The 53468-nt window shown below is 70.6% G+C and carries 71 protein-coding genes, 3 tRNA genes and 1 riboswitch (2 of these 75 only partly in view); of the genes, 61 read left to right on the forward strand and 13 right to left on the reverse strand.

All coding sequences use genetic code 11. The annotated features are described in order from the left end of the window. Both ABZX85_RS41595 and ABZX85_RS41600 read left to right on the forward strand, forming a co-directional pair. A protein-coding gene (locus tag ABZX85_RS41595) for a helix-turn-helix transcriptional regulator (RefSeq protein ID WP_355881440.1) crosses the window boundary here: on the forward strand, window positions 1-727 show its 3' portion. The gene continues 521 nt to the left of window position 1, outside the view; 727 of the gene's 1248 nt are visible here — the last part of the coding sequence; its start codon lies beyond the left edge, outside the window; it ends in the stop codon at window positions 725-727. A 194-nt stretch (window positions 728-921) separates the two neighbouring features. After that, window positions 922-1311 carry a hypothetical protein gene (locus tag ABZX85_RS41600; protein WP_355881443.1) on the forward strand — a complete coding sequence of 130 codons (390 nt, stop codon included), beginning with the start codon at window positions 922-924 and terminating at the stop codon, window positions 1309-1311. Between the two features lie 332 nt (window positions 1312-1643). On the opposite strand, the gene ABZX85_RS41605 is transcribed toward ABZX85_RS41600, so the two are convergent. From ABZX85_RS41605 to ABZX85_RS41620, 4 genes are all read right to left on the reverse strand, one after another. Continuing rightward, a tRNA-Ser gene (locus tag ABZX85_RS41605) sits at window positions 1644-1708 on the reverse strand. 202 nt (window positions 1709-1910) lie between these two features. After that, window positions 1911-3365 carry a site-specific integrase gene (locus ABZX85_RS41610; RefSeq protein ID WP_355881446.1) on the reverse strand — a complete coding sequence of 485 codons (1455 nt, stop codon included), beginning with the start codon at window positions 3363-3365 and terminating at the stop codon, window positions 1911-1913. 234 nt (window positions 3366-3599) lie between these two features. Beyond that, window positions 3600-3824, reverse strand: a complete 225-nt coding sequence (locus ABZX85_RS41615; protein ID WP_355881448.1) for a hypothetical protein — start codon at window positions 3822-3824, stop codon at window positions 3600-3602. A gap of 157 nt (window positions 3825-3981) precedes the next feature. Continuing rightward, entirely contained in the window at window positions 3982-4464 is a 483-nt protein-coding gene (locus tag ABZX85_RS41620; RefSeq protein WP_355881451.1) for a hypothetical protein, read from the reverse strand. 237 nt (window positions 4465-4701) lie between these two features. On the opposite strand from ABZX85_RS41620, the gene ABZX85_RS41625 reads away from it, so the two are divergent. The 11 genes from ABZX85_RS41625 to ABZX85_RS41675 all read left to right on the forward strand — a co-directional run bounded on the left by ABZX85_RS41625 (window position 4702) and on the right by ABZX85_RS41675 (window position 12827). Next, window positions 4702-4983 (forward strand): helix-turn-helix transcriptional regulator, encoded by a 282-nt coding sequence (locus tag ABZX85_RS41625; RefSeq protein WP_355881454.1) that lies wholly within the window; start codon window positions 4702-4704, stop codon window positions 4981-4983. After that, the gene (locus ABZX85_RS41630) at window positions 4980-5291 is read left to right on the forward strand and encodes a hypothetical protein (protein WP_355881457.1); all 312 of its coding nucleotides are present in this window, start codon (window positions 4980-4982) and stop codon (window positions 5289-5291) included. Before ABZX85_RS41625 ends, ABZX85_RS41630 begins: the two co-directional genes overlap by 4 nt. Before the next feature lie 14 nt (window positions 5292-5305). After that, the gene (locus ABZX85_RS41635) at window positions 5306-5788 is read left to right on the forward strand and encodes a hypothetical protein (RefSeq protein ID WP_355881459.1); all 483 of its coding nucleotides are present in this window, start codon (window positions 5306-5308) and stop codon (window positions 5786-5788) included. Then, window positions 5785-6018 carry a hypothetical protein gene (locus tag ABZX85_RS41640; protein ID WP_355881462.1) on the forward strand — a complete coding sequence of 78 codons (234 nt, stop codon included), beginning with the start codon at window positions 5785-5787 and terminating at the stop codon, window positions 6016-6018. The genes ABZX85_RS41635 and ABZX85_RS41640 overlap by 4 nt, the downstream gene beginning before the upstream one ends. Then, window positions 6015-8873 carry a DUF927 domain-containing protein gene (locus ABZX85_RS41645; protein ID WP_355881465.1) on the forward strand — a complete coding sequence of 953 codons (2859 nt, stop codon included), beginning with the start codon at window positions 6015-6017 and terminating at the stop codon, window positions 8871-8873. The genes ABZX85_RS41640 and ABZX85_RS41645 overlap by 4 nt, the downstream gene beginning before the upstream one ends. A gap of 326 nt (window positions 8874-9199) precedes the next feature. Continuing rightward, entirely contained in the window at window positions 9200-10807 is a 1608-nt protein-coding gene (locus ABZX85_RS41650) for a DEAD/DEAH box helicase (protein WP_355881468.1), read from the forward strand. 59 nt (window positions 10808-10866) lie between these two features. Then, window positions 10867-11322 carry a hypothetical protein gene (locus ABZX85_RS41655; protein ID WP_355881470.1) on the forward strand — a complete coding sequence of 152 codons (456 nt, stop codon included), beginning with the start codon at window positions 10867-10869 and terminating at the stop codon, window positions 11320-11322. Then, window positions 11319-11510: a hypothetical protein gene (locus ABZX85_RS41660; RefSeq protein ID WP_355881473.1), complete on the forward strand. Its 192-nt coding sequence runs from the start codon at window positions 11319-11321 to the stop codon at window positions 11508-11510. The genes ABZX85_RS41655 and ABZX85_RS41660 overlap by 4 nt, the downstream gene beginning before the upstream one ends. Then, a complete protein-coding gene (locus ABZX85_RS41665; protein ID WP_355881476.1) occupies window positions 11507-11860 on the forward strand; it encodes a hypothetical protein in 354 nt (117 codons plus the stop codon). The genes ABZX85_RS41660 and ABZX85_RS41665 overlap by 4 nt, the downstream gene beginning before the upstream one ends. Continuing rightward, window positions 11857-12192: a hypothetical protein gene (locus tag ABZX85_RS41670; RefSeq protein ID WP_355881479.1), complete on the forward strand. Its 336-nt coding sequence runs from the start codon at window positions 11857-11859 to the stop codon at window positions 12190-12192. The genes ABZX85_RS41665 and ABZX85_RS41670 overlap by 4 nt, the downstream gene beginning before the upstream one ends. Then, window positions 12189-12827 (forward strand): hypothetical protein, encoded by a 639-nt coding sequence (locus tag ABZX85_RS41675; RefSeq protein ID WP_355881481.1) that lies wholly within the window; start codon window positions 12189-12191, stop codon window positions 12825-12827. The genes ABZX85_RS41670 and ABZX85_RS41675 overlap by 4 nt, the downstream gene beginning before the upstream one ends. Here the strand turns inward: ABZX85_RS41675 and ABZX85_RS41680 are convergent. Next, window positions 12794-12979: a hypothetical protein gene (locus ABZX85_RS41680; protein ID WP_355881484.1), complete on the reverse strand. Its 186-nt coding sequence runs from the start codon at window positions 12977-12979 to the stop codon at window positions 12794-12796. The two genes, ABZX85_RS41675 and ABZX85_RS41680, sit on opposite strands and share 34 nt — an antisense overlap. 119 nt (window positions 12980-13098) lie before the next feature. Here ABZX85_RS41680 and ABZX85_RS41685 point away from each other — a divergent pair, with 119 nt between their 5' ends. The 12 genes from ABZX85_RS41685 to ABZX85_RS41740 all read left to right on the forward strand — a co-directional run bounded on the left by ABZX85_RS41685 (window position 13099) and on the right by ABZX85_RS41740 (window position 18860). Further along, entirely contained in the window at window positions 13099-13422 is a 324-nt protein-coding gene (locus ABZX85_RS41685; protein WP_355881487.1) for an AlpA family phage regulatory protein, read from the forward strand. A 139-nt stretch (window positions 13423-13561) separates the two neighbouring features. Next, window positions 13562-13846, forward strand: coding sequence for a hypothetical protein (locus ABZX85_RS41690; protein WP_355881490.1), 285 nt, complete (start codon window positions 13562-13564; stop codon window positions 13844-13846). Continuing rightward, window positions 13843-14355, forward strand: a complete 513-nt coding sequence (locus tag ABZX85_RS41695; RefSeq protein WP_355881492.1) for a hypothetical protein — start codon at window positions 13843-13845, stop codon at window positions 14353-14355. Before ABZX85_RS41690 ends, ABZX85_RS41695 begins: the two co-directional genes overlap by 4 nt. Continuing rightward, entirely contained in the window at window positions 14352-14816 is a 465-nt protein-coding gene (locus tag ABZX85_RS41700; protein WP_355881495.1) for a hypothetical protein, read from the forward strand. The genes ABZX85_RS41695 and ABZX85_RS41700 overlap by 4 nt, the downstream gene beginning before the upstream one ends. Next, the gene (locus ABZX85_RS41705) at window positions 14813-15943 is read left to right on the forward strand and encodes a hypothetical protein (RefSeq protein ID WP_355881498.1); all 1131 of its coding nucleotides are present in this window, start codon (window positions 14813-14815) and stop codon (window positions 15941-15943) included. Before ABZX85_RS41700 ends, ABZX85_RS41705 begins: the two co-directional genes overlap by 4 nt. Further along, a complete protein-coding gene (locus ABZX85_RS41710; RefSeq protein ID WP_355881501.1) occupies window positions 15943-16092 on the forward strand; it encodes a hypothetical protein in 150 nt (49 codons plus the stop codon). Before ABZX85_RS41705 ends, ABZX85_RS41710 begins: the two co-directional genes overlap by 1 nt. Before the next feature lie 9 nt (window positions 16093-16101). Beyond that, complete coding sequence (locus tag ABZX85_RS41715; RefSeq protein ID WP_355881504.1) at window positions 16102-16605, forward strand: hypothetical protein; 504 nt, start codon at window positions 16102-16104, stop codon at window positions 16603-16605. Window positions 16606-16618: 13 nt separating this feature from the next. Beyond that, window positions 16619-17122: a hypothetical protein gene (locus ABZX85_RS41720; RefSeq protein WP_355881507.1), complete on the forward strand. Its 504-nt coding sequence runs from the start codon at window positions 16619-16621 to the stop codon at window positions 17120-17122. Continuing rightward, a complete protein-coding gene (locus ABZX85_RS41725) occupies window positions 17122-17814 on the forward strand; it encodes a hypothetical protein (protein WP_355881510.1) in 693 nt (230 codons plus the stop codon). Before ABZX85_RS41720 ends, ABZX85_RS41725 begins: the two co-directional genes overlap by 1 nt. Before the next feature lie 71 nt (window positions 17815-17885). Then, window positions 17886-18137, forward strand: coding sequence for a hypothetical protein (locus ABZX85_RS41730; RefSeq protein WP_355881513.1), 252 nt, complete (start codon window positions 17886-17888; stop codon window positions 18135-18137). A gap of 212 nt (window positions 18138-18349) precedes the next feature. Beyond that, window positions 18350-18583, forward strand: a complete 234-nt coding sequence (locus ABZX85_RS41735) for a hypothetical protein (RefSeq protein WP_355881516.1) — start codon at window positions 18350-18352, stop codon at window positions 18581-18583. Between the two features lie 76 nt (window positions 18584-18659). Beyond that, window positions 18660-18860 (forward strand): hypothetical protein, encoded by a 201-nt coding sequence (locus ABZX85_RS41740; protein WP_355881519.1) that lies wholly within the window; start codon window positions 18660-18662, stop codon window positions 18858-18860. Window positions 18861-19204: 344 nt separating this feature from the next. Here ABZX85_RS41740 and ABZX85_RS41745 read toward each other — a convergent pair whose 3' ends face one another. Then, complete coding sequence (locus ABZX85_RS41745; RefSeq protein WP_355881522.1) at window positions 19205-19360, reverse strand: hypothetical protein; 156 nt, start codon at window positions 19358-19360, stop codon at window positions 19205-19207. Window positions 19361-19399: 39 nt separating this feature from the next. Here ABZX85_RS41745 and ABZX85_RS41750 point away from each other — a divergent pair, with 39 nt between their 5' ends. The 28 genes from ABZX85_RS41750 to ABZX85_RS41885 all read left to right on the forward strand — a co-directional run bounded on the left by ABZX85_RS41750 (window position 19400) and on the right by ABZX85_RS41885 (window position 41485). Continuing rightward, entirely contained in the window at window positions 19400-19783 is a 384-nt protein-coding gene (locus ABZX85_RS41750; protein ID WP_355881525.1) for a holin, read from the forward strand. Continuing rightward, the gene (locus tag ABZX85_RS41755; RefSeq protein WP_355881527.1) at window positions 19780-20271 is read left to right on the forward strand and encodes a hypothetical protein; all 492 of its coding nucleotides are present in this window, start codon (window positions 19780-19782) and stop codon (window positions 20269-20271) included. Before ABZX85_RS41750 ends, ABZX85_RS41755 begins: the two co-directional genes overlap by 4 nt. Window positions 20272-20464: 193 nt before the next feature. Continuing rightward, a complete protein-coding gene (locus tag ABZX85_RS41760; protein WP_355881530.1) occupies window positions 20465-21070 on the forward strand; it encodes a hypothetical protein in 606 nt (201 codons plus the stop codon). Window positions 21071-21073: 3 nt separating this feature from the next. Then, the gene (locus ABZX85_RS41765) at window positions 21074-22723 is read left to right on the forward strand and encodes a terminase (protein WP_355881533.1); all 1650 of its coding nucleotides are present in this window, start codon (window positions 21074-21076) and stop codon (window positions 22721-22723) included. Window positions 22724-22736: 13 nt separating this feature from the next. Next, on the forward strand, window positions 22737-24158 hold the full coding sequence (locus tag ABZX85_RS41770) for a phage portal protein (protein ID WP_355881535.1): 1422 nt from the start codon (window positions 22737-22739) through the stop codon (window positions 24156-24158). Window positions 24159-24161: 3 nt separating this feature from the next. After that, on the forward strand, window positions 24162-25247 hold the full coding sequence (locus ABZX85_RS41775; protein WP_355881538.1) for a hypothetical protein: 1086 nt from the start codon (window positions 24162-24164) through the stop codon (window positions 25245-25247). 47 nt (window positions 25248-25294) lie between these two features. Beyond that, entirely contained in the window at window positions 25295-25963 is a 669-nt protein-coding gene (locus ABZX85_RS41780) for a hypothetical protein (protein ID WP_355881541.1), read from the forward strand. Window positions 25964-26006: 43 nt separating this feature from the next. Then, window positions 26007-26963, forward strand: a complete 957-nt coding sequence (locus tag ABZX85_RS41785; protein WP_355881544.1) for a DUF5309 family protein — start codon at window positions 26007-26009, stop codon at window positions 26961-26963. 13 nt (window positions 26964-26976) lie between these two features. After that, complete coding sequence (locus tag ABZX85_RS41790; protein ID WP_355881547.1) at window positions 26977-27306, forward strand: hypothetical protein; 330 nt, start codon at window positions 26977-26979, stop codon at window positions 27304-27306. Window positions 27307-27315: 9 nt separating this feature from the next. Further along, window positions 27316-27666, forward strand: a complete 351-nt coding sequence (locus tag ABZX85_RS41795) for a hypothetical protein (RefSeq protein ID WP_355881550.1) — start codon at window positions 27316-27318, stop codon at window positions 27664-27666. Then, on the forward strand, window positions 27663-28073 hold the full coding sequence (locus ABZX85_RS41800) for a DUF6093 family protein (RefSeq protein WP_355881553.1): 411 nt from the start codon (window positions 27663-27665) through the stop codon (window positions 28071-28073). The genes ABZX85_RS41795 and ABZX85_RS41800 overlap by 4 nt, the downstream gene beginning before the upstream one ends. Beyond that, entirely contained in the window at window positions 28073-28474 is a 402-nt protein-coding gene (locus ABZX85_RS41805; protein ID WP_355881556.1) for a hypothetical protein, read from the forward strand. The genes ABZX85_RS41800 and ABZX85_RS41805 overlap by 1 nt, the downstream gene beginning before the upstream one ends. Window positions 28475-28478: 4 nt before the next feature. After that, on the forward strand, window positions 28479-28892 hold the full coding sequence (locus ABZX85_RS41810) for a hypothetical protein (protein WP_355881559.1): 414 nt from the start codon (window positions 28479-28481) through the stop codon (window positions 28890-28892). Window positions 28893-28902: 10 nt separating this feature from the next. Then, entirely contained in the window at window positions 28903-29232 is a 330-nt protein-coding gene (locus tag ABZX85_RS41815; RefSeq protein WP_355881562.1) for a hypothetical protein, read from the forward strand. An 86-nt stretch (window positions 29233-29318) separates the two neighbouring features. Further along, window positions 29319-29798 (forward strand): hypothetical protein, encoded by a 480-nt coding sequence (locus ABZX85_RS41820; protein ID WP_355881565.1) that lies wholly within the window; start codon window positions 29319-29321, stop codon window positions 29796-29798. Further along, window positions 29798-30322, forward strand: a complete 525-nt coding sequence (locus ABZX85_RS41825; protein ID WP_355881568.1) for a hypothetical protein — start codon at window positions 29798-29800, stop codon at window positions 30320-30322. Before ABZX85_RS41820 ends, ABZX85_RS41825 begins: the two co-directional genes overlap by 1 nt. Window positions 30323-30360: 38 nt before the next feature. Next, window positions 30361-30630 (forward strand): hypothetical protein, encoded by a 270-nt coding sequence (locus ABZX85_RS41830; RefSeq protein ID WP_355881571.1) that lies wholly within the window; start codon window positions 30361-30363, stop codon window positions 30628-30630. 18 nt (window positions 30631-30648) lie between these two features. Then, window positions 30649-34617 carry a phage tail tape measure protein gene (locus tag ABZX85_RS41835; protein ID WP_355881574.1) on the forward strand — a complete coding sequence of 1323 codons (3969 nt, stop codon included), beginning with the start codon at window positions 30649-30651 and terminating at the stop codon, window positions 34615-34617. A 13-nt stretch (window positions 34618-34630) separates the two neighbouring features. Further along, window positions 34631-35491, forward strand: a complete 861-nt coding sequence (locus ABZX85_RS41840) for a hypothetical protein (protein ID WP_355881577.1) — start codon at window positions 34631-34633, stop codon at window positions 35489-35491. 10 nt (window positions 35492-35501) lie between these two features. Then, a complete protein-coding gene (locus ABZX85_RS41845) occupies window positions 35502-36530 on the forward strand; it encodes a hypothetical protein (protein ID WP_355881579.1) in 1029 nt (342 codons plus the stop codon). Beyond that, entirely contained in the window at window positions 36530-37612 is a 1083-nt protein-coding gene (locus tag ABZX85_RS41850; protein WP_355881582.1) for a hypothetical protein, read from the forward strand. Before ABZX85_RS41845 ends, ABZX85_RS41850 begins: the two co-directional genes overlap by 1 nt. Continuing rightward, the gene (locus ABZX85_RS41855) at window positions 37613-38476 is read left to right on the forward strand and encodes a hypothetical protein (RefSeq protein WP_355881584.1); all 864 of its coding nucleotides are present in this window, start codon (window positions 37613-37615) and stop codon (window positions 38474-38476) included. Then, window positions 38476-38745, forward strand: coding sequence for a hypothetical protein (locus ABZX85_RS41860; RefSeq protein WP_355881587.1), 270 nt, complete (start codon window positions 38476-38478; stop codon window positions 38743-38745). Before ABZX85_RS41855 ends, ABZX85_RS41860 begins: the two co-directional genes overlap by 1 nt. Window positions 38746-38782: 37 nt before the next feature. Continuing rightward, on the forward strand, window positions 38783-39889 hold the full coding sequence (locus tag ABZX85_RS41865; RefSeq protein WP_355881590.1) for a hypothetical protein: 1107 nt from the start codon (window positions 38783-38785) through the stop codon (window positions 39887-39889). 67 nt (window positions 39890-39956) lie between these two features. Then, window positions 39957-40142, forward strand: coding sequence for a hypothetical protein (locus ABZX85_RS41870; protein WP_355881592.1), 186 nt, complete (start codon window positions 39957-39959; stop codon window positions 40140-40142). Further along, on the forward strand, window positions 40139-40948 hold the full coding sequence (locus ABZX85_RS41875; RefSeq protein ID WP_355881595.1) for an N-acetylmuramoyl-L-alanine amidase: 810 nt from the start codon (window positions 40139-40141) through the stop codon (window positions 40946-40948). Before ABZX85_RS41870 ends, ABZX85_RS41875 begins: the two co-directional genes overlap by 4 nt. A 4-nt stretch (window positions 40949-40952) precedes the next feature. Continuing rightward, entirely contained in the window at window positions 40953-41177 is a 225-nt protein-coding gene (locus tag ABZX85_RS41880; protein WP_355881597.1) for a hypothetical protein, read from the forward strand. Further along, entirely contained in the window at window positions 41174-41485 is a 312-nt protein-coding gene (locus tag ABZX85_RS41885) for a hypothetical protein (protein ID WP_355881600.1), read from the forward strand. Before ABZX85_RS41880 ends, ABZX85_RS41885 begins: the two co-directional genes overlap by 4 nt. A 42-nt stretch (window positions 41486-41527) precedes the next feature. Here the strand turns inward: ABZX85_RS41885 and ABZX85_RS41890 are convergent, their stop codons facing one another. Then, window positions 41528-42079, reverse strand: coding sequence for a flavoprotein (locus tag ABZX85_RS41890; protein ID WP_355881603.1), 552 nt, complete (start codon window positions 42077-42079; stop codon window positions 41528-41530). Between the two features lie 98 nt (window positions 42080-42177). Between ABZX85_RS41890 and ABZX85_RS41895 the strand changes: the two genes are divergently transcribed. From ABZX85_RS41895 to ABZX85_RS41905, 3 genes are all read left to right on the forward strand, one after another. Further along, complete coding sequence (locus ABZX85_RS41895) at window positions 42178-43362, forward strand: helix-turn-helix transcriptional regulator (protein WP_355881606.1); 1185 nt, start codon at window positions 42178-42180, stop codon at window positions 43360-43362. 120 nt (window positions 43363-43482) lie between these two features. Further along, a complete protein-coding gene (locus ABZX85_RS41900; protein ID WP_355881609.1) occupies window positions 43483-44049 on the forward strand; it encodes a hypothetical protein in 567 nt (188 codons plus the stop codon). Further along, window positions 44046-44270, forward strand: a complete 225-nt coding sequence (locus tag ABZX85_RS41905) for a hypothetical protein (protein WP_355881612.1) — start codon at window positions 44046-44048, stop codon at window positions 44268-44270. The genes ABZX85_RS41900 and ABZX85_RS41905 overlap by 4 nt, the downstream gene beginning before the upstream one ends. A 108-nt stretch (window positions 44271-44378) precedes the next feature. Here ABZX85_RS41905 and ABZX85_RS41910 read toward each other — a convergent pair whose 3' ends face one another. The 5 genes from ABZX85_RS41910 to ABZX85_RS41930 form a co-directional block, all read right to left on the reverse strand. Continuing rightward, the gene (locus ABZX85_RS41910) at window positions 44379-44624 is read right to left on the reverse strand and encodes a helix-turn-helix transcriptional regulator (RefSeq protein WP_355881615.1); all 246 of its coding nucleotides are present in this window, start codon (window positions 44622-44624) and stop codon (window positions 44379-44381) included. A 356-nt stretch (window positions 44625-44980) separates the two neighbouring features. Next, a tRNA-Lys gene (locus ABZX85_RS41915) sits at window positions 44981-45053 on the reverse strand. Window positions 45054-45141: 88 nt separating this feature from the next. Continuing rightward, window positions 45142-46668, reverse strand: coding sequence for an amino acid permease (locus tag ABZX85_RS41920; RefSeq protein ID WP_355881618.1), 1527 nt, complete (start codon window positions 46666-46668; stop codon window positions 45142-45144). Window positions 46669-46748: 80 nt separating this feature from the next. Further along, the gene (gene ribA / locus ABZX85_RS41925; protein ID WP_355881621.1) at window positions 46749-47375 is read right to left on the reverse strand and encodes a GTP cyclohydrolase II; all 627 of its coding nucleotides are present in this window, start codon (window positions 47373-47375) and stop codon (window positions 46749-46751) included. Window positions 47376-47538: 163 nt separating this feature from the next. After that, window positions 47539-48060 carry a MarR family transcriptional regulator gene (locus ABZX85_RS41930; protein ID WP_355881623.1) on the reverse strand — a complete coding sequence of 174 codons (522 nt, stop codon included), beginning with the start codon at window positions 48058-48060 and terminating at the stop codon, window positions 47539-47541. Between the two features lie 150 nt (window positions 48061-48210). Between ABZX85_RS41930 and ABZX85_RS41935 the strand changes: the two genes are divergently transcribed. The 5 genes from ABZX85_RS41935 (at window position 48211) to ABZX85_RS41955 (ending at window position 53136) form a co-directional block, all read left to right on the forward strand. Beyond that, entirely contained in the window at window positions 48211-49314 is a 1104-nt protein-coding gene (locus ABZX85_RS41935) for a dihydrofolate reductase family protein (RefSeq protein ID WP_355881626.1), read from the forward strand. A 144-nt stretch (window positions 49315-49458) separates the two neighbouring features. Further along, window positions 49459-50589, forward strand: coding sequence for an alginate lyase family protein (locus ABZX85_RS41940; RefSeq protein ID WP_355881702.1), 1131 nt, complete (start codon window positions 49459-49461; stop codon window positions 50587-50589). A 51-nt stretch (window positions 50590-50640) separates the two neighbouring features. Continuing rightward, window positions 50641-50714, forward strand: a tRNA-Met gene (locus tag ABZX85_RS41945). A gap of 253 nt (window positions 50715-50967) precedes the next feature. After that, a riboswitch (cyclic di-AMP (ydaO/yuaA leader) is annotated at window positions 50968-51127 on the forward strand. 7 nt (window positions 51128-51134) lie between these two features. Next, window positions 51135-52130: a M23 family metallopeptidase gene (locus ABZX85_RS41950; RefSeq protein ID WP_355881629.1), complete on the forward strand. Its 996-nt coding sequence runs from the start codon at window positions 51135-51137 to the stop codon at window positions 52128-52130. A gap of 58 nt (window positions 52131-52188) precedes the next feature. Further along, window positions 52189-53136, forward strand: coding sequence for an aldo/keto reductase (locus tag ABZX85_RS41955; protein ID WP_355881632.1), 948 nt, complete (start codon window positions 52189-52191; stop codon window positions 53134-53136). A 108-nt stretch (window positions 53137-53244) separates the two neighbouring features. Here ABZX85_RS41955 and ABZX85_RS41960 read toward each other — a convergent pair whose 3' ends face one another. Continuing rightward, window positions 53245-53468, reverse strand: the 3' portion of a protein-coding gene (locus ABZX85_RS41960; protein ID WP_355881635.1) for a PrsW family intramembrane metalloprotease. The gene runs 1072 nt beyond the window's last position; the window shows 224 of its 1296 coding nt (coding positions 1073-1296); its start codon lies beyond the right edge, outside the window; the stop codon is at window positions 53245-53247.

Genomic DNA, 53468 nt, shown 5'->3' on the forward strand with positions numbered 1-53468 from the left:
CAGCCTGAGCCAGTTCTTCATCGCCTATCAGCCCGACACCTCCCTTCTGTGGAGGGTCGCCGAACGCGGCATGGTCGCCGCTCAGGACTCCGGGAACCCGCACGCGATCGGTGTCGCCGCCTGGCTACTGGCACAGGCCCACCGCGACTCCGGGCCTCGCCACTACGACGCCGCCGATGTCGTCGACCGTGCGGCGATCCGCCTCCTCGAACCTCTCCTCCCCGAAGCCCCGGACGACGTCCTCGCCATCGCGGGCGCCCTGGAGTTCGAGCTCGGCTACACCGCTTCCCGTCGCCGTGACAACGGCACGGCATGGCGGCATTGGGACAAGGCACGTGAGATGGCCGACCGGCTGCCCGTCGACTACTTCCACCCCGTCACCTCGTTCTCGCGAGCGATCATGGGAGCCCACGCGGTGACGGTCGCGGTCGAGCTGCGCCAGGGCGGGGAGTCCGTACGGCAGGCCGCGAAAGCGGACAGGGCCGTCATCAGGTCGAAGCCCCGCCGGGCCCGGCACCGGATCGAGGAGGCGCGCGGCTACCAGCTCGACGCCCAGCCGGACGTCGCGATCGCCATGTTGGAGAAGGCGGCCGAGGCCGCGCCGGACACGATCCGCTACAACGGCTACGCGAAGCGGATCATCCTGGAGGAGGTCGAGCCGAAGCAGGCCGCCCGGCGTCGGCGGGCCTCGGAGCTCGCGGTCAGGATCGGTCTGCTCGCGGCATAGGGACCGGATTCCGGTCCTCTGCTCCGCAGGGGCACCCCCTGAACCACCGCCCCCCGAACGGACGCCGATCGGGGACGTCCTCGCGGACCCGGGTGAGGGATCTCTCGGATGTGTATCCGTCACGGAACATCTGGCTCTTCAGACTCGGACGGCTCATAGACTGACCGGGCTGCCACGAGAGGAAATGATCACAAATGCGCCCCCTGGAATACCGCGACTACCTGGTTGACCTGCTGAAAAACACCCCCGATGTGCAGCGCGTCGACACCATCGAAGGTGGTCCGCATCCCTACGCACTGACCGTGACCGCCGCAGGCGCCGAACAGCGATGGCAGATCATCGGGCAGCTCGCCGAGGGCGCCAAACACGAGACCCCCACTCCGGCCGTGCACGGCCAGCCGGCTGCCTGGCAGGCCGCCTCCGCGGACGGCGCGCCGGACGCGTGGCTGGCCGGTGTCATCGGTGCGGCGGAATCGCCGGACACCAAGCACATCGAGGTTTGGTCGATCCGCGAGGACAAGTCGAGCCAGGGTCTGACCGTGTTCTTCCACAACGGCGAGCGGGCCTTCGTCCGCAAGGCATGAGACCTCCCTGCGGCCCTTCACCCGGGTGCGCGGCGGAGTGCACCACATATCGGCACCATCTCCAGCGACCAAGGGAGAACTGATCATGTGTGAGTGTCGGAGCGGCCGTCGATTCGACCCCGGTCAGTGCGCCGGCAACTGTCCCGTCTGCGGCGCGGGCGTGGGCTCGGCACCCGGTACCCCGACGACGATGCACCAGCGGAACGGCACCGGGACGGAGACGTGCCCGGGCAGCGGGCAGCCCGCTCAGTGACCTGAGCGTCCGAAGGAACCGGGCCCCGAAAACGCGTACGCCCCCAGCTCGTTGTCCCTCTGAGCTGGGGGCGGTTCCGTAGGCCCTGTCGGACTCGAACCGACAACCAATGGATTAAAAGTCCTTTTTGGCAACTTTAGACCTCGTGCCGCCTCGTATTGCCTCGCACCGCGAACCTCGCGAACAGGCTGCTCAGCACGGGGTTTCGCGTTTTCAGGGGTGCCCTTCAGAGCGTCTCACACCGTCTCGCGATGGCTCGTTACGGGGCACTCGGTTGAGCATCGGTTGAGCAAAAGGGCCCCATCACCTGCGGCGATGGGGCCCTGCGCTTCTCTGCTCAACCAGGCTACTCCCCGACTGGCTCCTCCGACGACGCCTTCCTCTTCTGCCGAGGAACAGCTGCGGCCGACCGCTCTACGAGCGCCTGCTCGTACTCGGTGAAGAGCGGTGTGTAGGTGTCTGCGGTGAGCACGATGGTGGAGTGCCGGAGCTTGACCTTCGCGTCATGGATATCTCCGCCGCCGGCCTTCACGAGTCCCGCCGCACCGTGGCGTAGATCCCGGAGGTTGACCGGTGGCAACCCGGCCTTGGTCCTGATCCTGTCGAACTCGACGCTGACTGTGTCCGGGTTAAGCCAGGAGCCATCCAGCGCGGTCCAGATCTTCCCAGTGTCGATCCAGTCGTACGCCTCCTTGCCGCGTGCCCGCTGTTCGGCAGCCTGAGCGTTCCAGGCATCCCGCTCCCGGAGCTGCTGCGCGCGCCGTTCCTGGAGCACAAGGACGGTCTGTCCATCGATCACGATGGACGCCATCGCCTGGTCCGTCTTGGGGGCCGTCTCGATCAGCGTCTTGCCGTCCTTCACGATCTCTTCGAGGATGTCGATGGTCGGCGGCACACTGTCGAGCGACGTGTTGTCCCACCCGGTTCCTACCGATTCACCACGGCGGGGTCCGTGATGGCCAATCACGTGGTAGATCGAATAGAGCCGGTGCCCCTCGGCAGCGTCCAGGAACTCGCCGAACAGCTCTGGAGTCCAGACCATCACCGAGCTAGGGACCTCCCCCGTCTCCCGCCACCGCGCCACCCTCGCAGGCGTCCACAGGAGCGCCGTAGGCCGTGCCCCGGCGTCCAGCTCAACGTGCTTGGCCGCGTTGAAGGTGATGAGCTGCGAGGCGATCGCCTTGTTGAGGGCGACCCGCAGAGTACGGCGGATCGCCTGCCGGGTCGCTGGCCCGTTGACCTTCCGGTACGGCTTCATCTCAGCGAGCTTTGCGCGTTCAGCAGTCAGACGCTCACGCTCCCTGGCCGGAGGCCGACCAGGCTTCCCCCACTTCGCTCGCTGCTCCTGTTCCCGTCGGCCTTGATTCTCAGCCCGAATCATGTCGGACTCATCCGCGATCTGGGCGAACATCTCCGCCAGGTGACCAACCGTCAGCCGGTCCAGCCGCAGGTGTCCGATCTTCGGCTTCAGGTGGTACTCAATGTGCGACCGGTAGCCGTGGTTCGTGGTGACCCGTGTCTTCTTCCCGGCCATCCATTTGTCCAGCCAGTCGCCGACGAGCATCTTCCCGTCGAGCGGTACGCCGACCCCCAGCTTTCGGGAGACTTCGGGCGGGTCCGGGATCGGGCCACGGCTCGCGCTCAGTTCGTCGAGCAGGTCACCGACGCGGCGCAGGCCGTCTTCGTCATCGTCGTCGGGTAGGTCGAGGATCGCGCGGATGCGGTCGAGGTCCTTCTGCGCGTCTTTTAGCTCGACGTATCCGGTGCGCTGGAAGCGCCGGCGCTTCCCTTCGGCGTCCACGGGGAGTTCTTGGCTGACGCGGTGCTTTCCGTGCGAACGCCTGGACAACTGCGGGCACTTCAGCCCCAGTCGCTTCCCGTCCGGTGCACGGCACTCACACCGTTTCGAGATGCCGCCAGCGCGGCGCGTTGCGGGCATTCCTCTCCTTGCTCCATAGCCACCGGGCTACGGGGCAGAGGATGTGCGAGGCCGTGGCGGGACAGGTCGCCGTAGCCTCCAAACGGTCCTCTGCTCCTAATCCCGGTCGGGCGGCTTCGGCTGGTGGTTGATTTGAGCCAGACCCACACCCAAAACAAACCGCGCGGCCTGATTCAGCTCATCGAGCGTGTGCTGCGGCATCGCCCCACTCCGGATCGCGATGGCCAGTCCCCAGTTCGTTCTGATCGGCACTACCACCTCCCCGTCTGGCAGGTCGTCACTGAAGACGTACTGGGCCGTCAGTGCTGCCGGTGACTCCATGCAGCCTCCCCCATCTCCCGCAAGTGCGTTCGATTAGCGGCTTAGACCAGCACCCTTTTGGTCACTGGGCGTCCGGACATGATCGCACCACGAGCACCAAATCTCTACAGGCTGCTCAGATTGATCACCCAGAGTGATGCTAGGGGGAACACATGATTCAGTGATCTTCACTCTCGGGCGGTGGAACCATTGAGTCGATCAGCCGGAAAAGGTTCTCGCGCTGCTCATCCGACAGAGAGTCAAGCTTCCGCACATAAGCGACCGCTTCGCCTGTTCCGCTTCCGCTCCGAAGCGGGTCCCTCCCGTGGAACTGGCTCCCGGCGGCGTCCTGAAGTCGGGCAAGGGACACTCGGTACCCGACCTCCAGCGCCCGGAGCTCCCAGACGTGCGGCGGCGTAATCCCGCCACGCTCGGCACCCTCCAGGCGGTAGATGCGCCCCTTCTTCATGCTCATCCCGGTGACCGGATCGACACACCGGGCGGCCACCTTGTTGAGCCCTTCACCCAGCTCGGCTCGGGCCTTTTTGAGCAGGTTTGTGAACGCCATGCGGGGATCGCCGCGTTCAGGACCGGTCGTCGGGGTCTCAATGGGCGCCATGGGACTCATCCTGCCATTCCTCCTGGCCACGTAGCCGTGCACACGTTCAGGGTCCACATGGACCGCTGAGACGTACGAGCAGGTCACCTATGCCGTTCATCCATCTTGCCGAACAGATTGTTCAGCAAGATGGACACGGCCGCCAGGTGGTGTGGAGGCATTGACCAAATCCATACGCGCGCCCCGATCGTCCATCTTGCTGGACAAACCGTTCGGAAAATGGGACGCTCACGGCAAGCGTTGTCCATCTATATGGACAACTTGTCCCGTGGAGAGAACATGCGCGCTGATCCCAACCCGCCTGCCAAGTACGCGATCGACAGTCCCACCCGGCTCAAGGTGCTGATGGAGCGCACGGGAACCGGCCAGCCGATCACCAGCCGCGGGCTTGCCGCTGCTGCCGGAGTCGCGCACGGAACCGTCGGCGCTCTGATGGCCGGCACCCAGCGCACCGTCCCCGCGGCCAAGGCCCGAGCGATCTCGGACGTCCTCGGCGTCCAGATCCTCGTCCTCTGGGACCCGGTGGGCGAGCCCTTCATCCCCACGCAGGCCACGGCATGACGGCCCTCACCCCCGAGCAGGTCCTCAGCCTGCCCGCGATGCCGAAGGTCCAGGACGCATTCCGCGCCATGAACATCGGGTCGACTAACGGGTACGCGCTGATCAACCTGGGTGAATTCCCGATCGAGGTCCTCAGGTTCGGGCGCGTGTACCGCGTCCGCAGGGCCGATCTGCTCGCCTTCCTCGGGCTCTCCGAGCCCACCGCTGCCGAGGTCCAGTCGGCACCGGCCCCGCACAACGACGGCGCCCCCGGGGTCCAGCCGGAGACGCCGTCCGAGCAGTCCGCACCCACTTACGCCAGCAAGTAGAACGAGGCCCGCTCATGTCTGAGCTTCCCACGGCCGCTGAGCCGTCCATCAAGCCTGAGACCGCCCGCGCGCTGGCCAGTATCGAATCGGCCAAGTTGACCGCCGACCAGGACGTCGCCGAGTGCCTCGATGCCATTGGTGACCTGGTCCGGATCACCGGTGCCCCGGAGGGCGTGTTCGCGTGGGTCCGCGACTTCCTCGGTCGGGAACAGCTGAGCGCCTTCGCCACGCGCCACCGCATCAAGTTGCTCGTGTCGGGTGCCGACACGAAGCACCAGCCCGCCAGGACGATCGTCATCTGGGACGCCGACGGCACGGGACTCGCCATCGTCCCGGCCGGGCAGCGTCCGACGGACACCGTGCTGCACCTGCGCGAGGAGATCGCACACCGGGACGAGGAGGTACAGCGAGCCCGCGACTTCCAGGAGTCCGTCGCGTCCGGGCACGTCGAGGACATCGACGCCTGGCACGCGCGTACCGCTGAGGCGGGCAAGTGACGCCGACCGGCGCGCAGGCCCGGGACACCCCGGCCCGAGCGCCCGCCCGTCAGCAGATCGTCGGCCTGCTGGTCGTCGACACCGACCGCGTCAGCGCCCGCTACGAGTGCTACCGCCCAGGCTGCCCGATGCCTCACGAGGCCCCACTCAACTCCTCCACCACCGCCGCGTTCGTCGGCGGAATCAAGGCCCGGCACCTGAGCCAGTACCACGCTGGGGAGACCCCTTGACCGACCCAAGGACCCCAGACCTCCGCGCGGCTGCTCGCGAGCTGCACGCCGCTGGCCTGTGCGTCATCCCCATCAAGGCGGACGGCTCGAAAGCGCCTGCCGTCCGCAGCTGGACCCCGTACAAGGTGGCCGCCAGCGCTCCCGCCGACCACGACCAGTGGTTCGGCGGGGGTTCCCCCGGCGGCATCGCGGTGGTCTACGGCGCGGTCTCCGGCGACATCGAGCTGATCGAGTTCGAGGGCCTCGCGATCCGCGAGGGGCTCCTGGACGACGTCACCGAGATCATGGAGGCGTCCGGCCAGCCCATCGCCGATGCCTGGGCCGCGATCCTCTCCGGCTGGGTCACCGAGTCACCGTCCGGCGGCCGGCATCTCCGTGCCCGGGTCGAGGGCGCCCCCATCCCCGGCAACACCAAGCTGGCCAGCCGGATCGCCGAAGAGGACGAGTACACCGAGGAGGAACGGCAACGGCTCCGCGAGAAGCCGGGCTCGCGCATCGTCCGCGTCCTGATTGAGACGCGCGGCGAGGGCGGGTACGGCCTGGTGGAACCGTCCGGCGGGACCGTCCACGCCACTGGGCGCCCGTACGTCCGGCTCGCGGGCAGCCCTGCGAGCATCCCCGTCATCGACGCGGAGGTCATGGACTCGATCCGGACCGTGTGCCGGATGGTGGACAAGCTCCCGCAGCCCGAGGCACCGAAGGCCACCGCTCCGCGCCCCGCGCCGCCCCGGCCGGACGGCAGTCTGCGACCGGGCGACGACTTCGAGGCCCGTGCGTCGTGGGAGGAGATTCTCCGTGGCGTCTTCCGTCCGCTGAGCACACGGGGCAGCGAGACGTACTGGGGGTGGGCTGACGGCGTCGGCGGGGTGAAGGCCACGACGGGCAAGGACGAGCACGACCGGCTGTTCGCCTTCACCACCAGCAGCGAGTTCACCGCCGATGTGCCCTACAGCAAGTTCGGCGCGTACGCGCTGCTGAACCACGGCGGGGACCACAAGGCCGCCGCCCGCGAGCTGGCGCGCCAGGGGTATGGGAGTCGCCAGCTCACAGCCGTCGGCTCCCCGCTCTCCCGCCCGGCACCTGTTGCGGCGGCCCCGGCCGAAGTTGCGGACGAACAGGAGCACCAGGAGCAGGCGGCGACGGAAACCAAGGCGACGGACGCGGGGTTCGCCTACGCCGACACCTTCGGCCTCCCCGACTCCGTCCGCACGCCCTACGACTACCGGGTCACCGGCCGGGGAGTCGAGGTGCTCAGCGCCTCCGGGGAGAACTGGCAGCGCGTGACCTTCGCTCCGTTGGTCGTCACCGCCACGTTCGAGGACCCCGAAGGGGATCAGTACGTCGAACTGTCGTGGATCGACCGCAGCCTCGGCCGCCCGCGCCGGATCTCGCGCATCGTGTCCCGGGAGACCGCGAAGCGGGGCCGGAAGTTGATCGAAGCACTCGGCAGCGCCGGTCTGCCTGCGGTCGAGGGCGACGCGCGCGCCGTCGAACGGTGGTTGGCCGAGTTCGAGGCCAGCAACGTCGGGCGCATCCCGTCCGAGCAGTTGGCGCGCTGGCTCGGCTGGCAGGACGACGGCACGTTCGTCTCCTCCCCCGACGACGGCATCAAGGTCGACGTGCCGTTCGAGGAGCAGCGGGGCCCGGCCCGCGCACACGCCAGGAACGGGACGCTGGACGGGTGGCGGGACACCGTCGCCCAGCTCGCCGGGTTCCCCGTGCCGCGTGTCGCCGTTGCGGCGGCGCTCGCCGCTCCCCTGCTCAAGCCCCTCGGCTTGAACAGCTTCACGCTGGACATCTCCAGCCGCTCCACCAAGGGCAAGACGACGGCGCTCCAGGTCGCGTTGTCGGTGTGGGCCGACCCGTCTGAGCACGCCTCCGCCATGTCCAACTGGCGCACCACGCTGTACGCGATCGAGAAGCGGCTGCACCTGGTGCGCGGGATCGTCACCGTCTTCGACGAGACGATGGCCGTCACCGACGACACCCTGATCGACGAGGTGCTCTACCAGCTCCCGATGAACCACGGGAAGGCCCGCAGCGGCGGGGCGTTCGGGAACATGCTGCCCTGGGAGACCATCCTCCTGTCGTCCGGCGAGCGGCCCGCGCTCAGCTTCACGACCAGCCAGGGGGCCGCCGCCCGCATCCTGGGTACCACCATCGCGCCGTTCGGCGACGGCGGCGGCCCGGCAGCGGCGGCGGCCCGAGAGGGCGTACTCACCCACCACGGTCACGCCGGGCCCGAGTTCGTCCAGTACATCCTCAGCGGCCTCGCCCAGCCGAACGGGCGGGAGAAGCTCAAGGAGCGCCACCGCGTGTTGGTGGACGAGTTCCGCGGCACCGGCGACATGACGAACCGGCGCGCGCCGATGGTCGCCGCTCTGGTCCTCGCCGAGACCCTGGCGTGCCGTACCGGGCTCCTGCCGTACGACCCGCTGCCGTTCGACGTCTGGCGCAGCTTGTTCACGGCGCACTCCCCGACCGACAACCGGCCGGAGATGGCGCTGGACGTCCTGCGGGAGTACGTCGCCGGGCACGCGCACGAGCTGTACACCGCGTCGCGGGCCGCGTTGGGCGAGCGTCCGCCGTACGCCGGTTGGCTCGGCGTCCTCTCGGTCAAGGACGGCGCCCCCGAGGTGGCCCTGCTGCCCGAGCGCGTCCGCAAGGTCCTGGCGGACGCGGGTTACTCCCTCGACGCCGTAGTCGGCAGCTGGATCGACGCCCAGTACGTGAAGACCCTCAAGAGCCAGCGCCCGGCTCATCTGCTGCCCCGCCGGTTCGACGGAGCGCGCGCGAAGTGTCTCTGCTTCACCCCTTCCGGCATCGGCTACGGCGACGACGAGGCAGCGGCATGAGGGCCGTGATGCGGGTGGTACGCACGAGGTGCGTACCACCCGGCCACCCCAGTATCCGCAGCTCAGAGACGTACAGCGAGCCGATCACGGGCCGGTACGCAGTCGCCCGGAAATGGCACCCCTCGGGCGTGGGCGCGCGTGCGCAGGCGTGCGTGCGTGTGCGCACACATCGGGCCCTGTGTGTTTCTGCGTACCTGCGTACCACTCCCTCTAGAGAGAGACATAAGTCCAGCTCAGAGGCGCTTTCGCCCCGGTACGCAGCCGGTACGCACCCGGTACGCAGCGCGTACCGCTCCCCTCTCCACTCCACCGAATCGAGGTGACCCATGTCCTTTACCCCCCGCCCCTACCAGGTCGACGCCATCGAGGCGCTCCGCCAGGGATGGGCCGACGGTAAGAACCGCCTCGCCGTCGTCCTCCCCACCGGCGCCGGCAAGACCGTCGTCTTCTCCCACCTGGCGCACCAGATGCTCGACAGCCTCAACGGACGCCGCGCGCTGGTGATCGCGCACCGGGAGGAGCTGATCGAGCAGGCCGCTTCCAAGCTGCTCGCGGTCGACCCGATGCTGCGGGTCGGCATCGTCAAGGCCCAGCGCGACGACCACCACGACGCCGACGTGATCGTGGCCAGTGTCCAGACCCTCGCTGTTGCTCGTCGTCGAGAGGCGATCCGCGATATCGGACTGATCATCGTGGACGAGTGCCACCACGCCGCCGCCCCCACCTACATGGAGGTCCTGAGGCACTTCGGCGCCTGGTCCGGCGTTCCGACGGCCGGTTTCACCGCGACGATGACCCGCGTCGACGGCGGCCTGGCCGAAGTCTGGGAGGACGTCGTCTTCCGCCTCGACATTCTCGACATGATCAGCGACGGCTACCTGTGCGACGTCCGGGGCAAGAGGATCACCGTCGACACCCTCGACCTCAACAAGGTGCGGACGCGCGCCGGGGACCTGGTCGAGGGCCAGCTCGGTAAGGCGTTGGAGGACTCCGGCGCCCTGGAGGCGATCGCCAAGGCGTACGTCGATCACGCCGTCGACCGTCCCGGTGTCGTCTTCACGCCGACCGTGGCCACGGCTCAGCAGGCCGCCGCGGCGTTGCGTACGGCTGGCATCACGGCGGCCCCGGTGTGGGGCGACATGGGCCGCGACGAACGCCGTGCCACCCTGGCCCGGTACGAGGCGGGCGACGTGCAGGTGCTCACCAACTGCATGGTGTTGACGGAGGGGTTCGACGCGCCGCACACCAGCTGCGTCGTCGTCGCGCGCCCGACCAAGAGCGCCGGCCTGTACGTGCAGATGGTCGGCCGCGGCCTCCGCCCGGCGCCCGGCAAGCGGGACGCGTTGCTGCTCGACGTCATGGGCGCCGCCTCCCGCCACAAGCTCGCGAGCATGGTCGACCTCACCGAGCGAGAGATCGGCGAGGCCGAGGAGGGCAAGAGCCTCCAGGAGGTCGCCGAGGAGCACGTGGCGATCGAGAAGCGGAAGGCGCTCGCCGCCCGGGTCGAGGCCGAGGAGATCAACCTCTTCGGATCGTCCGACATTCGCTGGCTGCGGACCTCTCAGGGGGTCTGGTTCATCCGGCTCACGTCCGATCAGGTCCTCTACCTGGTCCGGGACGTCGGGACGCGGCTGTACCGGATGCGGCGCTGGACGAAGACCCACGGCGCGCACGCGCCGAAGGAGGACACGCCCCGCCCGCTGCCGGAAGCGCTGGCCTGGCTGGAACAGCAGGCCAAGGCTCAGACACCCGGCGCGTTCGTCGCCCGGCAGGCCCGCTGGCGCTCGGGCGCCCCCAGCTCGAAGGCGCTCGGCCTGTGCCGACGGCTCGGCATCAAGGTGCCGAGCGGGAGCACGGCGGGGGACGTCGCCGACCTGATCGACCGCGATCGCGTGGACACGATCCTCGGCTCCCTGATCTTGCCCGTCGCGTAACGGTCCGGGCCTGCTGATATCAGGCCCGGACCTCCACCCATCACACCACGGAGGACCTCATGACCAGCGAACTGCCGCACGACCCGTACATCGAGGCCGTCGTCGACGCCCTCGCCGCTGCCGGGATCGAGCCCGACGCTCGGACGTCGGACGCCGAGATCGACGGGCACGACGACGGCCCCGACGCCGGATGCACCAAGGTGCTCGACGCGTTCCTCGTCTGGGACACCTACACCCCTGGCTTGAACACCGACTTCCACGAGCACGGCATCGCGCTGCTGTGGGAACACTCCGTCGACCAGTGGGTGTGGGCGCCCCGCCGGAAGGACGGGGTGCTGGAGCACGTACCGGAGCCCCTGCCGCTGCACCGGTGGGCCGACCCGGCCGCCGTCGTCGACGTGGTCCGCGTCTTGCTCGCCGGTCTGCCCGTCCCGGCCGCCGAGGACCCCCGCCTGTGGGTGAACTACATCGCCGCCAGCGAGGCCGTGGCGGCGTGGGACGAGGTCACGTCATGACCGCCCCGCGTTGTGCCCGCGGCCACTTCCTCCCCGCGATCGCCGAGCCCGGCAGTGCCTGCCACTGCGACCTCGTACCTCGGGCACGCAGGTCCCGTCCTCGTGACCACGCCGACCTGTGGGGCCAGGGGCGCTACATCCGCCACCGCCTCATGACCACCATCCGACTCGCCGGGAGCTACCTGTGACCCCCACCGAACGCGCCCTGCGCTGGCTCTACCTCTTCGCCGGCGCCTTCATCACCCACTGCGCCGTCGTCAGCGTCCGCCGTGGCACACCCTGGTACGGAGCCGCCTTCTTCCTCGCTGCGGGCCTGATGGTCGCCGCCGCCGTCCGCGACTACCTCGACGCGGATGAACGGCGCACCGCCGCCGTACGCGCCGAGCGCGCCGCCCGCATTCGCGCCCTGGCTGACGAACGAGAGATGCGGCGTACCGCCGATGCCGCGCTCAGCCGCGCGTGCTGCGAGCGCTGGTGGACGTCCTGCGGAACCGATCACGACCTCACCACCTGCACCCGGAAGGACACCACGGCATGAGCTACCCGGCTATCTTCACCACCCCCGGCCTCCGCGCCTTCGCCGAAGCGGTCGACGCCGAACGGCAACGCCAGCTCGCGAAGTTCGGCGACCAGCACCACTCCGACGGCACCGGGAACAAGCATCAGCAGGACGACGCCACCGCCGCCCGCCAGTGGTGCGAAGACGCTTTCGGCTCCGGATACGGAACGTGGTCCGACATCCTCGCCGAGGAGGTCGCCGAGGCCAACGCCGAACGGGACCCGGCCCGCCTCCGGACCGAGCTGATCCAGGTCGCCGCCGTCTGCGCCGCGTGGATCGCCGACCTCGACGGCCGAGGAACACAGCTGTGACGTGCGGTATTTGTGACGAGGAGACCGACGGGGCGTACCTGTGCGAGCGCGATACCCTCGCACTCGCCGCGCGCCTCGCCGACCTCCCCGCGCTGTACGACGAGGTCACCGAGTGTCTGGTCCCGCGCGGGCACGGGTGGGGCGACGTCGTCGCGACGAAGAGCGCGGCCGGTCCGAGGGCGCCGTTGAACGAGGACGTCATCGACACGACCAACACCGTCCGCGCGGCCGAGCTCACCCACATGTGGCGTGTCGACGTGCAGCGGGTGAGGTGGCCGCAGCACGCCGCCCCGCTCCCGGCCGGGCTCGCGGCGGACTGCCGGTGGCTCGGCATGGAGCTGGAGTGGATCGCCGGCCAGTACCCGGGGGCCGGTGACTTCGCGCGGGAGATGCGGGAGCTGGAGGGCCAGGCCCGCTCGATCGTGGGAGACCCGGTGCCGCGCCGTCAGCGCATCGGCCTCTGCGTCGCGGTGACCGACGACCAGGGCACGGTGTGCGGAGCAGTTCTGTCCCGTCTTCCGGGCGAACCGCTGACGTGCCGGTGGTGCAGGACGGAGTACCGCACCGAGCAGGACTTGCTGCTCCTCAAGCACTACCAGCCTCAGCCGGAGCCCGGTACGTCGTTGTCCGGTTGAACCGGACGGGCCACGTAGCGGTGGAGGGCCGAAACGATCACGTCCGTGATCGTGCGGTCCTCCGCCGCCGCCTTCGCCTTGGCGTCGGCCCACAACTTGTCCGGGATGCGGACGTTGCGCAGCGGCGTCTTGCCGGTGGCCGGCCTCCCCATCGCACCTCCCGTGTAGGTACAGAAATGTACGCCTACCTCCACCGGGAAGCTTGACAAGGTTCACACGCGGCGAGTTAATGTAGGTACACAAACTCACCGTGAACAGGGAGGAGGTGAACATGTCCACGATCACTTGGCACCGCCCCGAATACCAGGGCAAGGACGAGCAGCTCATCAGCCTCGTCGAGGTCGCCACGCTCGCGGGAGTCACCCGGTCCGCCGTCTCCAACTGGCGCCGCCGCCACGACTTCCCCCAGCCCGCCATGACCGCCGGCCGCACCGTCTGGGTCGTCCGCGCCGAGGCGGAGGCGTGGCTGGCCGCCCGTCCGATCCGAAACGCCTCGGACAGCGCCGCCATCGAGGAGCTGAAGGCCCGCGAGGCCCGCCAGGCCGCCGCGTTGGCCAAGACCCGCAAGAAACTGCGCCAACTCCAGCAGCCCTGAACAACGCCCAGGCCCCAGGCCGGACGGCACAACTGCATAGCCAACGAACGAGGGCCGGACAGCAGCTCCCAGGTATTGGCGTACCCGGGGCGATCGCACCGTCCGACCCTCCAGCCCACGAACGAGAGCAGACCTCGTCATGGACCAGCAGCACCTTAGCGCGCCCGCGAGCGCGCAGGTCAGCCCCACCCGGCGCCTCGTCGCCGCCGGTATCATCCGCCGCCTGGCGGGCCGCACCCTCACCGTGCGCGCCACCCAGGTCGGCGTCACCGGCACCATCACCCCCACCCGCGCCGACCGCGTCGCCGAGCTGCACCGCCTCTGCCGCGAGGACTACGCGAGCTCGGCCGACCGTCGCGTCCAGGACCACCGCGACGACGTCAACCTCATCGCGTACGCGATCGAGGCGGTGACCTACCGATGACGAACGACTCCCCGGACATCGATCAGGCCGCCGACCTCCGCGCGCTCCTGGAGGGCGTCCGCGACGCGCTCACCCTCCCGTTCGACGTGCCCGACCACGACCGGCGCATGCTCGACCGCGCCGCCCTCGTCCGCGTCCTCCTCAACAGCGCCCTCGACGAACACCTCGCCGACATCGGCTGGGACACCGGCTGCCTGAAGCGCGGGGTCCTCCAGGAGGAGCAGGACGCCGCCGAGCGCGAGGCCAACCGCTGCCGCCGCTGCCGCAGGCCCTTCGAGGGCGACGACACCCGCTTCGACGGCCGCGCCCGCCACCGCGACACGCCCTGGTGCCGCTCCTGCATCGACACCTGTCGCGACGGGGGCCCCAGCCACACCTGCGGGATCTGCGACCCCTCCCGCTACGGAAGCACCCCGCCCCCCAAGGGCGACGCCGTCGAGCGCTCCGTCCGCGCCGCCTTCCCCGTCGTCGCCACGTTCCTCGACGCCGAGGAAGGTGAGACCCGGTGACCGAGTACGCCCCGCTGCACAGCCCCGACCACATGCCCTCGCCCCCGGCGTCCCTCGACGCCGAAATCCGCCTCAGCCGCGAGGCCCTCGACGACACGGCCACCGCCAACCTGCACGACCACGACGAGATCATGAGCTGCGCCGTCGTCCTCAACATCCGAATGCGCGCCCTGCTCGACGCCCTCGACGCGAGGCGGGGTGGCCCGGTGAAGCTCAGCCGCCGCGCCGCCGCCCGCCGCCACCGGCAGTTGATGGCCGCCGCCGAGCGCATCGTCAGCCGCAGCATCCTCTACAGCCAGGTCGACACGGCCGCCCCCGCCGACGTCGCCGCCCTCGTCTTCGGACGGCACGGACTGCGCATCGAGCACGACGAGGCCCTCGACTACCTCAACGCCGTCCTCGCCGAGCGCGGCTACGCGCTCCGCCGCACCGGCACCACCGCCCCGGAGGCCGGCGCATGACGGCGACCAGAGACCTCACCGGGGGCCAGATCGCCGTGCTCGGCACGGCAGGCGTGATCATGACCGTCGTAGGCGGCATCGGCGCCTGGGGCACCTACACCAACACCATGTCCGAGTTCCATCGGCAGGCAACCGCTGCGGGCGTCGTCGCCGCCGGGGAGGGCCTCACCCTCGTCCTCGGCCTGCTCATGCTCGGACGCACGATGATGGGCCAGTCCTCACCGGCCGTCGTACGCGGCGGCATGTGGCTCGCCCCGGTGTCCGCCGCGTGCATCGGCGTGACGATCGCGGACACCGCCCAGACCGCCGCCGTGTACGCCGTCACCCCGCTCGCCATGAGCGGGGCCGCCGAGGCCCTCAGCTACATCGCGCGCTCCATCGTCGTCTACCGCACCGGCCGCGACGCCGACGCCGACCGCCGCAACGCGGACGTCGTGCAGCAGCTCGCCTATCAACAGGCGCTCGCCGCTGGACACCCCGACGACGACGTCCAGCACGCCGCGACCCGCAAGGCGTGGAAGCTGGTCGGCCGGGTCGGTGCTGGCGACACGCAGCTCGCCGAGGGACTGGTCGAAGTCTCCCGCGCCCGCCTCACCACGGGCGCCGGGCAGGCCCTGGACCAGATGCTCGCGCTTCCCGGAGCTGTGGCGCCGCAGGTGGCGCCGCCCCCGCGCCCGGCCAGCGCCACCGAATGGCTCCGCGCCCACATGGCCGGCATGGACCCGGCCGATGCGATCTGCTTCGCAGCATCCGCACGACCTGATGCGCCCCCGGCCGAACTCGCCACGATCCTGGGGACCTACGGCATCCACGTCGACCCCGTCGCGGTCACCCTGGTACTGGCCCAGCGGAACCCCGAGTACACCGTCGAACGCCCTGATGCAGGCGTTGCGCCGCAGGTCAGCGCCCTGCCCCCGCTCAACGTGCAGGGCGCCGTCGAGGAGGCCGCAGCGCTCCTCGGCCCATCCGCCTCGGCCCGCGACATCGCCGTGCACCTGGAGCACACCCGACGACTGGTCGTCCCGGAGAACCACATCCGCAGCGCGCTCTCCAGGGCCGCGAAGAAGACCGAGCCGCCGCCGACCGCAACGCCGGGCGACGACCTGATGCGGGACGGCTACAACTGATGCCCGCCGTGGTCGCCGTGTGCTTCGCGCTCGCCGCTCTCGCGGCCCTCGTCGGCCTCGCCCTGGTCGACCTCCGCACGGTCCCCGTCACCGGCACGTGCGCCCTCATCCTCACCCTCGCCGCGCTCGGCGTCTCCGTCCTGCGCTGAAGGATTTCCGTGACCGACATCCCGTCCCCGCGCTCCGGCGCGGGCCGTGTCCCCGACTGGTGGGACGCCCTGTACGACGCGCCCGACGGCGAAGACGCCCGCGCCGTCGAACCGGAGACCGCCGACCCCGAGCCCGAGGTCGAGGCCGTCGCGCCCGGCTGGCTGACCCCGCAGCCCGACTACTACCCGCGCCCGCACACCCCCGTCTTCCTCACCCGGGCGCCCGACCGCATCGCCATCAGCGGCAAGACCCGCGCGGGCCTGTACAACGCGTCCGCCGCCGGAGCCGGATGGGCCCTGGGCCTGTACGACCCCCTCGCCGCCGCGCTCGCCGACTGCGGCCACGACAGCACCGCCGGCGCCCTCGTCCTCGGCACAACTACGTGCCTGCTCATCGCCCACACCTGGGACCGCCGCACCCGCCACTGGTGGCCCGGCATCGCCTGGGCCGCCCGCATCCCCCTCGCCACCGCCCTCCTCGCGCTCGCCCTCTGGGCGCCCGCCGCCCCCTGACCAGGAGACCACCGTGCACAGCATCCTCGCCGCCGCCCCCGCCATCAGCGTGGAGGGCGGACGCATCCTCGGCAGCGTCGGCGCAGGTGGCATCGCGACCGCGCTCACCGTCGTCCTGATCGCCGGTATCCGCGAACCCAAGTCCGGCAAGGCCGGACCGGGCGGAGCGGGCGGCGGCAAGAAGGGCCGCATCCGCAAGAAGCTCACCTCCGACCAGGCGCAGTGGACCGGCATCACCGCCGGCACCCTCTACATGACCGCCGGATCGATCTGGACCGTCGGCAAGAACCTGTCCGACGCCTTCGCCAGCGTCTTCACCAACGGCGGCTTCGGCGCGGCCGGCCTCGGCGCGGTCTCGCTGATCCTCGGCTCCGTCCTGTACTTCCGGGAGCTGACCCCCGGCAAGGCCGCCGTCACCGGCATCGTCGCCGCCGGGGTATGGGCGCAGGCGGGCGGCATCTGGGGACTGCCCCAGGCCCTGATCCTGACCGGCGCCCACGCGATCGGCATGATCTGATGAAGATCACCAAGGACGAGGGGGAGCAGCCCTCCCCCTCGCTGCCCCGCCGCATCACCGCCGAACTCCGGCCCGTCCTCGCGGTCTCCGGCGCCGGGAGCACACTGTGGGCCGGGTCCCGCATCCTCATCAGCCGGGGATGGGCCCTGCTCGGCCGCCACTTCACCGGGTGGGAGAAGGCCGGCGTAGTCCTCGGCGGCGGATACCTCATCAGCTACGCCGCCCGACAGGCCCCCGAGATCGCCCAGTTCGCCGCGCCCGGCCTCGCGGTCGCCTGGTGCGTCGCCGCCTGGTGCACCGCCCCCACCGCTCCCCGCACCGGCGAAACCTCCGGCCCCGGCCCGGACGAGCCCGAGGAACACGACCTCGCCCTCGACGACCTCGCCGCAGCCGTCCGCCGGATCGCCGGACCTCGCCAGGGCGCGCACCTCGCGCAGCTCCTCGACGACCCGGAGTTCACCGGCTGGGAGCAGGCCGACCTCAAGGCCGCCATCCTCGCCCTGGACGTGCCGGTGGAGGAGTTCAAGCTGACCCTCGCCGGGCGGCAGCGGGTGAGGGACGGCGTCCGCGTCCGCCACCTCCCCGCCGACGCCACCCCTGAGGCCCCCGCGTCGGCCCCGCCCGGCGCCCCTGCCGAACCCGCTCCCCGACCCGCCGCCGCGCCCCCTCCACACCCGGAGCAGGACAGGTAGGAACCGCAGGTCAGACGTAGTTCCTACCCGGCGCCTACCTACCGTCCTACCGCCCCGAGAGGCCCTCCCCGATGCTCTTCACGTACCGCTGCCCGCAGTGCCGCGCCGCGAGCCAGCCCGGCTCCCGGAGCGCCGCCGAGACCGCCCGGCAACACCACCGCGACGCCGAGCACGGGGGCCTGATCCCCCACGGCGACCACATCGCCCGGGTGCCCGGCAGCACGCCCGACCCGGACAGCCGGTACGTGAGCACGGCCGCGATCGTCGGCGGCCTGGCGCTCCTCGCGCTCGCCTCCGCCATCGCCCGCGCCCTCGGCCGCTGAAACCCCGGGGCGGCCGTCCGCCTGGCAGCTAGCCGACCGCCCCGGTTCCCATCCCGACAAAGAGACAGGACCGCCATCATGGCACTCGGCTGGACCAAGACCCCCGAGCCCGACGACCCCCGGCTCACCGGACACGAAACGACGTACGACGCCTCGCGCGGAGGCTGGGTGGAACCGGAGGAGACTTCACCGACACAGCCGGAGGGGGCCCGATGAGCGCCTGGCCCAACCTCCAGCCGTCCCGCGAGAGCCTGTACAAGGCACTCCGGCTACTCACCGAAGGGACGGAAGAGAGCCTCGTGCAGGCCCGGAAGATCTGCGGCGAACTCTCCGAGTCCATCCCCCAACTCGGCGCGGCCCGGTACTGCGCCGAGTACCGCAGGAACATCAAGTCCGCCGTGTGCACAGACCGCAGTTGCGGCCGATGCGGCCCCCTTCGCCCGTAGCGCTCTGCTCGACTCCCACGACGCCCGGCCGACCTTCTTCGGCCGGGCGTCGTGCGTTGTCGGTGACCATGGAGGCATGGAGTCGCAGATCATCCGCCCCGGCCACCTCACCGCCCACCAAACCGCACGCGTCCTCGGCGTCGACCTCGCCACCATCCGCCAGCTCGTACGACGCGGCCACCTCACTCACGCCGGCGGCACCCCACGCCAACCCTGGTACTCCGCTACCGAGGTCGCCGCTTACGCCGCAACCCGCCGCCGAGACAACGCCGCTTGACCGCAGGTCAGAGCAGTGTCACGATCTGCGTGTACACCTGTGCCCAAACACAGGCACCACAGACACCGAGGCCCCGCCCACCGGCGGGGCCTTTGTCGTACCCGGAGGCGCTCATGTCGGCCCCGCCTGCCCACACCGCCCCCGCGCCCCGCAGTGCCGCTGAGGCCGCGCACCTCCTCGCGCTGAAAGGCGCGCACGTCCACCTGGTCTCGGACGGTCAAGGGACCTGTCTGAAGGGGACGTGCAACCTCGTGCCCACGCTGCCCATCGACAGATAAGCAGGAGCCCACGGACTCACGACGGAGCCCCGGTGCACAGGCCCGGGGCTCCGTCGTGTCACAGGGTCAACTCCGTCGCCTCAGCGCCGCCGAGACCAGGACGCCGGCAGCCATCGCAGCGCCCAGGATCACCCCGGGCCACCACGTAATCAGCCGAGAACCGATGGCCAGTACCAGGCCAGCCACGACGATCCCCACAGAGGCATCCAGCTTCTGCTTCATGGTCACCACCCCCAGGCGCGACACAGTAGCGGAGGTGACATGGCCAAGTCCCAGCGCTGGCGCGTCTGTTCCGTCCCCCGGTGCCCCGAGTACACCCAGCACGGCAAGTGCGACAGCCACCGCCGCGAAGCCGAGCAGAGGCGAGGCAGCGCACGGCAGCGCGGCTACGGCGCCGAACACGAGGACCGCTTCCGTGGCCCGGTTCTCCGCCGCGACCCCACCTGCGTGTGCGAGGTCCAGGCGCACGGACACGGCACCCCGTGCGGCCAGCCGTCCCGGCACGCCGACCACCACCCCCTCGACCGGCGCGCCCTCGTCGCCGCCGGCCTCGACCCCAACGACCCGAGGCACGGCCGCGGGTTGTGCGGGCCGTGCCACAGCAGCCACACGGCGAACGAGCAGCCCGGAGGGTGGAACCGATGACCCACTCGCGAGTCGTACTCCTCCAGCCCGGCGACCACCTCCTCATCGGCAACCTCAAGGCACTGGGCGACGAAGGGCTGGAGGCACTGCACGAAGTGCTGCCCCGTCTCCGTGAGGCTCTCCGTTTGGGCGGCGTGGTCGCCTTCGAGGACGACGTCACGATCGCCTCGGCGCTGCCTCTCGTGCCCGCGTCCGACGCGGTGGTCCTCAGGGTCTTCGAACGAGAGACGGTAGAGGAGAACTTCAGAGTCCTCGCGGCCTGGGTGGAGGCCAACGGCATCGACCCGGAGACGGTCGCCGCCGACTGGCTGACGATCGAGTTGCACGGTGAGCAGCGGCTCATCCGGTACCGCGCCTACCGAACCACCGCCGACGGCCGGCGCCTCCGCGACCCCGGCGACCGGAGCAGGGCCTGGACGATCGAGCGGGTCGCCCCGCTGCTGGTGGATCTTGAGCTTCCCGACCCGAGCGAACGTCACCCAGGGTGACATTTTCATGATCACCCCGGGGAGGTGGGCCAAGATCATGATCTTTTGGAGGACCGCCGGGGAGGGAGCTGTCTGTCTGTACGGGTCTGGGAGGGCCACAGGCAGGGGTCAGCGCCACATAACGTAACCGCGCCCGGCTGCAACAGCCGGGCCTCTTCCGATGTGCCGCAACGGCACTGTGGGGGTGATCGGCATGGCCGGTATGGGCCCTGCTCCGAAGCCGAACGCCCGGCGGCGCAACGCCACCGTGGCCATGGTCGAACTGCCCGCCGCCGGACGAGGCGGCGAACCGCCCGCCTGGCCGCTCCTGGGGGACATCGCGCTCCAGACCCAGCGCGACGCGGCGCAGCGCACCGCCGACGAACTCGAACTGTCCCTTGCTGATCCCGATCTCACCGGCCGCCGCCGAGCCACTGTCCAGCGCAAGGCGGATGCGACCCGCGAAGCCGCCGCGATCCTCACCGGCCAACTCACCTCGCAGGAACAGGTGGAAGCCGAACTGTGGAAGCAACTGTGGGCTCTGCCTCAGGCCGTGGAGTGGGAGCGGGCGGGATGGCTCCGTGAGGTCGCACAGTACGTCCGGTGGAAGGCGCGCGCCGAGCAGGGCGACCTGGACGCGTCCAAGGAAGCCCGGCAGCTCGGTGACCGGCTGGGGCTGACGCCGCTGGCGATGCTGCGGCTGCGCTGGAAGGTGGTGTCGGCGGACGAGGACGAGCGGACGGCTCGTCCCCGGCGGAGGCCCGTGTCCGGGGGGCGCCGGCCGGACGACCCTCGGGCCGCTCTGCACGTGGTGGAGTAGGCCGTGGGCGTTCTGATGGTCCCGGCGCCGGACGCCGAACCGTGGCCGACGCTGGGACCTCAGGTCTGCGACCTCATCGAGGAGCGCGCCGTTCACGGCCCGGGGGCCCTGCGTGGGCAGCCCTACGTGCTGGACCCGGAGAAGCGGGGGCTGATCTACCGCTGGTACGAGGTGTACCCGCAGGGACACCCGCGCGCGGGGAAGCGGCGGTTCAAGCGGGTCGGGCTCAGTGTCCGCAAGGGCACCGCGAAGACCGAGCTGGCGGCGGCGGTCGCGTTCGCCGAGCTCCACCCGGACGGCCCGGTGCGGTGCGACGGGTTCGACGCGTACGGCGAGCCGGTCGGGGTGCCGGTGTCGGACCCGTACATCCCGATGGTGGCGTACACCGAGGAGCAGACCGAGGAACTGGCCTACGGCGCCCTGTACGTGATGGTCACCGAGGGCCCGGACGCCGACCTCTTCGATCCCGGCCTGGACCGCATCATGCGGTGGGACGGACGGGGCCGGGCGGTCGCCCTCGCCTCCAGCCCGGATTCCAGGGACGGCGCCCGCACGACGTTCCAGCACTTCGACGAGACCCACCGTTTCACTCTGCCGAGGCACCGTGACGCGCACGGGACGATGCTGGCGAACATCCCGAAGATCATGCTGTTCGATCCGTGGTCGCTGGAGACGACGACCACCTACACGCCCGGCGAGGACAGTGTCGCGCAGGGCACGCACGAGTTCGCCGAGCTGGTCGCGGCGGGCAAGTCGAAGGACCGGACGCTGTTCTTCTTCCACCGCGAGGCCGCTCCGCGGCCGGACGAGGACCTCTTCGACGAGGAGACGATCCGGGCCGCAGTCCGGGAGGCGTCGGGGCCGTCGATCGCGGCGTGGCCGGACTTCGAGGGCCAGGTCGACGCGATCGTGGCTCTGTACAACGCGCCGGACACCGACCGGGCCTACTGGGAGCGCGTGTGGCTGAACCGGCGTGTGCAGGCCGGAAGGCAGGCATTCTCGGTCGAGCGGTGGACGGAGCTGGCCCGCCCGGACATGCCGTTGCCGCCCAAGGGCGAGCGGATCGTGATCGGGTTCGACGGCGCGCAGTTCCGGGACGCTACAGCCCTGGTCGCGACGCATCTCGCGACCGGTTTCCAGTGGCCGCTGGGTATCTGGGAGTGCCCGCCCGGGGCCAACGACCCCGGCGGCCCCGGCTGGAAGTGTCCCGAGGACGAGGTCGACGCCGTGCTCGTGGAGGCGTTCCGCACGTGGGACGTGGTCCGCTTCTACGGGGACCCTCCGTACTGGGAGGGCATGTTCAGCCTGTGGAAGGGGCGTTGGGGCGAGAAGCGGGTCACGGAGTGGTGGACGAACCGGCTGAAGGCGATGGCGTACTCGCTGAAGGCGTACAAGGGCGCCATGCAGTCCGGCACCCTCACCCACTCCGGTGACCCCACTCTCGCCAAGCACATCGGCAACGCCCGCAAGAAGGTGCTGAAGATGCTCGACGAGCAGGGACAGCCGCTGTGGATCATCGAGAAGGAGCGCCACCAGTCGCCGCTGTCGATGGACGGCGCGATGGCCGGGTGCCTGTCGTGGGAGGCGTACCTGGACGCCATCGCGGCAGGTCAGAACAAGCAGCGGCCGAAGTCGAAGGTCATCGTCCTGTAGAAGGGGGTGCGCTGTGCAGGCCAAGGACCGCGAACCCTTCGAGTGGGTCGCCTACCTCGCCCGTGTACATGACGGCCTCAAGCCGGGGCTGGAGGAACTGAACCGCTACTACGAGGGCAAGCAGCCACTCGCCTACCTCCACCCGGAGCTGCTGGAAGAACTCGGCGAGCAGCTGAAGCAGGTCGTCATCAACTGGCCCCGCCTGGTCGTCGACGCCCTCGACGAGCGCATGGACGTCGAGGGGTTCCGGTACGCCGACGACGAAGCCGCCGCAGACGACCTGTGGAAGATCTGGCAGGCCAACGGGATGGACGAGAAGTCCCAGCAGGCCAACGTCGACTCACTGGTGATGCGGCGCTCCTTCCTGGTGGTCGGCACGAACGAGAAGGACGCCGCGACGCCGCTGGTGACGGTCGAGTCGCCGCTCCAGATGCAGGTCGACTGGGACCCGCGCACCCGGGCGGTACGGGCGGCGCTGAAGCGGTGGCACGAGCAGGACCCGCTGACGGACGCGATCACCGACCGGTACGCCGCGCTCTACCTGCCGGACAAGACCGTCTACTACGAGCAGACGTCGGCGACCAGCTGGAAGGAGACGGAACGCGACGAGCACAAGCTCGGAGAGGTGCCCGTCGTACCGATGGTGAACCGGCCCCGGGTGATGCAGCCCGGCGGCGTCTCGGAACTCGCCGACGTCATCCCGATCTCGGACGCCGCCTGCAAGATCGCCACGGACATGATGGTGTCGGCGGAGTATCACGCGATGCCGCGCCGCGTGGCGTTCGGCGTGGACGAGGAGGACTTCGTCGACGCCAACGGCAACAAGGTTTCGGTGTGGTCGCGGCTGGCCGGCCGTATCTGGGCAATGACCAAGCGCAAGGGCGGCGACGACGGGGCGGACGTCGTCCAGTTCCCCGAGGCGCAGCTGTCCAACTTCCACAGCACGATCGAGCTGCTGGCCCGGCTGGTGGCCGCGCTGTCCGGACAGCCACCGCATTTCCTGGGCCTGGACACGAACAACCCGCCCTCGGCGGACGCGATCCGCTCGGCAGAGACACGCCTGGTGAAGCGGGCGGAGCGCAGGGAGCGCACCCGCAGCGGCTCGTACGAGCGGATGAACCAGCTGATCCTGAGGATTCGTGACGGCGAGTGGGACCCTCGGGCGACCCGGCTGGAGACGCTGTGGCGCGATCCGTCGACACCGACGTACGCGCAGAAGGCCGACGCCGTGGTGAAGCTGGTGCAGGTGGGCGTGCTTCCTATCGAGCAGGGCCGCGAGGATCTCGGCTACACGGCGGTACAACGGGAGCGGATGCGGAGGATGGACGCCGACGCTCTCCAGCGGGCTGTCGGCGGCGACTTCGCCGCCGGGTACGGGCCCAAGGCGCCGGCGGACCCGGGCCTGCCTCTCCCGCTTCCGGCTCCGGAGGCGTAGGCCGTGGTGGATGCTGCGGTGCGCGCCGTCGCCCTGGAGCAGCATCGGCGTCAGCAGATCGTGGTGCGCCTGGCGGTGAACAGGGTCCAGGCGGTATGGCGGCAGCTCAACCGGCAGGACATCAGCGGCTCGTGGGAGCAGCTGGCGCCGCTGCTGGTGGCGGCTGTCACTGATGCCCAGACCCAGGCCGCTCGTCTTGCCGATCCGTATCTGGACGCCGTGATTGCGGCCGAGGGAGCCGAACCGGCAGCCGCGGGGCGCGTGGTCCCGGCCGCGTTGGCGGGAGTCGCCTCGGACGGGCGTCCGCTGGTGTCGCTGCTCTACCAGCCGGTCATCGACTGGAAGGTCCGGCTGCTGGCCGGTCAGTCCATGGAGGACGCGTTCCGGGGGTCGCTGGCGAGCGCACTGCGGATCACGGCCACCCAGGTCTCCGACGCCGGGCGTGGCGGGGTCCAGGCCGCGATGGCGGGTCGGCGCACGATCCAGGGCTATGTGCGGGTGGTACAGCCTCCCGCGTGCTCCCGGTGCGTGATCCTCGCGGGCAAGGAGTTCGGCTGGAACACGGGGTTCCAGCGGCACCCGCGGTGCGACTGCATCCACCTGCCGACCACGCTGATCGCCCGTAACCAGCACCGGGGGCGCCTGCACGGTGACAGCTTCACGCCGACGACCCGGCCCGGCAGCACGCCCCCCGGGTTCATCAGCCCCCGGGCCTACTTCACCGGGCTGTCCCGGGCGGAGCAGGACAGGGTGTTCGGCGAGGCGGGCGCCCGCGCGATCCGCGAGGGCGCCGACATGGCGCAGGTCGTCAATGCCCGGCGCGGCATGCAGACCATGACGGCCTACGGCCGGCGCGTGCAGGCCACGACGGAGGGCGCCACCCGCCGCGGTGCCTTTTACCGGCAGGAGAGGGCTCGAACCGAGCAGCGGACCGGCATCCGGTTCGCCCGCGACCGTATCGAAGTCCGGCGCGGCCTGCCCCGGTTCGAGCTGCGCACTCCGCGCCTGATGCCCGAAGAGATCTTCCGGCTCGCCGAGAGCCGTGAGGACGCCGTCCGCCTTCTGAAGCGCTTCGGCTACCTGACCTGACCTCGGTGCAACGCCGACGGTCCCGACCTCCTGCAACGGGAGCAGATATGAGCACGCCTCCGGACCCGACCACCCCGCCGACGGGCAACCCTCCGGCACCCGGCCCCGGACCGACCGACCCGCCCGCACCCCCGACTCCTCCGCCCGCCCCGGCCGGGGACCCGGGCAAGCCCCCGGAGGGCGACCCCGCACTCGGACCGGCCGGGGAGAAGGCCCTCGCCGAATGGAAGAAGCGGGCCAAGGACGCCGAGCAGCAGAACAAGGACCAGGCGGCCCGGCTCAAAGAGTTCGAGGACCGCGACAAGACCGAGGCGGAGAAGCAGGCCGACGCGCTGAAGGCGGCGAACGAGCGCGCCGAGTCGGCCACCCGGCTCGCCGTTTCGTCGAAGGTCGAGGCTCTGGCCGCTGGCCGTTTCCAGGACCCGTTGGACGCGGTGGAGGCGCTGAAGGGCGGCTCCTACCTCACAGAGGCCGGGGCGGTCGACGCTGACGCCATCACCACGGCCCTGGACGACCTGCTTGCCCGCAAGCCTCACTGGGCAGCCGCCGATCCGGGGCCGCGGACGCCGCGCCCGGACCCGGCTCAGGGTGCCCGGCCTGGAAGCGTGCCCAACCTGGCACAGCAGATCGCCGAGGCGGAGAAGGCCGGCAACAACCGTCTCGCGCTCGCGCTGAAGACGCAGCAGTTGCGCGAGCTGAAGACCCCCACCAAGTAGGGCAGGCCCCGGGCCGGTCCCTCACTCCGAGAAAGGAGCGGCCATGGCCGCAGTCACCGGGCAGGGTACGACCTACAACCTGCCGAACTACCACGGACAGCTCTACACGGTCACGCCGACCGAGACGCCGTTCCTCGCCGCGATCGGCGGCCTGTCCGGCGGCAAGCGCACCAAGTCGGTCGAGTTCGAGTGGCAGACCGTCGACCGCCGCACGTCGACCGCGAACAACTCCGTCGTCGAAGGCAACACCGCCCCGACCGGTGTCGCACGGTCGCGGTCGGCCGTCTCCAACGTCGTCGAGATCCACCAGTCCGCGGTCGAGGTGTCGTACACCAAGCAGGCCGCGACCGGCATGTACTCCGGGATCAACATCGGCTCCGACGACGGCGCGGTCGACGACGAGCTGACCACGCAGATCTCCGCCGAGCTGGAGTCGATGGCCGTCGACGTCGAGATGTCGTTTCTCTCCGGCGCCTACCAGAAGCCCGCGAACAACGCGACAGCCCGCCGTACGCGCGGCCTGCTCACGGCGATCACGACCAACGTGAACGCCAACGGCGGCACCCCTCGCGCTCTGACGAAGGCCATCGTCGACGCGCAGCTGGCCGCGATGTTCGCCTCCGGCGCGAAGCTGCCGCAGGACTCCACCGTCTTCATGACGGGCCCGGGGCAGAAGGTGAACCTGTCGAACCTGTACAGCACGGCGACGCTGAACCAGCCGACGATGACCCGCAACATCGGCGGCGTCTCCATCGACACGCTCGTCACCGACTTCGGCACCTTCGGCGTCATGCTCAACCGGTGGATGCCCGCCGGGCAGATCGCCGTCGTCGACCTCTCCGTCTGCGTCCCCGTGTGGCTGGAGATCCCCGGCAAGGGCCTGCTGTTCGCCGAACCGCTCGCCAAGACCGGCGCCTCGGAGAAGTGGCAGCTGTACGGGGAGGTCGGTCTGGAGTACGGGGCCGAGTCGTACCACGGCATCATCAAGGACCTCTCGTAAGGAGACTCACGTCATGGCGACGTTCGAGAGCACCCGGTACCCGCACCTGACCCTCCAGGACGGCACCGGCATCTGGGCCCGGTTCAAGGACGGCCGGTTCGATACCGCCGACGCCGCAGTCGTCAAGCGGCTGCGTGCTCTGCCGGAGGAAGAGGGGATCTCCGAGGTCAAGTCCTCGGAGAAGGCCGGTCGGCCGCCCGAGGCGAAGGCACCGGCCAAGAGCGCGTCCAAGGAGGACTGGGTGACGTGGGCTGTGGCCTGTGGCGCCGATCCCCTCCAGGCCGCCGCTGCCTCCCGGGACGAACTGGCAGAGCAGTACGCCGGCACCACCCCGCAGCAGTAGGAGGCAGCGATGGCCCTGGCGACTCTGACCGACCTGGAGGACCGCCTCGGCCGTGACCTGACCGACGCCGAGACCCGGCGGGCGACCGCCTGGCTCGAAGACGCGAGCGCCCTGATCCTGGCCCGGTTCCCCCAGTACGCAACCGCACCGACCGCCGTGTCGAAGAAGGTGTGCTGCGCGATGGTCCTGCGGGTGCTGTCCAACCCGGACGGCAAGCGGCAGGAATCCATCGACGACTACGCCTACACCGTCGACTCGGCACGCTCCACCGGCGAGGTGTACCTGTCGGAGGACGAGGCGGACGAGCTGACCTCGCGGCCCGGCGGTCGCGCGTTCAGCATCGTCCAGGGGGCGCCGTGAACACCGACGGTGTCCTCGCCGCAGGCCGGGCCGCGGCGAAAGCCCGCATGCGGGACACGGTCCGCCTGTACGCGCAGGCTCCGGACTCCTTCGACCGGGCCACCGGCACCACGGTGCCCGGGGCGAAGACCACGCTGTACGAGGGAACGGGCCGAGTGAAGCCGATCGCCCAGGCGTCCGGCGAGGACACTCAGGCCGCCGACCGCAACATCGAACTCCTGGAGTACCAGGTGTCCCTGCCCTGGGACACCGTCCTGCCCGCAGGGACCCGGGTCCTGCCCGGGATGCGGGTGGAGGTCGTCATCTCCGAAGACGCCCGTATGACGGGCCTGGTGCTGTGGGTGATCGGCGCACAGTTCGGCGCGCAGGCCACGGCCTGGCGCCTGAGTACGGAGGACCGGTCCTGATGAACGCACGCTTCGACACACGCGACGTCCGCCGCCTGGAGCGCCACCTGGTCCGCAGCATCCCGCGTCTCCGCCGGGACGCCCGTCAGGTCGTCGTCCGGGGGGCGCTCAACGTGAAGAACGACTGGCGCAACAACGCCCGCGCCAGCGGGCGCAAGCACGCGGGCAAGCTCTACCCGCGCACGGTGGGTTTCGACGTCGCCGCGTACGGGCCGGACGTCTGGGCGGCGACGATCGGCCCGGACAAGGGGGGCACCCAGGGCGCTCTGGGCAACCTGCTGGAGTACGGGTCCGTGAAGAACCCGCCGCACCGGGACGGCGGCCGGGCCCTGGACGCCGAACTGCCGCGGTTCATCGCGCAGATGGAGCTGCTGGCCGCGCGCGGGCTGGCCTGGTGGTGAGCCGGTGAGCACCCCTCCGGACGTTCTCCCGCACATGGACGCCGTCCAGGCCGCGCTGGAGGCGATCGGCCTCACCGTGTACCTGGGCGGTGCGCCCACCGACGCGGGCTGGGTGCCGCCGGACAAGTTCGCGGTCCTCTACCCGGACGCGGGCATGGCGGTGCGATCCTCCCTCGCCGACGACCGCACCGGCCTGGACTCCACCATGCAGGTCACCTGCGTCGGCAGCGACGTCGTACGGGCCCTGTGGGTCGCCGACCGCGTACGGCGGGCCCTCGCCGCACCCCTGGAGGTCGAGGGCCGGATCTGCTGGCCCGCCGAGGACCTCGGCGGGCCTCCCGTCCAGCGGGACGACGACGTCACCCCGCCTGTCTTCTACGTACCGGTCCAGTACCGGATCTGCTCAACTCCCGCCTGATGGAGGACTCATGGCCACCCTGACCACCCAGGTCGTCGCCCTTGCCGGGCTGAACCCCGCCTATGTCTCGGCGGCGGCCGGCGGAGACAAGTGCTCGGTCGGCGACCGGAACTTCCTGCACGTCAAGAACGGCTCCGCGTCGTCGGTGACGGTGACGCTCACCGCGACCGCGTCCGTACGGGGGCAGGCCGTCTCGAACTTGACGATCGCCGTCCCGGCGTCCGGGGAACGGATGATCGGCCCGCTCCAGCCGGATCTCCTCCAGTCCCCGGCGGACGGCCTGTGCGCCGTCGGCTACAGCGCGAGCGCGTCCGTCACGGTCGCCTCCCTGCGGATCTGATCCTTCCGAGAACCGAGACCCACGGGTCTCACTTTCGCCGCCCTGCGCTCAGGCCAGGGCTTTCTTCGTGCCCTGGAGGGACTCTCATGGCTGACCTGATCAGCGACGGCAAGACCCGCGTGGCGTGGGCCACCGCCATCGCGAACATCAACGCGCCCACCGCCGCCGAGCTGACGGCGGCGGCCGACTACACCAAACGCATCACCCCGGACGGCCTCAAGCTCGACCCGTCCACGGCGGACGTCGACACGTCCTCGCTGGCGAGCACCTTCGACACCAAGACCGTCGGCCGGGTCGGCTTCGACACGGAGCTGACGTTCAAGCGCGGCGACAACCCGACCGACGACGCCCCGTTCACGACCCTCAAGTACGGGGTCTCGGGATTTCTCGTCGTGCGCCGGGCGATCGCCTACGACACGGCATGGACGGCCGGCCAGAAGGTGGAGGTCTACCCGATCACCTGCGGCGAGCCGCAGAACTCCAGCCCGGCCGCGAACGAGGTAGCGAAGTTCGTGTCGCCGATGAAGGTGACGGACGCCCCGGCGACCGCGGCGACGGTGGCCTGATGCCGGACATCACGGAGATCCTCAAGGCGGCGACGCCCCGGCAGCGCACGGTACAGGTGTGCGTCCGGGGCGATCTGGCGTCCGAGGTCGAGCGGCTGACGGACGAACTCGCCCGGGTCACGGAGAACTGGGAGCCGGAGAGCATCGCCGACGAGCACCCGGGCCGCCGGATCGCCGCCGAGCTGAAGACGGCCCGGGACGCGGCGAAGGCCGCCGAGGTCCCGTTCCTCCTGCGCTACATCGGCGACCGCGCGTATCACGATCTGCTGGCCGCGCACCCGTCGGAGAACGCGAACGAGCTGTTCGACGACCGGACGTTCCCGAAGGCGCTGATCGCCGCCGCGTGCGTCGACCCGAAGATGACCGCCGAGCAGGCTGCCGAGCTGTTCGAGGCGGTCAACCAGGGCGAGCAGAAGAAGCTGTTCGACGGCGCGTGGGAAGTGCACAACGACGCGGCGTCGACCGCCTCCCCTTTCTCGTTGGCCGCCTCCGCGCTCCTGGCGGGCCTTGGCGGCGAGAAGTAGAAGCCGCGCGGGCCTGGGGTGTTCCGAGGTCGGTGTTCATGGGGCGCGTCGTCCGGGACGGCGAGCCTGTGTGGCTGCCGGAGGACCGGGCGTGGGCGCTGGCCCTCCTGGAGGTGGAGGCCGACGCCTGCCCGGAGTGCCGGCAGCCCTGGGGCGAGGCCACCGACCAGGCTAACGAGTTCGGCTACGAGGCGGAACTGATCCGCTGCCACGCCTGCACCGCGTCGGCGCGGACGGTGCGGGCCTACCAGGACAAGGGCGGGCAGGCCGAGGGCCTCCACGTCCGGATCGAGCGCACAACGCGATAACGCAACGGGGGGTGAGCTGTGGCCACCCGTACCGTCAACGTCCGCCTGGTCGCGGACGTCAACCAGTACACCCGCAGCATGCGGCAGGCTGCCCGGCAGACGTCGCAGCTGGCCAACGCCGGGGCGGTCGTCGGCACCGCGCTGATCACCGGGTTCGCGGTGGCCGCAGCGGCTGCCGCGAAGTTCGACAAGGAGCTCAGCAACGTCCGCGCGGTGACCGAAGCGTCCGGCGCGGAGATGAAGAAGCTCCGCTCCGCCGCGCTCGAAGCGGGCAAGACGACGTCGTTCACGGCGACGGAGGCGGCCCGCGCGGAGGCCGAGCTGGCGCGCGCCGGCATCAGCACGGCCGACATCGTCGGCGGCGCGCTCAAGGGAGCCCTCGCGCTCGCGGCGGCCGGTCAGGTCGACCTCACCGAGGCCGCCGTCGTGAGCGCCCAGGCGATGAACACGTTCGGTCTGAAGGGGAAGGACGTCACCCACGTCGCCGACCTCCTCGCCGCCGGCGCGAACAAGTCGGCGGCCGACGTCCACGGCCTGGCGATGTCCCTGCGGATGGGCGGCCTGCTCGCGCACCAGACCGGCCTGTCCATCGAGGACACCGTCGGCACCCTCGCGGCGTTCGCCGACCACGCCCTGATCGGCTCCGACGCCGGTACGTCCCTGAAGGTCATGCTCCAGCGTCTCGTGCCTCAGAGCAAAGAGGCGAAGATGATGATGGAGCAGATCGGCTTCAGCGCGTACGACGCGAAGGGCGAGTTCGTCGGGCTGACCGAGCTGTCCGCTCGCATGAAGACCTCGTTCTCCAAGCTCACGCCTGAGGCCCGCAATTCCGCCATGGCAACGATCTTCGGGGCGGACGCCGTGCGGTCGGCGACCATCCTGTACGAGCTGGGCGCCGAGGGCATCACGAAGTACGTCAACGCGGTCGACGACCAGGGCGCAGCCCAGCGGATGGCGGCAACGCAGACCGACAACCTGGTCGGTGACCTGGAGCGGCTGCGCGGGGCGATCGAGGTCGCCCTGATCGAGTCCGGGTCAGCGGCGAACGACTCGCTGCGGGCGATGACGCAGTGGATCACCCGGCTGGTGAACGCGTACAACGACCTGCCGCCCTCGCTCCAGCACGCGGTCACCCTGTTCAGCGGCATCGGAGGCGCCGCCGCCCTGGCTGCGGCCGGCGTCCTCCTGCTGCTTCCCAGGATCGCCGCGACCCGTGCGGCGCTCGCGTCCATGGGGATGACGGCGGCCCGTACGAGGGCGATCCTCGGCACCCTCGGCAGGGTCGGCCTGGTGGTCGCTAGCCTGGAGCTGATCTCGTACGCCTCCGAGCAGGTCCGCAAGGAGTTCCAGGACGCGCCGCCGTCGGTGTCGAAGATGGCGAACAGCCTGGTCGACCTCGCCAAGTCAGGGCACGTCGGGGGCGAGGCCCTCAGCAAGCTGGGCAGCGACCTGGGCACGTTCGGCGAGGCCGTGCAGCGTGTGGCGCACCCGAACTGGCAGGACCGTACGACCGACATCGTCAACTCTCTGACCTTCGGGATCACCGAGGGGCTGGCGGAGACGCAGATGCCTCTCCAGGAGGCCCGCGACAAGATCAAGGCGGTCGACGAGGCGCTGGCCCAGCTCGCGCAGTCGGGCAACGCCCAGCTCGCGTCCGACGCCTTCACCCGGCTCGCGGGGGCTGCGGCGGCGGACGGCACCAGCAAGGAGAAGCTCCTGACGCTGATGCCGCAGTACACCGACGCGCTCGCGAACATGGACACGCAGTCCAAGACCAGCGCGACGTCCCAGGCGGAGCTCGCGAAACAGCTCGGGCTGACGGCCGACGAGCTCCAGGACCAGCGGTCCGAGGCGGAGAAGCTCGCGGACTCCCTCAACGCGCTCAACGGCGTCAACATCAGCGCCGCCCAGCGCGAGATCTCCTTCCGGCAGTCCCTCGCCGACCTCACGGAGGCGGTGAAGGACAACGGCCGAAGCCTCGACGTCACCAGCGCGAAGGGCCGCGCAGTCAAGTCGGCTTACCTGGACGCCGCTTCGGCCGCGATGGAGCACGCGCAGGCGATCAGCGAGCAGAAGGGCTCCCAGGAGGCCGGGCAGAAGGTACTGGAGAAGGACATCTCCCTGCTGCGGCAGCAGATGCTCACGGCCGGGTTCGCCAAGGACGTCGTCGACGACCTGCTCTCCTCCTACCTCCAGATGCCGGTGTCGACGACGACGGCCGTGAAGGCCGACACGAAGTCGGCCGTCGCCGATCTCCAAGGCGTGCAGAAGCTGCTGCGGGAGACCAAGGGCAAGTCGGTGACCGTCAACGCCCTCACCTCGCAGGCCGAGAAGGCGCTGACCGACATCGGCTTCAGGGTGACCCACATGAAGGACGGCCGGGCGAGCATCACCATCCCGACGGGGCCGCCCACGGCCGCCATCTCGGCGATCCAGGGGGCGATCAACAGGGTCACCGGTACGACCGTCGGGATCGGTGTCTACCGCACCGAGTACCTCACCACGGTCCGCAAGCAGTCCATTCCCGGCGTCACTCCGAACGCGCAGGGTGGTCTGATCCGCCGCGCGTCCGGCGGTCCGGTTCAGTTCATCCCGGACGGCGGCCCCGTCGTGGGCCCCGGGACGGGGACGTCGGACAGCATCCCCGCGCTGATCAGCAACGGCGAGTACGTCATCAAGGCGTCGTCGGTCCGGAAGTACGGCGTCACCATGTTCGACCGGCTGAACGCTGGCCGGTTCGCGACCGGCGGTCTGCTGGGCGGCTTCGCCTACGAGCCGTCCGGGCAGCCGGTTCTCGGTGGCCCGACGGACGCCAAGCAGCGGTACGACGACCTGGTGGGCAAGCTCCGGGACGCCTGGAAGGAGTACCAGGACGCGCTCAAGGAGCGCGACAAGGTCCTGCGCGACAAGAAGTCGACGAAGAAGGACCGCGACGCCGCCCGCAAGGAAGCCGCGACCGCGTACGCGGCGGTGAAGTCCCTCGACGCCCAGCTCGGGCTGAAGGCCGGGGCGCCCGCGCCGGGCGCGTTCAACCTGACCGCCTACCAGAAGCAGCTGAACAGCTCCCTGAAGGCGACCGAGACGTGGCGCGCTCAGCTCACGAAGATCGGCAAGCGGGGCGGGGAGGAGATCCGGTCGCTGCTGGAGTCGATGGGCGAGGACGGCGCCGCCCTCGTCGCGGCCCTCGCGGGGGCCTCGGACAAGCAGTTCAGGGACATCACCGCGAAGCTGCTGAAGACCGGGGAGTTCGCGAAGACGACCCTGGCGGACTTCACCCGCCAGCTCGGTGCCTCCACGAAGGAGTCCCGCCAGTTCGCCGCCGACCTCCAGACCCTGGCGGCCCGCGGGTTCGGCGACCTCGCGCAGGCCCTGGCCGCCCAGGGCGACGCGTCGGCGATCGCGCTCGCCCGGCAGGCGGTCACCGGCTCGGCGAAGGACGTCTCTGCAGCCAACGCAGCGGTCCAGGGGGCGCAGGGGACGCTCAGCGGGGACGACCTGGCGAACGCGCTGACCTTGCTGTCGACGCTGCGCGGGGCACCCGGGCGCGGCTACGCCGACCTGATCGCCGCCGGGCTCGACGTCGCCACGATCCGCGCCCTGGTCCCGAAGATGCGCGCCCAGATCCGCGGCTTGCCCGCCGCCTACAAGGACACCTTCGTCCGGCAGTGGGTGCAGCAGGGAGGTACGGCGATGGCGCGCGGCGGCATCCTGACCGGGCCGCAGATGGTCCTCGGGGGCGAGGCGGGGGTGCCCGAGTCGTGGATTCCGCACGACGGGTCGGCGCGCTCACGGGGCCTGCTCGCCTCGACGGCCGCCGCGCTCGGCTACCAACTGGTGCCCGCCGCCCGGTACGGCTCCGGCCGCCCGAGCACCGCGGCCCCGGCACAGGAGGCGACCCGAACGGTCAACGTGACGCTGAACGGCGCCCGGCAGTCGACCGCAGAGCAGGCCGCCGACATCGCCCGCCACATGGCGTGGATCGGCTGAGGGGAGGGCAGGCATGCCGTACACGCCGGGAAACAGGCTGGCGGGGCTGGGGGCGACGCTCGGCGACGTCGCCCTCGGCTCGGTCGACGACGCGGGGGTGGCCTGGTACCTCCAGACCCTGGAGGGCTGGGACAGCCCGGAGATCCGGGCGCAGTACAGCGACCGCGAGGGCGATCACGGGGCCTGGCCGTCGCCCGTCTATCTCGGTTCGCGGCCCGTCACGCTCGGCGGCACGATCGTGGCCCCGTCCACCGCCCAGCTGGAGGAGGCGATGGAGCGGCTGCGCGCGGCGGCCGGCCTGACGGACACCGTGCTCGTCGTCGACGAGTCGGACCCCAAGCGGGCGGTCGTCCGGCGGTCGGGCAAGGTGCTGATCCAGTACCTGACCGACACCACCGCGCAGTACAGCGTGCTGGTGACGGCGGCCGATCCGCGCCGCTACGAGTCCGTCGAACAGACCGCGCAGACGGCCCTGCCCACCACCACCGGCGGCCTGGTCCTCCCGGCAGCGCCCCCGCTGACCATCAGCGCGACCACGGTGTCCGGGCAGATCACGGCCACCAACCGGGGGAGCATCGCCACCCGGCCGCTGATCACCATCGCCGGGCCGGTGCAGCAACCGACCGTCGCCGCGCTCTACGGAGACGGCACCGTCCGCTCCCTCGCCTACACCGACACCCTCGGCGCCGGCGACGTCCTGACGATCGACACGGACGCGCACACCGTGATGCTCGGGGCCGCGTCCCGGCGCCGCTACCTGTCCGGCCAGTGGCCGGAGATCCCGCCCGGCGAGTCGGTGACCATCGCGTTCACCGCCGCCGCCTACAACGCGACCGCCCTCCTGACCGCCCGGTGGCGGTCGGCCTGGCTGTGAGGAGCACCTCGTGCCGACCAACCCCACCTGGCAGAACACAGTCACCTACGCGGGCTCAGACCTGCGCCGCGCGTCCATGACGACCCTCATGGGCGACGGCACCGCGCTCGGAGGCCGTTCCGGGGTCCGCCCCGGTGACCCCGGCCTCGCGGTCACCCTCACCGGGGGAACGACGATCAACGTCGCCGCCGGCGTCGCCTCCCTCTACCGAAGCGGTCAGGGCCTCTACCGCGCGTTCCTCGCCTCCGCAACGGTCGTCGGCACGCTGAACGCCGCACACGCCTCCTTCACCCGCATCGACCTCGTCTACCTGCGCGTGTGGGACACCGACGTCGACTCCACCGGCCTGCGCAAGGCCGACGCCGTCTACCTGGCGGGGACGGCGTCGGCGTCGCCGGTCGCACCCACCCCGGGGGCATCGGAGATCTACATTCCGCTCGCCACAATCACCGTCCCGCCCTCCGGCGGCGGCGCGGCCTCCGTCCAGGACTCCCGGCCCGTCACCACCGCGCCCGGCGGCATCCTCCCCGCTTCCACCGCCCCCAACAGCCCGTACACCGGCCAGTACTGGGACGACGGCACCCAGCTGCGCCGCTGGAACGGCAGCACGTGGGAGACGTACGGGCCGGTCACCTCCTGGACCGCCTACACCCCTACATGGGCCGGGCTGTCCGCCCTCGGCGCCTCGACCGTCCGGGGCCGCTACTGGAAGACCGGCACGCGCTGCGAGGCCGCCATGATGCTCGCCTGGGGCACCGGCAGCAGCCTCGGCACCGGCTCGATCACCGTGTCCCTGCCGTTCACCGCGGCAACATTCAGCACCGACCCGTTCGGCTGGCAGGGCGAGGGGAAGTACCGGGAGAGCGGCACCGGCCTGTGGCATCCGCTGCACATCGCCGTGGAGGCCGGCGGCACCACGGCGGTCGTCCAGGCCCACCGAGCGGGCGACATCGGCCTCGTCTCCCCCGGCGCCCTCGGCTACACCTGGGGCGGCGTCACCGCCCACATGCGGGCCCAGATCGTCTACGAGACCATCTGATGCCGGCCGTCGAACTCACCTGGCTCGCCTGCGACCTGAAATCAGGACGGATCGCGGAGGAACTGCGGTCGCTCACGCCGTCGGGGGCGTTGGAGCGGCGCCTGAGCCTGTCGAGCAGCGGCCAGCTCGACCTCGACCTCGCCGGGGCGCCGGCCCAGTGGGAGTCAGCGACGGACCCGGGCCGCACTCTGCTGGTCGCCGTCGACACCTACACCAGCCGACCGGTCTGGTCCGGGATCGTCCTCACCCGCGCCGGGGGTTCCGACACCGTCGTGCAGCTCGGCGCGGCAACCCCCGAGGCGTACCTCGACCGCCGCTACACCGGCGCCTACTCCGGCATCGCCCGCGACCAGGCCCTCATCATGAGCGACCTCGCCACCGCGGTCCTGGCCGACGCCCCGCCGATCGTCGTCGACGCCCTTGCGGGCAGTACGCCGATCACCTACCTCCTCCAGGACGGCGACGACCGCACCGTCCTCAGCGCCTTGCAGGAACTCGCGGGAATGGAGGGGGCGCCGGAGTGGACCGTCGACACGGTATGGGCGGACGCCGCGCAGACCGCCGTCCGGCTGGTCCTCCGGGTCCGGCCGATGATCGGCGTGCAGTCGGCGACGCCCGAGGCCGTGTTCGACCTCCCCGGCTGCATCGCCTCCTACAGCCTCAGCGAGTCGTACGAGAGCGGCCGAGGCGCCACCGTCGTACGGGCCTGGGGCGACGGGGAAGGCGCGGCACGGCTCCGGGGCATCGAGCAGACCGCCGCCGACCTCATCACGGCCGGCTGGTGCCGCTGGGAGAACCGCTACACCCCCAGCTCCGGCCTGACCGACCCAGACCAGCTCACCGCGCACGCCGTCCAGGCCCTCGCCCAACAGCGCACCGGGACCCGGACGTGGACGGTCGACGCAGTCGCCTCCCAGGCCCCGCGCCTCGGCCTGGACTGGGCGCTCGGCGACAGCGTCCACGTCCAGATCAGCTCCTCGCCCCGCCACCCGCTCGGCGCCGAGACCGTCTCCCGCGCCTACGCCTGGCGCCTCGACCCCGGCGCCAACCGCATCACCCCCGTACTCGTGGAGGAGGACTAGATGCCGCTGCGCGCAGAGTCCCTTCCCGGCAACCCCCGAGCCCTGTGGGAAGCGGTCCGCCAACTCCAGCGCGCCGTACGCGAGCTGCGCGCGTCCCGAAGCCTGGAACACGCGTCCCTCTCCTCCGGCGCACTCTCCGTCCTCGGCTCGGCGGGACAGACCCTCCGCCTGGTGCCCGTCAGCCCCACCGGGGTCACCCTGCCGGACGGCAGCGTCGTCTACCCGCCGGCCGTCGCCTTCCTCTCCCACCCCGGCGACCTCGCCGCCGGCGCGCTCACCGCCTACCGCAAGCCCACTACGGGAGGGAGCGTCCCCGTCCTCCTGCTGCTCTCCCCTCAGACAGGGATGGCGACAGCCGGTCTGACGCTCCAGGGCGGAGAGACTGGCGGAGAGGCGGCGGTCGCGACGCTCGCCGCCGGGGGCGCCGCTCTCACCCTCAGCACCGCCGGTATCGCAGTCAGCGGAGTCCCCGGGTACGGCTGGAGCGAGGACGCCGTCACCACCACCAACACGAGCACCACCTACGCCGACGCCGTGAGCGGAGCCTTCTCCGCGACCTGCACCGTGCCCCCGACCGGCCGCGTGGTGGTGAATATCCGCTGCACGCAGCGCGCGACCGGCACCCTCAACGCGCTCACCTCCTGGCGGGCCACCGGGAGTTCCTCCGGCGTCAGGTACACCGAGAACGACGACTCGGCACTCGTCGTGCCCGGCGCCAACAACCTCAGCCTGAACCTGCGTCAACCGCTCACCGGGCTCACCCCGGGCGAGACCCTCACGGTCAAGACCCTGCACCGGCTCAACTCCGCGACCACCCAGACGATCGCCTACCGATCGATCTTCCTCGAACCCAACCTCACCTGATGGAGCCCACCGTGCCCGTCGTCATACCGCGCTTCGAGTCCCGCCAGTACGACGGCACCAACGGTGCCGAACTCATCGCCTGGCTCTCCGGCACCGTCGACCTCGTCAGCGACGACGGTGCCGAACTCGTCGTCCGGTTCAGCGGCGAACTCCGCCGCATCCCCGTCGGCTGGTGGATCGTCGCCGGCGGCGGCAGCAAGGCCGCGTTCCACACCGAGCAGACGCCCGACGACTACCTCAACTACTGGCTGGAACTCCCGGCGCTCTGACCCTCATCCGCCCCGCCTGACCGAAAGGAGGTCAGGCATGCGACCTCTTCGTGCTGTCCTGGCCGCGCTCGCCCTTACTCTCGCCATGCTCCTCGGGGGCTCCGCGCCGGCCACGGCCGACCCTCCGCCAGACGGGCCGGTCCTCATCGAGGGCGTCGACCTGCACGACACGACGATCCGGCTGGTGGGCGGCACGTACTACATGTACGGGTCGATGTACGGGTGCGGCTTCCAGTGGGGAGTGGCGAACACTCCGTGGTGCGGGTTCGGTGTCTCGACCGCGTCCTCAGTGTCGGGCCCGTGGTCGGCGCCGAAGCTGCTGTTCTCGACGACGTCGACGGACCCGTCGACGGGCCGTACATGGAACGCGACCTGCGGCGGCACTGGTCGTGGCTGCTTCAACCCCCGCATGGTTGAGAGGTCGGGTTGGGGTCACGACGACGGCGTCATGATCTTGTGGTTCAACTCGCCCCGCCATACGGACGACGGGGCCGCGAACGCCTACAACGTCATGGGCTGCGCGGGACCGGCCGGGCCCTGCGGTCCGGGAGCCGTGCCCAACGGCTCGTACAACAAGCCCGCGTTGAACATGTGCCCCGGCAACGGCGACTTCGGGATGATCGAGCCGCCGTCGGGCCGTCCGGCGATCGTGTGCACGGAGCCGGGCCGGACCGGGCTGGACATCCAGGAGCTCAACTGGTCGGGGTCGGGCGGGAACGCGGGTGTGGGCGTGATCCACGTCGCGGGTGTGACGCTGGCGGAGGGGCCGGGCGGCTGGTGGGACGAGGCGTCGCAGCGGTACATCCTGACCTACTCGGACCAGGGGTGCGGGTATTGCTCTGGGACGCCGATCGGATACGCGACCTCGACGAACCTGTACTCCGGCTGGGCCGCGCCGGGCAATGTGGGCTGGGGCGCGCCGGTGTACGGGCGCCGGATCTTCAACGGCAACAGCTGCGGCGGCCAGCCCCGCACGGTGACGGTCCTCGACGGCCGCCCGTACCAGATCATCGATCTGTGGCTCGGCACCCGTAATGAGACGAACGCGCCGACGCTGATCGCCCCGCTCAACTACACGCCGCGCGCGGGGTCCCCGGGCGACGGCAAGGTCTGGGTGCCCCCGGTCTCCCTCTCCTGCACCTGACCTCATCTCTCCTCATCTCTCGCCCCGCGCCGTCCGGCCGGGGTTTCTTCTTGTCCTGGAGGACTCCGTGACACAGCAACCCATCCCGTCCGACCTCGGCCGCCGCGCCTACACGGCGTACGGCGAGGCCGTCGGCGGACTCACCCACGACGGACGCATCCTGCCTACGTGGGAGGACCTCGGCGAGCAGATCCAGACGGCCTGGATGGCGGCGGCCCGCACCGCCTTCCTGCTGGGAGGTGATGGGCGATGAAGCTGATCACCCGCGCCGCGCTCGGCTGGGGTCCCTCGGCCGCCCCGATCCAGACGTCCACCAAGGGTGTCAAGGTGCACTACCTCGGCCAGAAGGTCTCGCCCGCGCTGGCCGCCGACCACGCCAAGTGCATCGCCCTGTGGAAGGCCATCCGCATCAGCCACCTCGCGAACCCCCGCGAGAACTACAGCGACATCGCTTACAACTTCGCTGGCTGCCCGCACGGCTACCTCCTGGAGGGCCGGGGCATCGGCCGGCGGACGGGCGCCAACGGTGATCAGACGCTGAACCGCGCGCACTACGCCGTCGTCGGCCTGGTCGGCGACGAGGGCCTCACCGAGCCGACCGACGGCATGCTCACCGCGATACGCGACGGCATCGACCTCCTCCACCAGCACGGCGCCGGGGACGAGATCAAGGGGCACCGCGACGGCTACGCCACCGACTGCCCCGGCGGCCCCCTATACGCGTGGGTGAAGAAGGGCGCTCCCCGCCCCAGCGCACCGACCGGACCCACGCGGCCGATCGTCGACCTGTCCCGGCTCGTGTCCGCAGCCCGGACCGACCCCGCGAAGACGGGGACCCCGGTGTCGTACGCCGGGGTCCGCACCGTTGAGGACGCCCTCGTGAAGGAGGGACTCCTCGCCCCCGCACTCTCCGACGGCCACTTCGGCACTGCCACGGTCACGGCCTACGCCGCGTGGCAGCGCCGCCTCGGCTACAAGGGCGCCGCCGCCGACGGCATCCCCGGGGAGGCATCGCTCACCCAGCTCGGCACCCGCCGGGACTTCGACGTGAAGGAGTAACACCATGTCCGACAACACCAAGCGCACCCTGCGCACCGTCCTCCAGACCGCGCTCGGCATTGCCGCGGTCCTCCCGGCCGTCGTCGACGCCTCCGGTATCCCCGCCGCCCTCCCGTGGGTGGCCGGCGCCCTCGCCGTCTCGGCTGGCACGACCCGCGTCATGGCGCTCCCGAGAGTCCAGGCACTGCTGCCCGGCTGGCTCCGCACCGACGACACGGAGACCAGATGACGGAAGGGCCGACCGGAGTGGGAGCCGTCGACTCCCTGGTCGGGTGGTCGGTAGGGATCGTCGCCGTCGCCGGGCTCTGCACACTGGTGTGGCAGGTACTGCGGGTCCTCCGACGCATCGCCGACCGGATCGATACCGCCTGGGAGGACTGGTCGGGGTCGGAGGCCCGCCCTGGGGTCCCGGCCCGGCCCGGGGTGATGCCCCGGCTCGGCGACCACGACGTCCAACTCGGCGAGCACGGCCGACGCCTGGACGACCACGAGCAGCGGATCGTCCGGGTCGAGACTCGGATACCTGACGGCACATGACCGCGGCCCTCACCCTCCTTCGGGAGGGTGAGGGCCGCTTCGTCATGCCCGGGGCTGTGGCGCGAGCCGCTCCACCGCATCGAGCAGGAGGTGCCATGGGTATTCGCCGGGCCGCCCTTGCCCCGGCTGGTTCGGCACGAAGCCGCCCTCCCCGTACAGCACCTCGACGCCCATCTTCCGCAACTCGGTGACGCTCCGCTCGAACTGCCGGTGCTGCACGTAGGCCGCGTTCACGCACGGCATGGCCGCGACCGGGATGCCCTTCCCGATCCCCTCCGCGACGACCCCGACCACGAAGTCCCGTGTCAGGCCCAGTGCCCACGCGTTCACCGAGTTGAAGGTGACCGGTGCGAACGCGATCACGTCAGCCTTCGGCCACACGTCCGGCTCGCCTGGCTGCTTGTACTCGCTCCGCACGGGGTGCCCGGTCGCGCGCTCCAACTCGGCGAGGCGAGGCTCCAGCCAACGGGCGGCTGTGGGAGTGAGCCCGAGGCACACGTCGAAACCGCGCTCCTGCGCGTCCGCGACCACACGGGCGAGGTCGAGAACCGGCGGGGCTGCTGAGCCAAACAGGTACAGCACACGAGAGGTCATGCCGCCTATCGGACCACATGCAACCGCCCCCGATCCGGGCGGAGCGGGGGCGGACGCGAGTACCGTTCCAAGTGGCTGCAAGGAACGAGGAGACCAGTATGCCCTCACCCGACGACGACCACACCGGTACCCGTATCCGCGAGCAACGAAGACTGGCCAGGCTCACCCAACGCGCACTCGCCGCGAGGACCCCGTACTCGTACAGCCTGCTCAACCAGGTCGAATGCGGCGCCCGACCGGCCAGTCCTGATTTCGTCGCGGCAGTTGCAAAGGCCCTCAAGGTCGACGTCACCGCCCTCACAGGACAGCCCTACGTGACCGAACTCCAACACGACCGGCTCGCTGAGCTGGTCCGGCCGATCCGTGAAGCCCTCGATCTCTACGACCTTGGCACCAACCCCGACCTGACGGTGCGTCCGGCCGACGTCCTCATGTCGGAAGCCGACGGGCTGTGCGAGAAGGTCCGCGCCACGCACCTGCGCAGCGCCGCCCGCACGCTCCCCGGCGTCATCGCAGAGCTGACCCATACGGCATGGGCCACCCCTTCCACTCCTCTCTGGCAGGCCCTCGCGTCGACCTATCGCACGGCGCACGACATCGCAGTCAAGTTGGGGTACTACGACTTGTCCACGGTGGCCCTGGACCGTATGGCCTGGGCCTCCGAGCGTGCGTCCGACCCCTGCCTGGGTGCTGTACGTCAGTACATGCGAGCGCTCGTGTACTTCCGTGAGGGCGAGTACGTCATCGGGCAACGACTCATCGCCTCCGGACACGACATCGTCGGCCAGGCCGACACAACGCGCGAGTCTCTCGCCGTCACTGGGCAACTCCATCTGGGTGGCTCCGTCATCTGCGCACGGGCCCGAGACGAGACGGCCGTGAATCGGCACATCCGCGAAGCCCACGACATCGCCAAGCGGACCCGGGACGCCTCGTCGGTGCACTGGCTGTCGTTCGGACCGACGAACGTGCGGCTGCACAAGATGTCCGCCGCCGTGGAGCTGAACCAGTACGACGATGCGCTGACGCAGGCCCGGAAGATGCGCCTCCCCGCGTCCCTGGCAACGTCACGGCGGGCGCACTTCCTCATCGAATGGGCGCTCACGGAGATGGAGACCGGGCACACGGAACCGGCACTGAAGCGCCTGGTGGAAGCTCGACGGGCGGCTCCTGAACAGACCCGGTACCACCCAGGCACCCGGGAAACGATCAGAGGGCTGGTGCATCTGTCCCGCCAGACGCCGGAGACGCTGGGACACATGGCGTCGTGGGTGGGGATGTAGAAGCGCTCACAGCGCTCACAAAACTGTGAGCGTTGTGCCCCTTTACGGCTCCTACGGTCGCGGTGTGAGACGGATCACCGTGACCGTGGAGGCGCCTGCTCTCCACCGAGGGGAGCCCGCATGACCGACCACCGTCCGACCGGCCCCGGAGCCCTGTCCCCGGCGGCGTACCCGACCACGGGCCTACCCCAGTACGACCCGCGGCAGAGCAGCCCGCAGGCGATCAGGGAATGGCTGGCAAGCGCCCTCCCCGCCGGAACCAAACCCGACAGGAACGCGCCCGCGGGCGTCACCCTGCTGCCTCTCGGCGAGGCCGTCACGGCCGTACGAATGAGCGCCCGCCTCGTCCACGCCGCGGCCCGCACCTCCGACCCGGCAGAGCTCGCGGACTACCTGGCGCAGACGCTGCTCGGTCCGGTCATCCACGAATCCGCCGGCACCGGCCGCCCCTACTACGCCCTCACCCCGCATCGGCAACGCGAGTGGGTGCTCCCGGGCGATGCCGCCTACCTGGCCACCGGCACGTGGCTTAGTTTCCCCGACCTGGACCGGCGGGGCCCGAAGGGCGTGCACTGGGTGACCCCGCCCCGGTACCGGGGCGACCTCTGCCGCATCGATCACGTCTGCGAGTTCATCGTCCAGGGGCTCCGGGGCCTGGCCCCGGCCGCCGAGAGGGACGGCCGATGAGCAGCGTCAAAGGGGCACGGCCTGAGGAGGTCCTGGAGAACTTCCCGCTTCCGTGGCCCGCCCCGCGCCCGGACTGCACACAGTGTGCCGACCTCGCGCGGGAGCGCGCGCAGGCCCGCCGTGTCGGCGACGGGTCGCGCGCGGTGGACTGCAACGTCCGTATCCGCACCCACAACACCGGCCACAACGGCACCCCCCTGATCCCCCGCGCTCTCCCGTAACGGCGGCGGCGCCGGACGGCAGAGCGCGGGATACGACGGCCGCTTGCAGGTCCCCCACCTGGCGGCCGGGCCCGCCGCCGTGCGTCTCCCTCGTGCGCCGGCGGCGGGTCACCCGACTTCGGTGACCAGGTCGGCGAGCGGCACCCCGATGGCGTCGGCGATCCGGATGAGGGTGTCGAGGCGGGGGGATGCGTGGCCTTGCTCGATGCGGCTGTACGACGCGACGTCGATGCCGGTCCGTTCGCACACCGTGAGCTGGGTGAGGTTTCGCTCGATGCGGACACGGCGGATCTGGTCGCCCACCTGGCGGCGGCGGGTGAGGACCCGGTCGTCGGGCGGGGTGGGGCGAGGCACACGCCCACGCTGGCTAGTGCGTGATCAAATGTGATTAGGGTCAAACCTAATCTTTGTGATCTTGATTGAGGAGGGGTACCGACTTCCCGCCAGCCTGATCCGCTCGCGGGACGAGCCCGCCGATGGCGTTGCGGCCTCACGGCCCAGGACAGGACGCCGGAAGCGGGGGCAGGGCGGCTTTCCGCAAGGAAGGCCGCCCTCTCCCTTTACGGGCCCGGTGCGGGCGCCCCCCTCTCGAACCCGCCCTCCATGATCATCCGCATTTCGGTTGAGCCTTGGCTGAGCTAATGATCTTCAAGCCCCGAAAACAGAAGAAGCCCCCAGCTCGAACTGCCTCTGAGCTGGGGGCTGACCTGTAGGCCCTGTCGGACTCGAACCGACAACCAATGGATTAAAAGTCCACTGCTCTGCCAATTGAGCTAAGGGCCCTGGCGGATGTTGCCCCCCGAGCATAACCGCCCGAGGCCGTGTCGCCGATCGGGTATGGGGGACACGGCCGTGTCCGGGGGCGGAATGGTCAGAGATCGGTGGGTTCCGGGTGCGTCTCGGTGCGGTGGTCGGGGTTGAGGAACCAGTGGCGGGCGGAGGTGAACCACCAGACCGCGGCGAAGCCGAGGACGACGAGGACGGCGATGGGGGCGTAGTTGAAGGTCTCCCAGGTGACGGGGGAGACCTGGGGCAGCATGAAGAGGACGGTGATGACGAGCACCCAGGTCACGGAGACCGCGCCGATGACGCCGGACCAGCGGCCGAGATGCCACGGCCCCCGCTCGAACGCGTCCCCTTTCCGCACCCGCAGGAACGTCGGGATGACGTACGCGATGTAGAGCCCGATGACCGCGATGGACGTCACGGCCGCGTACGCCGTCTCGTTGATCAGGTAGGGCAGGCCGAGGACCAGCGCGCCGCCCGCGGCCAGCCAGACGGCGGCGACGGGGGTCCGGGTGCGCGGGCTGACCGTGTGCCAGACGCGGGAGAAGGGCAGCGCGCCGTCCCGCGAGAAGGCGTAGATCATCCGGGAGTTGGCCGTCACGGACGCCATCCCGCAGAAGAGCTGGGCGCCGATCACGACGAGCAGGAGCAGCTTCCCGGAGGTCGCCCCCAGCGCGTCGAGGAGGATCTGCGCGGGCGGCACCCCCGTCTCGGAGTTCAGCTGGGCGTCGTACGACTGGATGGCGAAGGTGAAGCCGAGCAGCAGGACGAACCCGGCGATCCAGGACGTCCAGATGGACTGGACGATGCCCTTCGGGCCGGCCGTCGCCGCGTCGTGCGTCTCCTCGGTCATGTGCGCGGAGGCGTCGTACCCGGTGAACGTGTACTGCGCCATCAGCAGCCCGAGCGCGACGACGTACACCCCGCTCCCCCACCCCGTGTTGTTGACGAACTCGCCGAACACGAAGGACGCCGACTGGTGGTGGTCCGGCGCGAAGGTCAGCGCGCCGACGATGACGGCGACCCCGAGGACGTGCCACCACACGCTGACGCTGTTGAGGAAGGCGACGATGCGGACGCCGAAGGTGTTGAGGAGGCCGTGCAGCAGGAGGATCGCCGCGAAGAGCAGGATCGTCCGCCCCGGCGTCACCTCGAAGCCGAACTGGAGGTTGAGATAGGCGCCCAGGAAGGACGCCGCGCCGAAGTCGACGCCCGCGGTGACGGCGATCTGCCCGAGGACGTTGAACCAGCCCGTGAACCAGGCCCAGGCGGCGGCCGACCGCGCGGGTGCGAGGCGGTGGGCCCAGAAGTACAGGCCCGCCGAGGTCGGGTACGCCGAACAGATCTCGGCCATGGACAGCCCCACGAAGAGCGTCATGAGCCCGACGGCGACCCAGCCCCAGGTGATGACGGCCGGACCCCCCGTGTTCATGCCGAACGCGTAGAGGGTGAGACAGCCCGACAGCACCGAGATGATCGTGAAGGACACCGCGTAGTTGGAGAACGCCGACATCCGGCGCGCGAGGACCTGCGTGTAGCCGAGCTGCGCCAACCGCTCCTCGTCACTGGTGAGTTCCGAGGTGCGCTCGGCGGGTATCGCGTCATCTGTCATGTCACATGCAATGCCCTGGCATCGCGCGTGACATGCGTCACAGGTGACCAAAAAGGGTGCTTGGAGCCCGCTGTCCCGCCTCAGCCCACGTTCAGCTCCGCCAACGGCAACGTATGGCTCGTCTGAAGGACCTTCGCCCGCAGGTACCGGACATTGTGGGGGGTCGTGAAGACGCCGGTGGGGACGCGGTTGTGGACGTTGATGCCCAGGGTGCGGAGCTGGGCGGACTTGTCGGGGTTGTTGGAGAGGAGGTCGAGCCGGTCGATGCCGAGGGCGGTCAGCATCTGGGCGGCGGCCGTGTAGTCGCGGTCGTCCTCGGGGAGGCCGAGGGCCTTGTTCGCCTCGTACGTGTCCATGCCCTGGTCCTGGAGGGCGTACGCGTCGAGCTTGTTGTAGAGGCCGATGCCGCGGCCTTCCTGGCGGAGGTAGAGGAGGACGCCGCCGGTCTCGGCGATGCGCTCCACCGCCTCGCGGAGCTGCGGGCCGCAGTCGCAGCGGGCCGAGCCGAAGACGTCGCCGGTGAGGCACTCGGAGTGGAGGCGGACCAGCGGCGTGTCGCCGGGGGTGCCGAGGACGACCGCGATGTGCTCCTGGCCGTCCGCGAGGCCGTGGAAGGTGACGATCTCGGCGTCGACGCTGTAACCGTCGTTGAAGCGCAGCGGCACCCGGACGCGGGAGCGCTGCGTGGCGGCGGGGAAGTCGGACATGCGGGTCTCCGGGGGCCGGGGCGGGCGGGGGCTCACGAGCGCACGCGGGCGCTCAAGAACCCAAGGGCTCAAGAACGAGCCGTCTGTTTCAGATTTGAAGCAGATGCTCGGTTCCCGACCCTACTCCTCGTTTTAAAGTTGAAGCAACTGGTTTTGATGTACGTCACGTACCGCCGTCGCACCCCGACCCCGACGACCTCCGCCGCCACGGCACGTCCTCCCCGCCCCCCTGCTGCCCTTCGAGCCCCTCGGCGATCCGCCGGCTGATCTCCTCCAACTGCCCCACCTGCTCCGGCGTGAGCTGGTCGAACACCGCCGAGCGGACCGTCTCGACGTGGCCCGGCGCGATCCGCTCCAGGACCGACAGCCCCTCCTCGGTGAGCGCGGCGATGCTCCCCCGCTTGTCCCACCGGCACTGCTCGCGCCGGACCAGGCCGTCCTTTTCCAGCCGAGTCACCGCATACGTCAGCCGGCTGCGCGTGATCTTCGTACGCTCGGCGAGGTCGGTCATCCGCAGCCGGTGCTCGGGCGTGTCGGAGAGGTTCGCCAGGATCGAGTAGTAGAGGTGCGGCATGCCGGCGTCCTGCTGGAGCTGCCGGTCGAGCGCGTCCTCCAGCAGGAACAGCGCGGAGACGTACGAGCGCCACGCGCGCATCTCGTCGGGATTGAGCCAGCGGGTCGTCATACGACCAGTGTAGGTTTGTTTCAAACTTGAACCAAGCGCCCGCTCCACCAGCCCCAAGCGCCCGCTACACCAACCCCGAGCGCCCGCCTCGCCCGACCCCAGCGTCCGCCTCACCCGTTCCCGCCCGCCCTCCCGGAGGAGACCGCACCGATGCCCTACCCGTACGTCCTCCTCTCCGCCGCCGTCTCCCTCGACGGCTACCTCGACGACACGAGCCCCGACCGCCTGCTCCTCTCCAGCCCCGCCGACTTCGACCGGGTCGACGAGGTGCGCGCCTCCTCCGACGCGATCCTCATCGGCGCCGGCACCATCCGCGCCGACAACCCCCGCCTCCTCGTCAACTCCCCCGACCGCCGCGCCGCCCGCCTCGCCGAGGGCCGCCCCGAGTACCCCCTCAAGGTCACGGTCACCGCCTCCGGCGACCTCGACCCCGACGCCCACTTCTGGCACACGGGCGGGGAGAAGATCGTCTATACGACGGACCCGGGCGCCCGGCGGGTCACGGAACTCGGGATCGCCGCCGGCGTCGTACCCCTCGGGCCGGAGCTGGACTGGCACCGGCTGCTCGGTGATCTGTACGGGCGCGGGGTGCGGCGGCTGATGGTCGAGGGGGGCGGGACGATCCACACGCAGCTCCTGCGGGCGGGGCTGGCGGACGAACTCCAGCTCGTGCTGGCCCCGTTGTTCGTCGGCGACCCGAAGGCGCCCCGGCTCTTCGGGCCCGGCGCGTACCAGGAGGGGCGCCTCACCCTCGTCGGCACCCGGCGGATCGAGGACGTCGTCCTCATGACCTACCGCCCCGCCGTCACCCCCGCCGACCACCACTGGCTCGCCCTCGCCTGCGACCTCGCCGCGCAGTGTCCGCCCTCGGAGACGGCGTTCAGCGTCGGCGCGGTGATCGTCGCCGAGGACGGCACGGAACTGGCCCGCGGACACTCCCGCGAGGGCGGCGACCCCGTCGTCCACGCGGAGGAGGCGGCGCTGGCGAAGCTGGCGGCGGGGGACACGAGGCTCGCGACGGCGACGGTGTACTCCAGCCTGGAGCCGTGCGCGCGGCGGGCGTCGCGGCCGGCGCCCTGCGCTCGGCTGATCCTGGACGCCGGGGTGCGCAGGGTCGTCACGGCGTGGATCGAGCCGGACACGTTCGTCCAGGACGCGGACGGCAACGGGTTGTTGAGGGACGCCGGGGTGGAGGTGGTCCTGCTGGAGGAGTACGAGGGGAGGGCGAAGGCGCCGAACGCGCATCTGGTCTGAGCTGACCCACCCGGCCCACCCCGACCTGCGCCCCACCCACCCACAGGTGACGCTGCCCGTATGAGGTCAGCAAAACCCGTACTCGCCGCCGCCCTGCTCCTGGCCCTGGCCGCCTGCTCGGCGAACCCCTCCGACACCCGCCAGATGGCCCGAGCCCTCCCCCCGGACGCCTCCTTCACGCATCCGGGGGTCCTGGTGAACAAGACCCAGCTCGACGTCGCCCGGGAGAACGTGCACGCGGGCAAGCAGCCCTGGCTGCGCGCCTACCTGGACATGCGGGACAGCAAGTACGGCTCGTACAAGTACCGCCCGGAGCCCTACGAGAGCGTCGACTGCCCCGGCGGCGACCAGCCGAACCGCCCCGCGCACGGCTGTGTGCAGGAGCGGCAGGACGCGATCGCCGCGTACACCCAGGCCCTCCTGTTCAGCGTGACCGGCAAGCGGCAGCACGCGGTCAAGGCGCGGGAGATCATGGACGCCTGGTCGGCGAAGATCAGACGGCACACGGAGGACGACGCCGGCCTCCAGACCGCGTGGGCGGGCTCGACCTGGACCCGGGCCGCGGAGATCGTCCGGCACACCCCCGGCGCCGGCTGGCCGCAGGACAGGGTCGCCCGCTTCGAGGGCATGCTGAGGAACGCGTACCTGCCGGCCGTCACCCGGGAGGTCCCGGACTACAACGGCAACTGGGACCTCGCGATGACGGACGCGGCGATCGGCATCGGCGTCTTCACGAACGACCACCGCGTCTTCGACCGCGCGCTGACCCGCTTCCGCGCCCGCGTCCCCGCCTACTTCTACCTGGAGAAGGACGGCAGAATCCCGATCGCCCCGGCCCGCGCGGGCCTCGACGACCCGGCGAAACTCACCAAGTACTGGTTCGGGCAGACGACGTTCAAGGACGGCGTCTCCCAGGAGACGTGCCGCAACTTCAAGCACGCCGGCTACTCGTTGGCCGCCGCCTCGCACATCGCGGAGACCGCCTGGCACCAGGGCGTCGACCTGTACGGCGAGGTCAAGGACCGGCTGAAGGCGGCGGCCGAACTGCACGCCCGCTACCAGGAGGGCGAGAAGGCTCCGGCGTGGCTGTGCGGCGGGAAGGTCGACCGGAACATGGGGCCCGACCTGGAGGTCCTGGTCAACCACCTGGAGGGCCGGCTCGGCGAGTCCGTCCCGGCGGCCCACCGGCTCGTCGCCCGGCACCGGCCCGCCGGCACGGACGACCTGTTCGTGGCCTGGGAGACCCTGACGCACGCGGGCAACCCGGGGGTCTAGCCGAACCGGTTTGGAGATCCGCCCGGCGTCTGCCTATAGTTATCTCAACGGCGCGGGGTGGAGCAGCTCGGTAGCTCGCTGGGCTCATAACCCAGAGGTCGCAGGTTCAAATCCTGTCCCCGCTACTGAAAAAGGACCGGAATCCTGGAAACAGGGTTCCGGTCCTTTGTTTGTCCTGGATGACCCGATGATCGTCACTCTGTGTATCGCGGTGTTCTCCCCAGCCACCCAACTCGCCCGTTTTTCCCCACCGTTGACCCGAAAATTCCAGGCCAGAAATGTTTGTCGATCAAGAGGAACGGCTTGGAAACGGGCCCCCGGGTCGATTAACGTTCGATAACGCAGCACGGTTGTCGCAGCCGTCACAAGAGACGGCTCCGTGCGCACGCGCCGAATCCCGCGAGGGAACCGGGGAACCACCACCTTGGGGTGAATCACGCGGACGCCCCCGCTCACGAGCGGGCGGTTTACGCGCGTAGGAGACCTTCCCGCTCCGAACCCGTCAGCTAACCCGGTAGGCGGCGGAAGGAAAGGAGTGCGCCCGCGTGGCGAACCCGACTGCCCCAGAAGCCCCCGCCCAGCCGACCTTCGGGTTCGGCAGCTACCGCGCCGAGGATGAGGGCCCCTGGGAGGAGTGGAACCCCACCGCGGACTCCGTCCCGGCCAAGGGCAAGCACCGGGTCGCCAAGCAGCGCACCGGTGGCGGCGGCTTCGCCCGCAGCTCCACCGTCCTCGGCGTCGGCGTCATAGCCGCCGTCAGCGCGGGCGGCATGGCCAGCGCCAACACGGGCAACGCGCCCGTCTCCATCAACGTCGCCGACATCCCCGGCGTCGGCTCCCTCGTCTCGAACGACAGCGACCAGGCGCCGGAACCCGCGCCGATCAGCAACATCGTCGCCGAGGCCGGCCAGGAGTCCTCCGACGCGGCCGAGGCGCTGCGCAGCCGGATCATCGCGCAGGCCGAGTCCCAGCAGACACAGGCCGACCAGCAGGCGAAGGTCGCCGCCCAGCGGGCCGAGGCCCAGGCCGCGGCGCAGGCGGCGAAGGCCGCGCAGGCCAACGTCGAAGAGGCCAAGGAGCAGGCCGACGAGGCCGCGAAGGAGAAGGCGGAGCAGGCGCGGCTCGCCGAGCTCGCCAAGCAGTACACGCTGCCGACCTCGTCGTACACCATCACCTCGACGTTCGGTCAGGCCGGGGCGCTGTGGTCGTCCGGGTACCACACCGGGCTCGACTTCGCGGCGCCCACGGGCACGCTCATCAAGGCCGTCCACAGCGGGACCATCACGGAGGCCGGGTACGCCGGGTCCTACGGCTACCGCACCATCCTCACCCTGGATGACGGCACCGAGGTCTGGTACGCCCACCAGTCGTCCATCAGCGTCAGTGTCGGCCAGAAGGTCGGTACGGGTGACATCATCGGGCGCGTCGGGGCGACGGGGAACGTGACCGGGGCGCACCTGCACCTGGAGATCCACCCCAACGGCTCGGCGAGCGGCATCGACCCGGCGGCGTGGCTGCGCGGCAACGGGCTCAACCCCTGACCCGATCTTTGCGACACCGGCGGAATTCGCGGGTCCGGAGCCGACGTTGACGTAGAGCATGACTACTCTGCGCCCGCTCGGCTCCTCCGACCTCGAAGTCTTCCCTCTCTCCCTCGGCGGCAACGTCTTCGGCTGGACCGCCGACGAGGCGACATCGTTCGCCGTTCTCGACGCGTACGCCGCGGCCGGCGGGAACTTCGTCGACACCGCCGACTCCTACTCCGCCTGGATCGAGGGGAACAGCGGCGGCGAGTCCGAGACGATCATCGGCAAGTGGGTGGCGTCCCGGGGCAACCGGGACGACGTCGTCATCGCGACGAAGGTCAGCCAGCACCCCGAGTTCAAGGGCCTGTCCGCCGACAACATCAAGGCGGCGGCGGAGGCTTCCCTCAAGCGCCTCGGCACCGACCACATCGACCTCTACTACACGCACTTCGACCAGCCCGACACCCCGGTCGAGGAGATCGTCGGCGCGCTCGACGAGCTGGTGAAGGCGGGCAAGGTCCGGCACATCGCCGCCTCCAACATCTCCGCCGCGCGCCTGCGCGAGTCGCTGGAGTTCTCCGACCGCGAGGGCCTCGCCCGGTACGTCGCGATCCAGCCGCACTACAACCTGGTCTCCCGCGACACGTACGAGGGTGAGCTCCAGGCCGTCGTCTCCCAGGCGGGTCTCGCCGCCGTCCCGTACTTCGCCCTCGCGTCCGGCTTCCTCACGGGCAAGTACCGGCCGGGTACGGCCGTGGCGGGCGCCCGCGCCGCCGCCGGTGCCGGGAAGCACCTCGACACCGATCGGGGCGTGAAGGTGCTGGCCGCGCTCGACGAGGTCGCCGCCGCGCACGACGCCGAGGTCGCGACGGTCGCGCTGGCGTGGCTCGCGGCGCAGCCGACGGTGGCCGCGCCGATCGCTTCCGCCCGGGTCGTCGAGCAGCTTCCCGCGCTGCTGGCGCTGGGGGACCTGACGCTGACGGAGGCGGAGGTGCGCCGGCTCACGGAGGCTTCGGCGTAGCCCTGGGCCATGAGCAGGGGGCAGGTTTCCGGCGGTGGGGTGTGACGGCCCCGCCGCCGGTTCTTTCTTTCCTCGGCTTCCTCGGCTTCCTCGGCTTCCTCGGCTTCCTCAGGCCCGGTAGCCGCCGTACGGCGGGTAGGCGTAGGCCGGAGGGAACGGGGGGTGCCAGGTGTAGGGGGCGGGGGCGGGCGGGGTGGTGGCCCGGGCCCCGTGGTCGAGGGCGGGGCGGGTGGTCGCGCGGTGCGTCCACAGGGTGGTGAGGAGGTGCTGTTCGCGGGTGACGAAGTCCGCGGGGACGTTGCCCAGGCGCCCCTGGCGGCGCAGCTGCGCCA

Origin of the sequence: Streptomyces sp. NPDC004539 (genome assembly GCF_040610055.1) — a bacterium.
In the GTDB taxonomy this organism is placed as follows: domain Bacteria; phylum Actinomycetota; class Actinomycetes; order Streptomycetales; family Streptomycetaceae; genus Streptomyces.

Excerpts from the sequence above, each read along its gene's own strand:
- ABZX85_RS41840 (WP_355881577.1), top strand. The coding sequence starts at position 34,631 with ATGCCGTACACGCCGGGAAACAGGCTGGCGGGGCTGGGGGCGACGCTC.
- ABZX85_RS41895 (WP_355881606.1), top strand. The coding sequence starts at position 42,178 with ATGCCCTCACCCGACGACGACCACACCGGTACCCGTATCCGCGAGCAA.
- ABZX85_RS41785 (WP_355881544.1), top strand. The coding sequence starts at position 26,007 with ATGGCCGCAGTCACCGGGCAGGGTACGACCTACAACCTGCCGAACTAC.
- ABZX85_RS41710 (WP_355881501.1), top strand. The coding sequence starts at position 15,943 with ATGCCCGCCGTGGTCGCCGTGTGCTTCGCGCTCGCCGCTCTCGCGGCC.
- ABZX85_RS41670 (WP_355881479.1), top strand. The coding sequence starts at position 11,857 with ATGAGCTACCCGGCTATCTTCACCACCCCCGGCCTCCGCGCCTTCGCC.
- ABZX85_RS41625 (WP_355881454.1), top strand. The coding sequence starts at position 4,702 with ATGCGCGCTGATCCCAACCCGCCTGCCAAGTACGCGATCGACAGTCCC.
- ABZX85_RS41695 (WP_355881492.1), top strand. The coding sequence starts at position 13,843 with ATGACGAACGACTCCCCGGACATCGATCAGGCCGCCGACCTCCGCGCG.
- ABZX85_RS41790 (WP_355881547.1), top strand. The coding sequence starts at position 26,977 with ATGGCGACGTTCGAGAGCACCCGGTACCCGCACCTGACCCTCCAGGAC.
- ABZX85_RS41825 (WP_355881568.1), top strand. The coding sequence starts at position 29,798 with ATGCCGGACATCACGGAGATCCTCAAGGCGGCGACGCCCCGGCAGCGC.
- ABZX85_RS41855 (WP_355881584.1), top strand. The coding sequence starts at position 37,613 with ATGCCGCTGCGCGCAGAGTCCCTTCCCGGCAACCCCCGAGCCCTGTGG.
- ABZX85_RS41820 (WP_355881565.1), top strand. The coding sequence starts at position 29,319 with ATGGCTGACCTGATCAGCGACGGCAAGACCCGCGTGGCGTGGGCCACC.
- ABZX85_RS41705 (WP_355881498.1), top strand. The coding sequence starts at position 14,813 with ATGACGGCGACCAGAGACCTCACCGGGGGCCAGATCGCCGTGCTCGGC.
- ABZX85_RS41685 (WP_355881487.1), top strand. The coding sequence starts at position 13,099 with ATGTCCACGATCACTTGGCACCGCCCCGAATACCAGGGCAAGGACGAG.
- ABZX85_RS41650 (WP_355881468.1), top strand. The coding sequence starts at position 9,200 with ATGTCCTTTACCCCCCGCCCCTACCAGGTCGACGCCATCGAGGCGCTC.
- ABZX85_RS41655 (WP_355881470.1), top strand. The coding sequence starts at position 10,867 with ATGACCAGCGAACTGCCGCACGACCCGTACATCGAGGCCGTCGTCGAC.
- ABZX85_RS41795 (WP_355881550.1), top strand. The coding sequence starts at position 27,316 with ATGGCCCTGGCGACTCTGACCGACCTGGAGGACCGCCTCGGCCGTGAC.
- ABZX85_RS41885 (WP_355881600.1), top strand. The coding sequence starts at position 41,174 with ATGACGGAAGGGCCGACCGGAGTGGGAGCCGTCGACTCCCTGGTCGGG.
- ABZX85_RS41780 (WP_355881541.1), top strand. The coding sequence starts at position 25,295 with ATGAGCACGCCTCCGGACCCGACCACCCCGCCGACGGGCAACCCTCCG.
- ABZX85_RS41630 (WP_355881457.1), top strand. The coding sequence starts at position 4,980 with ATGACGGCCCTCACCCCCGAGCAGGTCCTCAGCCTGCCCGCGATGCCG.
- ABZX85_RS41935 (WP_355881626.1), top strand. The coding sequence starts at position 48,211 with ATGCCCTACCCGTACGTCCTCCTCTCCGCCGCCGTCTCCCTCGACGGC.
- ABZX85_RS41615 (WP_355881448.1), bottom strand. The coding sequence starts at position 3,824 with ATGGAGTCACCGGCAGCACTGACGGCCCAGTACGTCTTCAGTGACGAC.
- ABZX85_RS41690 (WP_355881490.1), top strand. The coding sequence starts at position 13,562 with ATGGACCAGCAGCACCTTAGCGCGCCCGCGAGCGCGCAGGTCAGCCCC.
- ABZX85_RS41740 (WP_355881519.1), top strand. The coding sequence starts at position 18,660 with ATGGAGTCGCAGATCATCCGCCCCGGCCACCTCACCGCCCACCAAACC.
- ABZX85_RS41755 (WP_355881527.1), top strand. The coding sequence starts at position 19,780 with ATGACCCACTCGCGAGTCGTACTCCTCCAGCCCGGCGACCACCTCCTC.
- ABZX85_RS41635 (WP_355881459.1), top strand. The coding sequence starts at position 5,306 with ATGTCTGAGCTTCCCACGGCCGCTGAGCCGTCCATCAAGCCTGAGACC.
- ABZX85_RS41930 (WP_355881623.1), bottom strand. The coding sequence starts at position 48,060 with ATGACGACCCGCTGGCTCAATCCCGACGAGATGCGCGCGTGGCGCTCG.
- ABZX85_RS41805 (WP_355881556.1), top strand. The coding sequence starts at position 28,073 with ATGAACGCACGCTTCGACACACGCGACGTCCGCCGCCTGGAGCGCCAC.
- ABZX85_RS41900 (WP_355881609.1), top strand. The coding sequence starts at position 43,483 with ATGACCGACCACCGTCCGACCGGCCCCGGAGCCCTGTCCCCGGCGGCG.
- ABZX85_RS41920 (WP_355881618.1), bottom strand. The coding sequence starts at position 46,668 with ATGACAGATGACGCGATACCCGCCGAGCGCACCTCGGAACTCACCAGT.
- ABZX85_RS41940 (WP_355881702.1), top strand. The coding sequence starts at position 49,459 with ATGGCCCGAGCCCTCCCCCCGGACGCCTCCTTCACGCATCCGGGGGTC.
- ABZX85_RS41890 (WP_355881603.1), bottom strand. The coding sequence starts at position 42,079 with ATGACCTCTCGTGTGCTGTACCTGTTTGGCTCAGCAGCCCCGCCGGTT.
- ABZX85_RS41955 (WP_355881632.1), top strand. The coding sequence starts at position 52,189 with ATGACTACTCTGCGCCCGCTCGGCTCCTCCGACCTCGAAGTCTTCCCT.
- ABZX85_RS41730 (WP_355881513.1), top strand. The coding sequence starts at position 17,886 with ATGCTCTTCACGTACCGCTGCCCGCAGTGCCGCGCCGCGAGCCAGCCC.
- ABZX85_RS41815 (WP_355881562.1), top strand. The coding sequence starts at position 28,903 with ATGGCCACCCTGACCACCCAGGTCGTCGCCCTTGCCGGGCTGAACCCC.
- ABZX85_RS41880 (WP_355881597.1), top strand. The coding sequence starts at position 40,953 with ATGTCCGACAACACCAAGCGCACCCTGCGCACCGTCCTCCAGACCGCG.
- ABZX85_RS41760 (WP_355881530.1), top strand. The coding sequence starts at position 20,465 with ATGGCCGGTATGGGCCCTGCTCCGAAGCCGAACGCCCGGCGGCGCAAC.
- ABZX85_RS41735 (WP_355881516.1), top strand. The coding sequence starts at position 18,350 with ATGAGCGCCTGGCCCAACCTCCAGCCGTCCCGCGAGAGCCTGTACAAG.
- ABZX85_RS41830 (WP_355881571.1), top strand. The coding sequence starts at position 30,361 with ATGGGGCGCGTCGTCCGGGACGGCGAGCCTGTGTGGCTGCCGGAGGAC.
- ABZX85_RS41860 (WP_355881587.1), top strand. The coding sequence starts at position 38,476 with ATGGAGCCCACCGTGCCCGTCGTCATACCGCGCTTCGAGTCCCGCCAG.
- ABZX85_RS41745 (WP_355881522.1), bottom strand. The coding sequence starts at position 19,360 with ATGAAGCAGAAGCTGGATGCCTCTGTGGGGATCGTCGTGGCTGGCCTG.
- ABZX85_RS41850 (WP_355881582.1), top strand. The coding sequence starts at position 36,530 with ATGCCGGCCGTCGAACTCACCTGGCTCGCCTGCGACCTGAAATCAGGA.
- ABZX85_RS41660 (WP_355881473.1), top strand. The coding sequence starts at position 11,319 with ATGACCGCCCCGCGTTGTGCCCGCGGCCACTTCCTCCCCGCGATCGCC.
- ABZX85_RS41600 (WP_355881443.1), top strand. The coding sequence starts at position 922 with ATGCGCCCCCTGGAATACCGCGACTACCTGGTTGACCTGCTGAAAAAC.
- ABZX85_RS41750 (WP_355881525.1), top strand. The coding sequence starts at position 19,400 with ATGGCCAAGTCCCAGCGCTGGCGCGTCTGTTCCGTCCCCCGGTGCCCC.
- ribA (WP_355881621.1), bottom strand. The coding sequence starts at position 47,375 with ATGTCCGACTTCCCCGCCGCCACGCAGCGCTCCCGCGTCCGGGTGCCG.
- ABZX85_RS41725 (WP_355881510.1), top strand. The coding sequence starts at position 17,122 with ATGAAGATCACCAAGGACGAGGGGGAGCAGCCCTCCCCCTCGCTGCCC.
- ABZX85_RS41905 (WP_355881612.1), top strand. The coding sequence starts at position 44,046 with ATGAGCAGCGTCAAAGGGGCACGGCCTGAGGAGGTCCTGGAGAACTTC.
- ABZX85_RS41680 (WP_355881484.1), bottom strand. The coding sequence starts at position 12,979 with ATGGGGAGGCCGGCCACCGGCAAGACGCCGCTGCGCAACGTCCGCATC.
- ABZX85_RS41865 (WP_355881590.1), top strand. The coding sequence starts at position 38,783 with ATGCGACCTCTTCGTGCTGTCCTGGCCGCGCTCGCCCTTACTCTCGCC.
- ABZX85_RS41875 (WP_355881595.1), top strand. The coding sequence starts at position 40,139 with ATGAAGCTGATCACCCGCGCCGCGCTCGGCTGGGGTCCCTCGGCCGCC.